Below are 54,308 nucleotides of genomic sequence, written 5' to 3' on the forward strand. Positions count from 1 at the left end.
CGCACTCCTCCGGAAGGGTGTGGTCGGCCACCCCTCGGCCTGACCCGGGGGTTCAGCGCCCGACGGTCGACTCCCGCACGATGAGCTCGGCGGGGAACGGCGTGGGTGCCGGAGGCGCGGCGGTCGGTCTCCTCGGCGTGGTGGCCGGCGGAGCCGTCGTGAGCACCGTGGCCGCACCGCTCCTGGAACAGGCGGCGGGGCTCGGGGTGGACTTCGACGCGCTGGCGCAGGGCATCGACCTGGATGCGCTCGCCTCCGGCGTCGACATCGACGCGCTGGCCGGCGGCGCCGACGAGATGCTCGGCTCGGCCGGCGAGGCCGTCTCGGGTCTCGGCGAGACGGCGACCGGCTGGGGGGAGCGGCTCGGCGATCTCGGTATCCCCGGGATCGGCGACATCCTCGGCCGCTGACGGTGCCCCCGCTGGGACTCGAACCCAGACTGAGGCGATTTTAAGTCGCCTGCCTCTGCCATTGGGCTACGGGGGCTGCGCCGCCAGCCTATCGTCGGCGGGGTCGTGACCCGGCGGGGCTCAGGCCGTAGGGTGGGGGAGTGCTCGACCTCACCGACGAACTGAGCCCCGTCCCGGGTGGCCCCGCGGTCGCCCCCGAATGGGAGGACCCGGGCCGCTACTGGCCGCGCCTGTCGGCCGCGACCGGGCACCTTCCGGCGCCCGTGGCGGTTATCGATCGCGAAGCGCTGCGCTACAACGCCATGGATCTGCTCGTCCGTGCCGGCGGTCTGCCGATCCGCGTGGCGTCGAAGTCGGTGCGGGTGCGTGCGGTCCTGGATGCCGTGCTGCGACTCCCGGGTTTCCGCGGGATCCTCGCGTTCACGCTGGAGGAGGCGCTCTGGCTCGCGGAGACCCACGACGACATCGTCCTCGGCTACCCGACCGTGGACCGCGCGGGCATCGAACGGCTGTGCGCCGACGAGCAGGCGGCGCAGCGCATCACGCTCATGATCGACGACCCCGTGCACCTGGACCTCGTCGACAGCGTGGTGGCCCCGTCCGCGCGCCCCGAGCTTCGCGTGGCCATCGACGTCGACGCGTCCTGGCGATCCGCGCTGCTCGGTCACATCGGCGTCCGCCGATCGGCCCTCTTCTCCGCCGGGGAGGTCGCCGCGTTCGCGCGGACGGTCGTCGCACGCCCCGGCTTCCGCCTCGTGGGGCTGCAGATGTACGACGCCCAGATCGCAGGACAGGGCGATGCCGGTCCCGATGGACCGCTGATCCGTCGCGTCCAGGCCCGCTCGCGCGAGGAGCTGCGGGAGCGAAGGGCGGCGATCGTCGCCGCGGTCGGCGCCGTGACGCCGCTCGAGTTCCTCAACGGCGGGGGCACCGGATCCCTGGAGTTCAGCGGCAGCGACGAGTCGCTCACCGAGGCCAGCGCGGGCAGCGGTCTGCTCGGCGGACATTTGTTCGACGGGTACCGGTCCTTCCACCCGGCGCCGGCCGCGGCCTTCGCCTTCGACGTCGTGCGCCGTCCCGCTGCCGACATCGCCACGGTGCTGGGCGGCGGCTGGATCGCCTCGGGTCCGGCGCTGGCCTCGCGACAGCCGCGCCCGGTGTGGCCGGCGAACCTCCGCACGCTTCCGCGAGAGGCTGCCGGCGAGGTGCAGACGCCGCTGCAGGGGCCGACAGCGGCGACGCTCGGCGTCGGCGATCGTGTCTGGTTCCGTCACGCCAAGAGCGGCGAGCCGGCCGAGCGCATCGCCGCGTACCAGCTCGTGTCCGGCGACGAGGTCGTGGACGAGCTGCCGACGTACCGCGGCGAGGGGAAGGCGTTCCTGTGACGAGAATCGGCGGCACCTGGCAGAACTGGGGCCGGTCGGCGTCCGTGCGCCCCGTGCGGGTCGAGCGCCCGCGCAGCCCCGAGGGCGTGCAGCGTGCGGTGCGGGCAGCGGTGCGACAGGGGCTCACGGTCAAAGCCGTCGGCGCCGGTCACAGCTTCACCGGGATCGCCATCGCCCCCGGTGTGCTCCTGGAACTGGACGACCTGCAGGGGCTCGTGTCCGCGGACGTCGCGAGCGGACGGGTCACGCTCCTCGCCGGTACCCGGCTGCACCGCATCCCCGGGCTGCTCGCCCGCTACGGCCTCGCGATGGAGAACCTCGGCGACATCGACCGCCAGTCCATCGCCGGTGCGATCTCCACGGGCACGCACGGCACCGGCGCCGGTTTCGGCGGACTCGCCACCCAGGTCGTCGGGGTGACCCTCATCACCGCCGACGGGGAGTTCCTCCGCATCGACGAGGCGCACAGTCCGGAGCTCCTGCCCGCGGTCGCTCTGGGGCTGGGCGCGCTCGGCATCATCGTCGAGGTCACCCTGCAGTGCGTGCCCACGTTCGTGATGCATGCGGTCGACGAGCCGCTGCCGCTGGACGAGGTGCTCGGCACGATCGACGAACGCGTCCCCGCCGCCGACCATTTCGAGTTCTACTGGTTCCCGCATACCGACGTCGCGCTCACCAAGCGGCAGTCGCGTCTGCCGGAATCGACGCGACGGAGGCCGCTCCCGGTCGTGGGCCGGTGGGTGGATGAGACCCTGCTCGCGAACGGCGTCTATCGCGTCGTCTGCGCGGCGGGACAGGCGGTGCCGGCGATCACGCCGCCGTTCAACCGGCTCGCGGTGCGGCTCACCGGCGACCGTGAGTACACCGACCTCTCGAATCGCGTGCTCACCCAGAGCCGGACCGTGCGCTTCCGCGAGATGGAGTACGCGCTGCCGGCGGCCGAGGTGGTGCCCGCGTTCCGCGCCCTCCAGGAGCTCATCGCCGAGCGCGGCTGGCGGATCGAGTTCCCCGTGGAGGTGCGCTTCGCTGCCGCCGACGACCGCTGGCTCTCCACCGCGTACGGCCGCCCCAGCGCCTACATCGCGGTGCACCGGTACTGGCGCGCGGACCCGACGGCGTACTTCGGTGCGGTCGAGGAGATCATGCGGGCCCACGGCGGCCGCCCGCACTGGGGCAAGCTGCACACCATGACCAGGGAGACGCTGCGGGAGAGCTACCCCCGCTTCGACGACTTCGTGGCGCTGCGCGACCGCCTCGATCCGGATCGCCGCTTCACGAACCGCTATCTGGAGCGGGTGCTGGGACGCTGATCGGGGGCGCTGGTCCGTCGCATCCCCAGTCCACGTGCAGGCACCGCGTCTAGGATGAGAGAAATACGGGAAAGGGTGGGGCACTGATGGAATGGCTCGTGCCGGTACTGATCGTCGTCGGGGTGATCCTGCTCGTCGGCGTCTATCTCTGGGCGACGTACAACTCGCTGGTGCAGCTGAACGTCCGCGTGGACGAAGCCTGGAGCGGCATCACCGTCCAGCTCAAGCGCCGAGCCGACCTCATCCCGAATCTCATCGAGACGGTCAAGGGCTACGCCTCGCACGAGAAGGCGGTGTTCGAGAACGTCACCCGCGCCCGCGCCGAGACCCTCTCCGCCGGCAGCCCCGGCGAGGCGGGGATCGCCGAGGGGCACCTGCAGCAGGCCCTGCGCAGCCTCTTCGCGGTGGCCGAGGCCTACCCGCAGCTGCAGGCCAGCCAGAACTTCCTCCAGCTGCAGCAGGCCCTCGTCGACACCGAGGACAAGATCCAGGCCGCGCGGCGCTTCTACAACGGCGGCGTCCGCGAGCTCAACACCAAGATCAAGGTGTTCCCCAACAACCTCTTCGCCAAGGGACTCGGCTTCACCGAGCGCGAGTTCTTCGAGGTCGCCGACAGCGGCGCCATTTCCGAGCCGCCGCGCGTGCAGTTCTGATCCTCGCCCTCACCACACGGTGAGGGCGAGTTCGTCTGCGGTGATATCCACGCCACCGCGCACGCTCCACGCGGTGCTGCGGTAGGTGACGGTGCGCGCGGCGCCGTCCTGGCCGGTGCCGGTAACGGTCGCCTCGAGGATGCCGTCGTCCGCGGTGAACCCGCCGGCGGAGAGCGTCACCGCAGGGAACCGCTCGACGCGGAACGCCACGTGGGAGACGTCCCGGAACTCCGTGCCCCACGGGATCCGGATGCCGCAGTTGTCGGGAATCGCGTGGCCCTCGGCGGTGCAGGTCTCCAGGTAGCCGTCGAGCTGCGTCTGCGCGGCCTCCGTCGCCTCCGGGCGGAGTTCGGCGGTCACGCGTGCGGTGGCGTCGTCGCCGGGGAGGACGACGGCCTCGGTCGTGCCGGCCAGCAGCGCCCGCGGCGCGGCCGCGACCGGGTACACGCCAGGGAGCAGAGCGGTGTCTTCGGTCACCGGGAGGACCGCATCGCCGACCTGGACCGCCGTCCCGATCGTCGTCGTGGCGCGGAGGGCACCGAGTCCGGAGGCGTCGACGGTCCAGCGGCCGCTCTCCGGCGTCAGCCGGACGCGCGCCTGGTGCTCGTCCCCGTCGAGTCGGAAGCGCACCGTCGCGGACGCGTCACCGTCTCCCTCACGCACAGCGGTGACCTCGGCGTCCGCGATGGTCGACGAGGCTCCGGCGAACGCGGTGAGGGCGGCGTCGGACACCGCGGTCCCCGTCGCCGCGACCGCCTCGGGATCGCCCGACTCCAGCGCCCGGAGATAGGCCAGCGCTGCGTCCTCCGCGGTCGGCGAGCGGAGCGCGGACAGCCCCCACCACACCGCCCCCGCGACAGCGACGGCCACGACGACACCGCCCAGGAGCCACCAGCGACGACGGCTCACGCGACGGCCTCCCGGACGTGGACGTGACGACGCACCGTGTCCGGGGCGGTGGAGGCGAGCGCGGTGTGGACGGCAGCGGTCGCATCGCCCCATCCGGAGACCGACACCTGTTCGAGACCCTGCCACCGCGCGGCGCGGAGGAGCTCCGCCGCGATCGCCTCGGCGTCGCCGGGACGCGCCTGCGGCTCCCACCACGCCGACTGCACCTGCAGCGTGGACGTGCCGCGGTCGGCCTTGAGGTCGACCCGCGCCACGATCCGGTCGCCGACGAGCACGGGCAGCGAGTAGTAGCCGTAGCGGCGCTTCGCCGCCGGCACGTAGATCTCGATGCGGTAGTCGAGCTCGAAAGCCCGCAGCGCGCGTTCCCGGAACCACACCACCGGATCGAACGGAGTCAGCAGGGCGGCGGTCTCGACCCGGCGCGGAAGAACTGCGTCGCGATGCCGCCAGGCGGGGAGGGGCCGGCCACCCCGCTCCCAGCCGCGGACGGTCACGGGCTGCACTTCCCCGGCGTCGACGAGGTCGGCGATCGCCCCGGTCACCGCGGCACGGTCGCGGAGGCGGTAATAGTCGGCCAGGTCGGCCACCGTCCCGACGCCGCTGGACCGAGCGGCGCGTCGGACGAGCTCGCGGACGGCGTCCTCGCGCGGGATCTCGCGGGACCGGATGCGCTCGGGGATGACCTGCTCGGCGAGGGCGTAGGTGCGCTCGAACCCCCGGCGCCCGCTCACAGCGACGTCGCCCGTGCGCCACAGATGCTCGAGGGCGAGCTTGACCTCGTCCCAGTCCCACCAGGTGCCGCGCTCGCGCGGGGCGTCGGCACGGAGGTCGACCGGGCGGAGCGGTCCGCGCGCACGGAGCTCGTCCTGCACCCACTGCACCGTCCGGGCGTTCGTTCGGAGCCAGGAGTCCTCCGCGGACCAGCGCCGCCGGAAGTCGTCCATGCGGAACCGCCACAGGGGCCAGTCCTCGACGGGGATGAAGGTCGCCTCGTGGGCGAGGTACTCCACATAGTGCGTCGTGCGCGACAGGAAGAGGCGGTCGAGGAGTGCGGGATCGTAGGCGCCGAGCCGGGAGAACAGCGGGACGTAGTGCGACCGGGCGAACACGTTGACCGAGTCGATCTGCAGCACGCCGAGCCGGTCCATCACCCGGTGCAGATGGCGACCGGAGACGGTGGCCGGGCGTGCGCGGGTGAAGCCCTGAGCGGCGAGGGCGATCCGTCGTGCCTGGGCGGGACTGAGGGTGTCGGTCACGCCGCCAGCGTATCCCCGCTCTCCGACATCGTTGTGGCGTGCAGGATGCGTCGAACGGCATACGGCATGACCGTAGACTGAGGCGATGAGCGAGGACCAGCGACCCCGGCTGCGCGATCTGTTCCGTCCGCGCCCCGTGGTGACCGATCGGACCGTGACCACAGAAGCCGACGAGGCGGTGCCGCTGCCCCTGCGCATCACGGCGAGCTACGCCTGGCGCCTGCTGCTCGTCGCGGCGGCGGCCGGCGTCTTCATCTGGCTGGTGATGCTGCTCAAGCTCCTCGTCATCCCGCTGATGGTGGGCATCCTCATCACCGCCCTGCTGTGGCCGGCGTTCTCCTGGATGCTGCGTCACGGATTCCCGCGCTGGCTCGCGATCGCTGTCTCCCTCATCGGCACGATCGCCATCGTCACCGGGCTGATGTGGCTCGTGGTCTGGCAGGTGCGCGCCCAGCTCCCGGACGTGCAGCAGCGCACGACCGAGGCCTTCGACCAGTTCCAGGTGTGGCTGCACGACGGTCCGCTGAACCTGTCGGACACGCAGATCGCGAACTACCTGCAGCAGGGCCTCGACGTCATCAGCGAGCAGGCGCAGGTCCTCTGGACGGGGGCCCTCGCGATCGGGACGACCGTCGGGCACGTCGCCACCGGCGCGCTGCTGTCGCTGTTCATCCTCATCTGCCTCCTCGCCGACGGCGCCGGCATCTGGCGCTGGACCCTGCGCATCTTCCCCCGGAAGGCCCGCCCCGCCGTCGACGGCGCCGCGCGCAACGGCTGGACGACGATCGTCAACTACGCCAGGACGCAGCTCTTCGTGGCGACGATCGACGCGATCGGCATCGGCCTCGGCGCCTTCCTGCTCCAGGTCCCGCTCGCGCTGCCCGTCGCCGTTCTCGTGTTCCTCGGCTCGTTCATCCCCATCGTCGGTGCGGTGGTGACCGGTGCCGTGGCCGTCTTCCTCGCGCTCGTCTACAACGGGCCGTGGATCGCCCTCTGGATGCTCGTCGTCGTCCTCGCCGTCCAGCAGATCGAGGGCCACATCCTGCAGCCGATCATGATGGGCTCCGCCGTCAAGGTGCACCCCCTCGCCGTCGTCCTCGTGGTCGCGGGCGGCGCGATGATCGCGGGCATCCCGGGTGCCCTGTTCGCCGTCCCACTGGCCGCGTTCGTGAACGTGGCGGCGGTGACCATCAGCTCGGGATCCTGGCGCACCGGCGTCGGGCCGAGTGGAGATCTGATCTGGAGCACAGTTCCGCGCGAGCGGAGACGGAGGAATCGATGAGCGCAGTCCCCAGCCTGACCGAGTTCCAGGACGCGGCTCGAAGTCTGGCTGAGGTGATCTCGCACACCCCGACGCTGCCCTCTCGGGCGCTGTCCGACGCGCTCGGTGCCCCCGTGCTGCTGAAGATGGAGAACCTGCAGCGCACGGGGTCCTTCAAGATCCGCGGCGCGGCGTACCGGCTCTCCCGGCTCAGCGCGGAGGAGCGCTCCCGTGGCGTCGTGGCGGCCTCGGCCGGGAACCACGCGCAGGGCGTCGCTCTGGCCGCCCAGGCGCTCGGAATCCCCGCGACGATCTTCATGCCGCTCGGGGTCCCCGTGCCGAAGCTCCTCGCCACCCGCGGCTACGGGGCCGAGGTGGTGCTCGAGGGGGAGACCGTCGCCACGTCGCTGCGCCTGGCCGCCGAGTTCGCGGAACGCACCGGCGCCGTCCTCATCCACCCGTTCGACCACCGGGACATCGTGATCGGGCAAGGCACCCTCGGTCTGGAGCTGCTGGAGGATGCGCCCGAGATCGACACCGTCGTCCTCGGCATCGGCGGGGGAGGACTGATCGCCGGCGTCGCCGCCGCGGTCAAGGCCAAGGCCGCCGAGCTCGGGCGGACGATCCGCGTGATCGGCGTCCAGGCGGAGAACGCGGCCGCGGTGCCGCCGTCGCTCGCGGCCGGGGAACCGGTCGACATCGTCACGCGCCCGACCATCGCCGACGGCATCCTCGTCGCGCGCCCGGGAGCTGTGCCGTTCGAGATCATCAAGGACCTCGTCGACGAGGTGGTGACCGTCTCGGACGATGACCTCGCGCGCGCCATGCTCGTCCTCCTGGAGCAGGCCAAGGTCGTCGTGGAGCCCGCCGGAGCCGCGGGCGTCGCCGCGATCCTCTCCGGACGTGTGTCGGCGACCGGCACGACGATGGCCGTGCTGTCGGGCGGCAACATCGACCCGCTCCTGCTGCAGCGCGTGGTGTCCCACGGCCTCGCCGCCTCGGGGCGGTACCTGACGATCCGCATCCCGCTGCCGGACCGTCCCGGCCAGCTGGCCCGCGTGTCCGAGCTCATCGCGGAGGCGGGAGCGAACGTCATCGAGGCGATGCACACGCGTCACGGCCACGGACTGCAGATCAGCGAGGTCATCCTCGAGCTCAGCGTCGAGACCCGCGGCGCGGACCACTCGGCCCACACGCTCGACACCCTCCGTCGCGCGGGCTTCGCACCCATCGTCGTCCAGGACTGACCCCCGGACGCGAGACACCCCCTCGACCGTGGCGGTCGAGGGGGCGTCTCGTGAGGGGGCGTCAGCCCGTGTAGGTCTCCACCTTCACGATCTCGACGCTGATCGAGCGGCCGTTCGGCGCCTCGTACGACGAGGACTCGCCGACCTTGAGGCCGAGGATCGCCTGGCCCAGCGGGCTGGCCTCGCTGTAGACGTCGAGGTCGCTGCCGGCGGCGGCGATCTCGCGGCTGCCGAGGAGGAAGACCTCCTCGCCGCCCGCGACGATCGCGGTCACGACGGTGCCCGGCTCGACGATGCCCCGGCTGGCAGGGGCCTCGCCGACCTTGGCGGTCTTCAGCAGCGCCTCCAGGGTGCGGATGCGCGCCTCCTGCTTGCCCTGCTCGTCCTTCGCCGCGTGGTAGCCGCCGTTCTCCTTGAGGTCGCCCTCCTCGCGGGCCGCCTCGATGCGCTTGGCGATCTCGTCGCGACCGACGGTGGAGAGGTGTTCCAGCTCGGCGACGAGCCGGTCGTAGGCTTCCTGCGTGAGGAAGGGGACCTGAGCATCGGTGGACATGACGAAGCTCCTTCTATCGGGATCCCGCCGAGATGCCGCGGGGGATATGCCAAGACGCCCCGGCACGGTGCCGGGGCGTCGTCTGTCTGGCATCAGTCTAGGCGACCCAGCAGGTGTTCACCAAACCTGTCGTGGCCTCCGCGACGGTCGGGATGCGCTCCGCACGGGTGAGCGCATGGGCGTCTCCCGCCGGGATCTCCACGATCTTCCAGCCCACGACGCCGAACTCCTCGTCGAGGGCCTCGAGCACGCACACGACGTCCTTGCCCTGGACGCCGGTCACCTGGAAGCGCACGTCGACGGCGTGCTCGTCCACGAGCTCGAAGCCCAGATCATCGGCGTCGACCGAGCTCAGCGACTGGCCGACGATGGACCACGCGAGGGCCGCGAGGAGGAGGAGCGCGACGGCCCCGGCGAGGAACCACGGCCACCGGCGGCGGCGGGTGCGGCCATAGCGTTCGTCGAGCTGGAGGGCGGTCGTCACAGGTGGGGTCTTCCGGTCGTTAGGCTGGTGATACCAGGTTATGCGACCTGCGTACGAAAGGCCGATTCATGCGCTTCCTCTCCGAGACCCCGATGCCGACACCGTCGATGACGGTGGCCCCGGAGTCGGTCACGCCGGGCTTCGCGGGCTTCGCGGTGATCGTCATCGTGCTCGTCGCCGTGATCCTGCTGATCTGGGACATGAACCGCCGGATCCGCCGCGTGCGGTACCGGGAAGAGGTCCGCGAGGAGCTCGACGCGGAAGAGGCCGCCCGCGCCGCCGAGAACGCCGCGGACGACGGCCGCACCGCACCGGACGCACCGGCCGCGCCCGACGAGGAGCCGCGCGAGCGCTGACCCCCGCTCAGGGCGCGCCGAGCGACGGCGAGAGCGGGTGCAGGGCGATCAGCAGGCACGCGGTCCAGTGGCACAGGAAGGCCAGGACCGTGCACACGTGGAAGATCTCGTGGAAGCCGAAGTGGCCCGGCCACGGGTTCGGCTTCTTCAGCGCGTAGACGATGGCGCCGCCCGTGTAGAGCAGACCGCCGACGATCACGAGCACCATCATGGCGACGTTGGCCTGGAGCAGGTCGACGATGTACATCACCGCGGCCCAGCCGAGCAGCAGATACAGCGCGACGTAGAGCCAGCGCGGCGCATGGATCCAGAACACGCGGAAGAGGATGCCGAGCAGGGCCCCGCCCCAGACCAGGGTCAGCAGCAGGACGCCCTTGGCCGGCGGCAGCGCCAGGGTCGCGAGCGGGGTGTACGTGCCGGCGATGAGCAGCAGGATGTTGGCGTGGTCGATCCGCTTGAGGATGCCCTTCACCCGGGGCCGCCAGTTGAAACGGTGGTACAGGGCGGAGTTCCCGAACAGCAGCAGCGAGGTGGCCATGAAGACCACCGCCGCCCACTTGGCCGCCGCTCCTTGGGACAGGGTGACGAGGACGATGCCTGCGGCGATCGCGACGGGGAACGTGCCGGCGTGGATCCACCCGCGCCAGGTCGGTTTGATCTCGGTCGCCGCGTCGGCGGCGGCCGCTTCGAGCAGCGGCAGCTTCGGGAGGTCGGCGCCGGTCTGGTCGGAAGTGCTCACGTGCTCACTCTAGGCGGGAGCGCATGCCCGTCTCCGTACATGTCCCCAGGTTCTGCACCGGCGCGGACGGGCGGGGCAGGGTAGCGTAGGTGGGTGATGTCACGCGAGAGCCCGGGACGGGGACCGCTGTACCGGCTGTACACCAGCCGGCTGCGTCGCCACCTCGATCCGGCCTCGGTTCCGCACCACGTCGCCATGATGATCGACGGCAACCGCCGGTGGGCGCGCCAGCTCGGATTCGATACCCCGGCCGAAGGGCACCGTGCAGGCGCCGCCAAGATGCAGGAGTTCCTCGGCTGGTGCGACGAACTCGGTGTGCGTGTGGTCTCGCTCTACCTCCTCTCCAGCGACAACCTCCGCAAACGGGACTCGGCCGAGCTCGCCGACCTCATCGAGATCATCGCGGAGCTCGCCGAGGCGCTGTCCCAGAAGGGCAACTGGCGGGTCAAGCACGTCGGCCGCTCCGACATCCTCCCCGCGGAGCTGGCGCGCGTGCTCGCCGATGCGGAGGAGCGCACGAAGGACCACACCGGCCTGCACGTGAACCTCGCGGTCGGGTACGGCGGCCGGAACGAGATCGTCGACGCGGTGCGCAGCATCATCACCACACACGAGGCATCGGGCGGGACGCTGGAGGACCTCGCGGCGCAGCTCACTCCGGAGATGATCGGGGAGCACCTCTACACGGGCGGCCAGCCCGATCCGGACCTCGTGATCCGCACGAGCGGCGAGCAGCGGCTGAGCGACTTCCTGCTGTGGCAGAGCGCGCACAGCGAGTTCTACTTCGTCGAGGCGCTCGGGCCCGATCTGCGACAGGTCGACTTCCTCCGCGCGATCCGCGACTACGCCGACCGCGACCGCCGCTTCGGTCGCTGATCCGGGAGCCGCGGGGCGTGGCACAATGACGCAGTGAGCGCTTTCGACGACTACCTGAGCACGTTCGACGCGGAGCCCGGCTATCTGAACTGGGCAGCATTCGGCCCCGTGTCGCCTTCCGTCCGTGCCGAGGTCTTCGCCGACGCGGACCTCCTCGGGAACGGCCGGCCGTCGTCGCTGGCGCTCGTGGGGGAGCGGATCGGACAGGCGCAGGAGGTCGTCGCCGAGCTCCTCGGGGCCGAGGCCGCGGAGGTCACGCTGCAGCCGTCGTCGACGCACGGCCTCATGCACGCGCTCTACGGGGTCTCCGGCGCGGTCGTCGCGAGCACGGCGGAGTTCCCGAGCGTGAGCCTCACCCTGGAGCGCGCGGCGGCCGCGTCACAGCACGCGGTCACGCCCCGCTGGATCTCGCCCGACGACGGACGCGTCACCCCCGACGACATCGCCGCCGTCCTCGACGACGATGTCGTGGCCCTGGCCGTCAGCCACGTCGACTTCCGCACCGGGTACCGGGTCGACCTCCCCGCGCTGCGGGACGTCCTCGGCCCGGACCGCCTCCTCATCGTCGACGCCGTGCAGTCCTTCGGCGTGATCGACGCCGACTACAGCGTCGCGGACGTCGTCGTCGGGCACGGCTACAAGTGGCTGCGCGCGGGCCGGGGCACCGGGTTCGCCTGGTTCTCGCCGCGGGCGCGTGAACGGATCGTGCCCGTGCTCTCCGGCATCACGGGGACGGCGGCGACCGGGCTGGTCGTCGACGAGCGCCCGGCCCCGGCACCGGACGCGCGGGCCTACACGATCAGCATGCCGGACACGCTCGCCGCCGGCCGGCTCGCGATCGGCGCTCGGGACGTCAGGGACGCCGGGGTCGCGGCGATCGAGGAGCGGCTGTCCGCGCAGGTGGACGCGGTCATCGCCACGGCCGACCACCACGGGATCGCCGTCGTCTCCCCACGCGAGCGCACCGAACGCGCCGGGATCGTCGCACTCGCACCGGAGGAACCGGCGCGGCTCGCCGCGGCTCTCGCCAACGCCGGTCTCGTCGTCACCGCTCGGGGCGGATCCATCCGCATCGCGCCGCACGCCGGAACCGACGCCGAGACCCTCGGCCTGCTCGACGAAGCGCTCGGGGCCTTCGGCAGGGAATCGTTCATCGTCCCGTAACGAATCGCTGGCGTGTCGAGGCCGGGAAAGACCCTCGGGCGGCCGTACCTTCAAGGCATCGGGCAAGGCGCCCGGTCGGGTCGGCCTCAGGTTCGCGACTCGTGACCCCCTGGTCGACTCGTTCGAATAGCCGGGAATCCCCGGGTCGGGAGTGGGTCGTGACCACACGTACAGCGCAGCAGTCCACCAGCACCGCGCAGCAGTCCACCCGTCAGACGCCGAGTCAGGCCGCGGCCGCAGAACCCGCTCAGGATCTGCGCACCTACGTCCTCGACACCTCGGTCCTGCTGAGCGATCCGCAGGCGCTCTTCCGGTTCGCGGAGCATTCCGTGGTGCTCCCGGTCGTCGTCATCACCGAGCTCGAGGGCAAGCGGCACGACCCGGAGATCGGGTACTTCGCCCGCCAGGCGCTGCGGCACCTCGACGATCTCCGCGTCGAGCACGGCCGCCTCGACTTCCCGGTGGAGGTCGGCGAGGGGGGCACGCTCCGCGTCGAGCTGGGCAACGCCGACCTCTCGGTCCTCCCGGCCGGCATCCGCCTCAGCGACAACGACAGCCGCATCCTCTCCGTCGCGATGCACCTCGCGCAGGACGGCCAGGACGTGACCATCGTCTCGAAGGACCTGCCGATGCGGGTGAAGGCCGCGTCCCTCGGGCTGCGTGCCGAGGAGTACCTCGCGGAGCAGGCCGTGGACTCGGGCTGGACCGGCATCGCCGCCCTCGATCTCTCCGGCGACGACATCAGCGACCTCTACGAGAGCGAGGTCGGGCTCAGCGAGGACGTGCACGGGCTTCCCGTCAACACGGGCCTCATCATCCACTCCGAGCGCGGGTCCGCCCTGGGTCGGGTCACCGGTGACGGCGAGTTCCGGCTCGTCCGCGGTGACCGGGACATCTTCGGCATGCACGGGCGCTCCGCCGAGCAGCGCATCGCGATCGACCTGCTCCTCGACCCCGAGGTGGGCATCGTGTCCCTGGGCGGGCGCGCGGGTACCGGCAAGTCGGCGCTCGCACTGTGCGCGGGGCTGGAGGCCGTGCTGGAGCGCCAGCAGCAGAAGAAGATCATCGTCTTCCGCCCGCTGTTCGCCGTGGGCGGCCAGGAGCTCGGGTACCTGCCGGGCGACCAGGGCGAGAAGATGAACCCCTGGGGTCAGGCGGTGTACGACACCCTCGGCTCCGTGGTCTCGGGGAACGTCATCGACGAGGTGGTCGAGCGCGGGCTCCTGGAGGTGATGCCCCTCACCCACATCCGGGGACGGTCCCTGCACGACGCGTTCGTGATCGTGGACGAGGCGCAGTCCCTGGAGCGGAACGTGCTGCTCACGGTGCTCAGCCGCATGGGCCAGAACTCGCGCGTGATCCTCACCCACGACGTCGGGCAGCGCGACAACCTCCGCGTCGGCCGGCACGACGGTATCGCGAGCGTCATCGAGACCCTCAAGGGACACGGTCTCTTCGGCCACGTCACCCTGACCCGCTCGGAGCGCTCCGCCATCGCCGCTCTCGTCACCGACCTCCTGGAGGGCGGCGAACTCAGCTGACCCGTCACCTGCACGGGACGGGGCCGGAGACGACGGATGCCGCGAGGACCGAGGTCCTCGCGGCATCCGTGTCGGGTGTGGATCAGCCCGGGTGGGTCATCGACAGGAGGTCGAGCTTCTCGTCCAGCTGCTCCAGCGTGAGCTCACCGCGCTCGACGTAGCCGAGGTCGATCACGGCGTCGCGCACCGTGATGCCCTTGGCGACGGAGTGCTTGGCGATCTTCGCGGCGGCCTCGTAGCCGATCAGCTTGTTCAGCGGCGTCACGATCGACGGGCTCATGCCCGCGAAGGCGGCGGCGCGGTCGAGGTTCGCCTGCAGGCCGTCGATGGTCTTGTCGGCGAGCACCCGGGAGGCGTTCGACAGCAGACGGATCGACTCGAGCAGCGCGGTGCCCATGACCGGGATGGCGACGTTCAGCTCGAACGAACCGGAGGCGCCGGCCCAGGCGACCGTGGCGTCGTTGCCGATGACGCGCGCGCACACCATGAGCACGGCCTCGGGAACGACGGGGTTCACCTTGCCCGGCATGATCGAGGATCCCGGCTGCAGGTCGGGGATGTGCAGCTCGCCGAGACCGGTGTTCGGGCCGGAACCCATCCAGCGCAGGTCGTTGTTGATCTTCGTGAGCGACACGGCGATGGTGCGGAGCGCGCCGGAGGCCTCGACGAGACCGTCGCGGTTCGCCTGCGCCTCGAAGTGGTCCTTCGCCTCGGTGATGGGCAGCTCGGTCTCGGCCGCGAGCAGCTCGATGACCTTCTGCGGGAAGCCGAGCGGCGTGTTGATGCCGGTGCCGACGGCCGTGCCGCCCAGAGGCACCTCGGCCACGCGGGGGAGCGCCGACTGCACGCGCTCGATGCCCAGGCGGATCTGGCGGGCGTAGCCGCCGAACTCCTGGCCGAGCGTGACGGGCGTCGCGTCCATGAGGTGCGTGCGGCCGGACTTGACCGCGTCCTTCCAGAGCTCCGCCTTGGCCTCGAGCGCGACGGCGAGGTGGTCGAGCGCCGGGATCAGGGTGTCGATGAGCGCCTGCGTGACCGCGATGTGCACCGAGGTGGGGAACACGTCGTTCGACGACTGCGAGGCGTTCACGTGGTCGTTGGGGTGCACGGTCGAGCCGAGGATGCGGCTCGCGAGCGTCGCCAGGACCTCGTTCATGTTCATGTTCGACGAGGTGCCGGAGCCGGTCTGGTAGGTGTCGACCGGGAACTCGCCGTCGTGGCTGCCCGCGGCGACCTGGTCGGCGGCCTGGGCGATCGCGTCGGCGATGGCGCCGTCGAGCGTGCCGAGCTCCTTGTTCGCCAGCGCGGCGGCCTTCTTGATGCGCGCGAGTGCGGCGATCTGCGTCGACTCCAGGCCCTTGCCGGAGATCGGGAAGTTCTCCACGGCGCGCTGCGTCTGCGCCCCGTAGAGCGCGTTCACGGGCACTCGCACCTCACCCATGGTGTCGTGTTCGATGCGGTACTCGGTGTCGGTCATTCCGAACCCTCCTTGGTTGCGGGGTCGATCCCCTCGGCTTCGATGCCGACCGTGATGACGGGCGCTGCCTCACCCTCGGCCAGACGATAGTTGGCGCCGACGATGCCGAGACGGCCTTCGGCGACGGCGTTGCTGATGATCTCGGACGACTGCAGCAGGTCGTTGACGGTGTTGCGCAGGTGCTCGCGTCCGACGAGCTCCGCATCGATGTCGGCCACCGTGCCGCCGCCGCTCTCCGCGAGGACCTTGCGCGCGGCAGGGACGATCGGCGCGATGAGCTTCCAGATGTGCGGGGGGAGCGGGTCGGCATCGATGGCGGTCCCGTCGATGGCGGCGCGCACCGCACCGCAGGAGTCGTGTGCGAGGACCACGATGAGCGGCACCTCGAGGACGGCGACCGCGTACTCCAGGCTCGCCACGATCGACTCGCCGATCACCTGCCCGGCGTTGCGCACGACGAAGAGGTCGCCGAGGCCGAGGTCGAAGATGATCTCGGCGGCCAGGCGGGAGTCCGAGCAGCCGAACAGCGTCGCGACGGGGTGCTGGGCCGCGGTGAGGTCCTTGCGGCGGTCGACGTTCTGGTTCGGGTGCTGGGGCTCGTCGCGGACGAAGCGACGGTTGCCGTCCTGCATCTGCTTCCAGGCGGCGGCGGGGGTCAGCGGGTGGGTCATCGGGCCTCCGAGACGGTGCGGATCTGGGGGATGAGCGACTCCGCGAGCTCGGCGGTGGAGTCGGCCGAGCGGGAGCCGTAGAGAAGCACGTAGTCGTCGCCGGCCTGGGTGCCGAGGGCATAGGTGACGTTCGCCTCCGCGCCGGCGGACCCGGGCCGATAGACGTCCCACTCCCGGCCGCCGATGCGGATGGTGTCGGTCGGGGCGACGCCGTTCAGGCGCTGCGGGGCCCACGAGGCGTCGGCGTCGAAGGCCTGGGCGAGCTTGATGAACCCGCGCTCGTCCTGGGCCGCGGGGGCGAGGGTGACCTCCCAGACGACGGGGGCTCCGCTCTGGAGCTCAGCGGCGTTCACCCGCCAGAAGTCGTCCGTCTCGGGGACGATCGCCGGGCTGCCCATGGACGACTCGACGTCCGCGGCGATGGCGGCGACGTCGATCGGCTTCGCCGCGACCGGCTCGCCCCGGGGGACGAGCGCGATGATGACGACGACGACCGCGAGGGTCACCACGAGCGCGGCGACGAGGTTGCGGACGGTCTGGCTCGACCGGTAGGCCTTGCTCGACGCGGCCTTGCGTGCGGCGGTCTCGTCGGGCGTCTCCGGTCGACCGAGGTCGGCGTTGATCGCGGGACCCTTGCTCATGACGCGTCGCTCTCGTCGGTGGTGGCGGTGCGCGCGGCTTCGAGGCGACGCTTCGCGCCGAGCAGCCACTCCTCGCAGCGGGCGGCCAGGGCCTCGCCGCGCTCCCAGAGCGCGAGTGAGTGCTCGAGGGTGGGCGCCCCCTGTTCGAGCTCGGCGACGACCCGGACGAGCTCGTCACGGGCCGCCTCGAACGACAGCGTGTCCACAGGGGTGTCGTTCACGGCGCTCACTCCTCCATCCTACGTCGTGCCCCGGACGCCGCCCGCTCAGGCGCCTTCCGCGATCTCGCCCTCCGAGCGCACCGCGAGCGACCCTCGGTCCACCGTGAGGGTGAGCGCGCTGCCCGCAGGCGCATCGGCCGCATCGCGGAGGATGACGCCGCCCTCCAGATGCGCGATCGCGTAACCGCGGGCCAGAGTGGCGGCGGGGGAGAGGGCGCGCAGCGAGGCGCGCAGTTCACCGGTCCGCCGGCCGGCGTCGTCGAGCTGCCGGGTGACCGCGTCGCGACCGCGAGCGAGAAGCAGGAAGGTCTCCTGCGCACGGCTGTCGATGATCGGATCGGGCGAGCGCAGCACCGGCCGGGACCGCAGCTGCTCGAGCTGGGCGATGTCGTGCGTGAGGCGCTGCGTGAGGCGGGTGGTGGCCCGGGACCGCAGCTGCGCGATGAGTGCGCGTTGCTCCCCGACGTCGGGGACGACGCGCTTGGCGGCATCGGTCGGCGTCGAGGCGCGGAGATCGGCGACGTCGTCGAGGAGGGGGTGGTCGTTCTCATGGCCGATGGCGCTGACCACCGGTGTGGAGGCGGCGGCCACGGCTCGGACGAGGCGTTCGTCGCTGAAGCCGAGGAGGGTCTGCGGGTCGCCGCCGCCGCGAGCGATGATGATGACGTCGACCTCGGGGTCGGCGTCCAGACGGGCGAGAGCCGCCAGCGTGTCCGGCACGCAGCGATCGCCCTGCACCGCGGCGTACGCGGTCTTGAACCGCACCTGCGGCCAGCGCAGCTCGGCGTTGCGGTGCACGTCCTTCTCGGCGTCGGAGCGCTCGCCGGTGATGAGTCCGATGACATGGGGGAGGAACGGCAGGCGCTTCTTGCGTGCGGGATCGAAGAGGCCCTCCTGGCGGAGCTGCACCCGCAGCCGCTCCAGGCGCTCGAGCTGGTCGCCGAGCCCGACGTGCTTCATGGCCGAGACCGCGAAGCTGAAGTCCCCGGAGCGGACGAAGTAGTCGGCCTTCACGGCGGCGACCACGTGATCGCCCACGCCCAGGTCGGCGGGGATGCGGCCGCGCACGCTCGACCAGACGCGGATGGAGATCTGCGCGTCGGACCGGGTGTCCTTGAGGCGGGCGAAGACGTTTCCGGCGCGCACGTTCCAGGACGTGATCTCGCCCTCGACCCACACCGTGTTCCATCGCGCCACGAAGTCGCGGATGGTGGCGTTCAGTCGGGCGACCGACGTCGGTGCCTGGGCCGTGGAGTCGCGCGGGGCGACGGCATCCGCCGGCGGGGTCTCGCCCGGTCCCGTCGTCGCTTCGAAGACTGTCATCTGCTCCCGTTCCTGCCTGCGCGCTCACCGGCCCCGCCCAGCCGCACGACGGTAGAATCGAGGGGTGACTTCGACTGCCGTTCATCTTCCCGCTCCTCGCATCCCACGAGTGCGCGCCGCGGCCGGGCGGCTTCAGGATAACCCGGTGCCCGGACACAAGCGCGTCCTGCTCGCCGCCCCCCGCGGCTACTGTGCAGGCGTGGACCGCGCCGTGGTCGCTGTGGAGAAGGCGCTCGAGCGCTACGGCGCCCCCGTCTACGTCCGCAAGCAGATCGTGCACAACATCCACGTCGTGACGGAGCTCGAGGCCAAGGGGGCCATCTTCGTCGAGGAGGTCGACGAGGTGCCCGAGGGCGCGCACGTCGTCTTCAGCGCGCACGGCGTCTCCCCGGCTGTCGTCAACGCCGCATCCGACCGTGGCCTGCACGCGATCGACGCCACCTGCCCGCTCGTCACCAAGGTCCACCGCGAGGCCGTGCGCTTCGCGCGGGACGACTTCGAGATCCTGCTCATCGGCCACGACGGGCACGAGGAGGTCGAGGGAACGGCCGGAGAGGCACCGGATCACGTCACCGTCGTGAACTCCCCGGAGGAGGCCGACACCGTGCAGGTGAAGGACCCCTCGAAGGTGGTGTGGCTGTCGCAGACGACGCTCTCCGTGGACGAGACCATGGAGACGGTGAACCGGCTCCGCACCCGGTTCCCCGAGCTGCACAACCCGCCGTCCGACGACATCTGCTACGCCACCCAGAACCGGCAGGTCGCCATCAAGAAGGTCGCCCAGGGTGCTGATCTGGTGATCGTCGTGGGGTCCGCCAACTCCTCCAACAGCGTGCGACTCGTCGAGGTCGCGCTGGAGTACGGAGCCAAGGCCGCCTATCGCGTGGACTACGCCGAGGAGATCCGTCAGGAGTGGCTCGACGGCGTGGAGACGGTCGGCGTCACCAGCGGCGCGTCGGTCCCCGAGGTGCTCGTGCGCGAGGTGCTCGACGCGATCGGCGATGCCGGGTATCGCGACGTGGAAGAGGTCAAGACGGCGGAGGAGGACCTCATGTTCTCCCTGCCGAAGGAGCTCCGTCAGGACGCCACGGGCCAGCGCGACGCGCGCGCCCTCGGCGGCCGCGCCTCCGCAGGAGGGGGTGCGTAGCGGTGAACGCCGCGGAGGCGGAGCCGACCCTCATCGGGTCCGTGCAACGCGCTCTCCGCCTGGTCGACATCGTCGCGAACTCCCCGCGCCCCCTGCCGGCGAAGATGCTCTCGTCGATCACGGGCTTGACGCCGGGTACCACCTACAACCTCGTGCGCACGCTCGTGCACGAGGGGTACCTGAGTGCGGAGCCCGACGGCCTCGTGCTGGGGGACCGGTTCCCGTCCTTCCAGCAGCAGATCGGCTCCCGAGGCGTGTTCCTCGCCCGCGTGCGCGCCGCCTTGCGCGCAGTGACCGAGGACGTCGGCGCCACGGCCTACCTGTCGCGGTACGCGGATGGGGAGATCCACCTCGTCGACATCGTGGACGCCGTGCGGAACCCTCGGATCGAGCTGTGGGTCGGGCTGCACGCCAGCGCGCACGCGACCGCCCTCGGGAAGCAGATCCTCGCCGCCCTCTCGGAAGAGGACCGGCTGGACTACCTTGCCCGTCATCGGCTCGAGGAGCTCACGCCGCGGACGATCAGCGACCGGACAGCGCTCCTCACCCAGCTCGAGCAGACCCCGGGGTGGGCGATCGATCGCGAGGAGTACGCGATCGGCGCGACCTGCGTCGCGGTCCCGGTCATCGCCCCGGGCGTGACGGCATCGCTGGCCGTCTCCCTCCCGGCCGACCAGGCCGTGGTCAACCGGCGGCTCGTCTCGAACCTGCAGCGCGCCGCCCGTCGGCTGTCGCTCCAGCTCGGGGCCGATGCGCTCGACACCGACGGGCCGGACGCCGAGTTCACCATCTGAATTCGTGACCCTGGTGCCCGCCACGTCGCTTATCTATGATCGAAGGCGTAGTGGCTGACAACGCCCTACTGATCGCCCATGGCGTCCCCAGCGCCGGCGACCGAACGGGATGAGGAGCGTCCCCAGCGCTCTCCGTCCGCGGCCCCGAGAAGTCCCCACTTCTCCGGGGCCGCTATCGGTTGGGTCCCTTTTCCTGAACGACCGACGGAGCACCGGCCGATACCATGGCGGGATGACCGACCAGCGCCCCCGCTACGGGGAACTCGCCACGCCCGAGGAGCAGCGGAGGGCCGCGGGGCTGCCGCCCGTGGCAGAGGTGGTCGCCCCGTCGGCTCCTGTCTCGGACCCCTCGCCCGCGGCTCCTGCTCCGGCGCGCCCCTCCTCGGTGGACCGCTTCGCGACGATCGCGCTTCTCGCCTATGGCCTCGTGAACGTCGTCGTCACCGGCCTGTCCTACCTCGACATCGTCCCGGTGATGAATCAGACCATGGGGATGCTGGGCATCGAGGGGGAGTTCACCAACTACGCCGCGGGCCGCACGTGGGGCACGATCGCGGCCGTGGTGCTGGCGGTCGGCTGGTGCGTCACGGCGGCCCTGTCGATCCGTCGCCTGCGTCGTGGCCGCCTCACCTGGTGGCTCCCGCTCGTCGGAGCCGTCATCACGCTGGGCATCGCCTCGTTCTGCCTCGTCGTGCCGATGATGGGCGACCCGGCCTTCATCGCCTACCTCGACCAGGCCACCGGGGTGCGTTGACCCCGAGCACGCAGACGAAAGGGGCCCGGCATGATGCCGGGCCCCTTTCGTCTGCCTGGTGGTGTCAGCTCTTCGACTGGCCGTACGATCCCAGCTGGCGGGTGGACTCGACCACGCGGGCGGCCATGGCCGACTCGGCGATCTTGCCCCAGGCGCGCGGGTCGTACTGCTTCTTGTTGCCGACCTCGCCGTCGACCTTCAGCACGCCGTCGTAGTTCTTGAACATGTAGTCGGCGATCGCGCGGGTGTACGCGTACTGCGTGTCCGTGTCGATGTTCATCTTGATGACGCCGTTGGCGACCGCGAGGGCGATCTCCTCATCGGTCGAGCCGGAGCCGCCGTGGAAGACGAGGTCGAGCGGCTTCTCGCCGGTGTTGTACTTCGCGGCGACCTCGGCCTGGATCTCGCCGAGCAGCTCCGGGCGCAGCTTCACGCCACCCGGCTTGTACACGCCGTGGACGTTGCCGAAGGTGAGCGCGGCGATGTAGCGGCCCTGCTCGCCGAGGCCCAGCGCCTGCACGGCCTGGTCCACGTCGGCGAACGTCGTGTAGAGCGCCTCGTTCGAACCCTCGTGCTGCACGCCGTCCTCCTCGCCGCCGACGACGCCGATCTCGACCTCGAGGATGGCGTTGATGGCCTTCATGCGGGGGAGCAGCTCCTTGGCGATCTCGATGTTCTCCGCGAGCGGCACGGCCGAGCCGTCCCACATGTGGGACTGGAAGATCGGGTTGCGGCCGGCCTTGACCTCTTCCTCCGAGGCGGCGATGAGCGGCTCGACGAAGCCCGCGAGAGCGTCCTTCGGGCAGTGGTCCGTGTGCAGGGCGACGGTGACCGGGTAGTTCTTGGCGACCTCGGTGGCGTAGCGGGCGAAGGCGAGGGCGCCGGTCGCCCGGGCCTTGACCGTGTGACCGGCGAAGTAGTCGGCGCCACCGGTGGTGACCTGGATGATGCCGTCGGAGCCGGCCTCGGTCAGGCCCTGGAGGACGGCGTTGATCGTCTGCGAGCTGGAGACGTTGAACGCGGGGTACGCGAAGCCGCCTGCCTTCGCGCGGTCGAGCATGTCGGCGTACTGATCCGGGGTGGCGACGGGCATGAGAACTCCTGCGGTAGGTGAAGCCGGGACAGCTGCCACTCTATCGGGGCGGGTGTCCGGCTCCGGCAGGAGGAGTCGCGCGTCGGTGGGCGCCGTCCTTCGGTGGTGTTAAGAACCGCGATTTCTTCCTCGCGCACCGGCGGAAAACGAGCCGATCGATCCCCTGCTCGCGGATAGGCTGGGGCTCATGGTGAGTCTGACTGCCGACCTGAGCCCGCTGCGTCCCGACCGTAACCTCGCGATGGAGTTGGTGCGCGCGACCGAGGCGGCGGCGATCCGTGCCGTTCCGTTCATCGGTCGCGGTGCGAAGGAGGCTGCCGACGGCGCCGCCGTCGACGCCATGCGGGCGTTCCTCGGGACGGTCGACTTCCAGGGCCGCGTGGTGATCGGCGAGGGCGAGAAGGACAACGCCCCGATGCTGTTCAACGGCGAGGTCGTCGGCACGGGGCGCGGCCCGCTGTGCGACATCGCGGTCGACCCGATCGACGGTACGTCGCTGACCGCAGCCGGCCGGCAGAACGCGCTCTCGGTGATCGCCGTGTCCGACCGCGACACGATGCTCGACGCCTCCAGCGTCTTCTACATGGACAAGCTCGTGACCGGGCCCGCCGGTGTCGGCGTCGTCGACATCCGCCTGCCCATCGGCGAGAACATCCGCAAGCTCGCCGGTGCGCTGGACAAGCCGGTCGACGAGATCGTCGTCTCGGTGCTCAACCGCCCGCGGCACGAGCAGCTCATCCAGGAGATCCGCGACGCCGGTGCCGGTACGCGTCTCATGAGCGACGGCGACGTCGCCGGTGGCATCAACGCCGCCCGCCACGACGCCCGTACCGACATGTGCGTCGGCATCGGCGGCAGCCCCGAGGGCATCGTCACCGCGTGTGCGATCAAGGCCCTCGGCGGCCACATCCAGGGACGGCTCTGGCCGCGCGATGACGACGAGCGCCAGCGCGGTATCGACGCGGGGCTCGACATGGACAAGGTCTACGAGGCGGACGACCTCGTGCAGGGGAACAACACGATCTTCGTCGCGACCGGCGTCACAGACGGCCAGCTCGTGGCCGGGGTCCGGCGGGAGCGCGGTTACGTGTACACCGAGAGCGTGGTGCTGCGCGGAGCCTCCGGAACGCTGCGCCGCATCGCGTCGGAGCACCTCGTCTCGAAGTGGCTGTGACGGCTCTCCCGCCGGCATGATCGCGGGGGGGACTCTCGCCATCGTTACCGACCCGGTATCGCCTCCTGCACGGGTCGGGCCCGGTTCGGCGAGCCGCCGTGTCACAATTGTCACTGGGTTTGTCGCCGTCGACGGAGCCGCCAGGCACCGCAGGCACAGGAGGGCGAACGCATGACAACGCAGCACACGACCGGCTCGAAGAGCGCCGCGCCGACGAAGATCATCACCACGAATACCGGACGCATCCTCCGGGTGAGTGCCGATGCCGAAGCGGCCGCCGTGGCCCCGCCAGCACCCGTCGCTCAGCCGGCCGTCGATCCGGCTCGCCGCGCCGACGTGCTGTTCCGCGTCCGTCGCGCCGAGGGGCACGAGGTCAGCGCCTGGTGGATGATCGGTGCCTTCCTCGCGACGAGCGGCCTCGTCATCCTGCTGCTCAGCGGCGTGCCCGGCGTCGCCTGACGCTCCCGCGGTCGGAGGATCCGGTCGCTCCCGTCGTCACTGCTCCCGGTCGTGGAGCGCGGCGGCGTGGTCGAGACGAGCGCGCACCTCGCCGACGTCGGCCTGCATCGCATCGGCGGCCTCTTCGGCCTCGGTCGGGGTCAGGAGCTCCGGAGCGGTGAAGCGCCGCCCGTCCGCGGTGATCGGCGACGCCGGTGCCAGGGCCTCCGCATCGACGCCGGGGAACTGCCGGGCGGTCACGAGCACCCGGGACTCCAGGGATCCTGCGAAGCGGTTGTAGCTGTCGACCGTGCGCTCGATCGCCCGGCGCAGGTCGTCGGCGTGACCCGCGAGCGTGCCGAGGCGCTCGTAGAGCTGCGTGCCGAGCGCCAGCAGCGTCCGGGCCTCGGTGGACACCTCCTGCTGGGTCCACGTGTAGGCGACGGTCTTGAGGACCGCCCAGAGGTTGACCGGAGAGGCGAGGGCCACGCGACGGCTGAATGCGTAGTCGAGCAGCGTCGGGTCCTCGTCGATGGCGGCCGCCAGCAGCGACTCGCTCGGAAGGAAGCAGATGACGAACTCGGGGCTCGCGTCGAGGCCCGACCAGTAGGCCTTCTTGGCGAGGGCGTCGACGTGGGCGCGGACGGCGCGGACGTGCTTTTGCATGTGGGCGCGTCGCTGGGATTCGTGGGCGTCGCCGAGGGGGAGGGCGGAGGCCTCGAGGTAGGCGTCGAGGGGCACCTTCGCGTCGACGGCGATGGACGTGCCGCCCGGAAGGCGGACGACCATGTCCGGGCGTCCCTGGCCGCGGTCGGAGGTGATCGTCGCCTGGAGGTCGAAGTCGACGTGTCTGGTCAGCCCCGCCGCCTCGACGACGCGCCGTAGCTGGGTCTCGCCCCAGACGCCGCGCGTGGACGTGGAGCGCAGCGCACCCGCGAGCGACTCGGTCGTCGCGCGGAGCGCTTCATCGGACTCCTGGGCACGCCGGAGCTGCTCGGCGAGTGTGCCGAACTGCGCCTGACGCTCGCTCTCGATCGCGGCGACTTTGGACTGCATCTGCTGGAGACTCTCGCGGACCGGTGCCAGAGCCTGCAGGACGGCGTTCTGCTGCTGGACACGCTGAGCCTCCGCCCGCTGCTCGGTGCGGGCGTGCTCGACCGCGTCCCGATAGAGGTCGTACTGGCGGTCGCGGTCGTCTCGCGCGGCCGCGAGCTCCGCCTGCGTGCGTGCGATGTCGGCGGCGCTGCGACCGGCTCGCAGTAACCACCCGAGAGCGACGCCCGCGGCGAGGGCCACGAGCAGGAGAACGATCGACAGGGCATCCATGGCTCCATGATGCCGGGGGCGTCCGACATCGCCGGGAGGACGCGAGGTGCGTCAGGCGACGGCGCGCTCCAGTGCCGGCACGGCGGGCTCGGTCACGCGGAGGCCGAGGACATCGGCGAGCGCGAAGACATCCGCGGCTCCGGCCCGCGCGGCCGCGTCCACGATGATCTGGGCGCAGGCGAGGGCATCCGCCAGCGCGTCGTGATGCGAGAACTCCGCGTACCCGGCCGCCGCGGCGGCGAGCGGCAGACGGTACGAGTCGAGCTGGTAGGTCTTCCGCGCCACCTGGAGGCTGCACAGCGACCGGTACGGCGGACAGATCTGACCCGTGACCTCGGTCGCCCGTCGCAGGACGTTCAGGTCGAAGCCGGCGTTGTGGGCCACGAGCACGTCGGCACCCGCGAAGCCGCACAGACGGTCGAACTGATCGACCCACGTCGCCGCCGACAGCACGTGCTCGGGGCGGATGCCGTGGATGCGGACGTTCCACTCCTGGAACTCGTCATGGCCGGGCGGGGGCTGGATCAGCCAGTTCGCGGTGGCGACGACCTCCCCGTCCCGCACCCGCACGAGTCCCACGGAACACGCGGAGGCCGGGCTGGAGTTCGCGGTCTCGAAGTCGATCGCAGTGAAGTCCAGTGGCACGTCCTCACTCTCTCCCGGGCCTCCGACGTCGCTGTGCAGGCTCGCCGTATGCTGGCCACATGGCGGACGAACTCGCGAGATCCTTCGGCGCGGCGGCCGGAAGCTACGAGGCCGGACGACCCGAGTACCCCTTCGAGGCCGTCGCCTGGATGCTGGAGCCGATGGCGGACGGTACGCGGCGGGTGGCCGATGTCGGCGCCGGGACCGGCAAGCTCACGCGGGCGCTCGTCGCGGCTGCCGACGCCGAGGTGGTGGCGATCGATCCGGACCCCGCGATGCTCGCGGCCCTTCGCGACGCCGTCCCCGGGGTGCCCACGTTCGTCGGGACCGCCGAGGGGCTGCCGCTTCCGGACGCGAGCGTGGACGCCGTCGTCCTGGGTCAGGCGTGGCACTGGGTCGAGCCGGTCGCCGCGTCGGCGGAGATCGGTCGCGCGATGCGCCCGGGCGGTGTGCTCGGGCTCATCTGGAACCTCCGCGACGAGCGCGTGGACTGGGTGCGCCGGCTCACCGACATCATGCACGGCAGCAACGCCGAGATCATGCTCGCTGCGGGCGACCCCGTGGTGGCGGAGCCCTTCGGCGCTCTGGCGCAGGAGCGCTGGGAATGGTCGCGCCCCATGACGCGGGAGCTCCTGCATCGTATGGCCGCCTCCCGCAGCGCCGTGATCACCGCCGACGAGGCCGAGAAGGCGCGGATCCGCCGCGAGATGGACGCCCTGTTCGACGAGCTCGGTCTGCGCGGGAACGGTGTGATCGAGGTGCCCTATGTGACGAGGGCCTTCCGCGCGGTCCGCGACTGAACAGGCGTCCGCGCCGCATCAGGCACTTTTCCCACCCTGCCGCCTGACCCTGCGTGGGTGCCTGCCCTCGCGAGGGTGAGGTGGGGGAGAGCGGCGCAGGTAGACTCATACCCCGTGGCTCTCACTATCGGAATCGTCGGCCTGCCCAACGTCGGCAAGTCCACCCTCTTCAACGCTCTCACCAAGAACGACGTGCTCGCGGCGAACTATCCGTTCGCGACGATCGAGCCGAACGTCGGCGTGGTGAACCTTCCCGACCCGCGGCTCCAGAAGCTCGCGGAGATCTTCGGGAGCGAGCGCATCCTGCCCGCCGCCGTGTCGTTCGTCGACATCGCCGGCATCGTGCGCGGGGCGAGCGAGGGGGAGGGGCTGGGCAACCAGTTCCTCGCGAACATCCGCGAGGCCGACGCGATCGCCCAGGTGGTGCGCGGGTTCTCCGACGACGACGTGGTGCACGTGGACGGTGCCGTGAACCCGGCGTCGGACATGGAGACCATCAACGCCGAGCTCATGCTCGCCGACCTGCAGACCGTCGAGAAGGCGATCACGCGGTACGAGAAGGAGGTGCGGGGCAAGAAGATCGACCCGTCGGTCCTCGAAGCCGCGAAGGCCGCCAAGGACGCCCTGGAGCGCGGGATCCTGCTCTCCACGAGCGGCCTCGACCTCGAGCCGATCCGCGAACTCGGGCTCCTGACCGTCAAGCCCGTCATCTTCGTCTTCAACGTCGACGAGTCCGTGCTGACCGACGACGCCCGCAAGGCGGAGCTCGCCGCCCTCGTCGCGCCGGCGCAGGCGATCTTCCTCGACGCGAAGATCGAGTCCGAGCTCAAGGACCTCGACCCCGAGGACGCCGCCGAGCTCCTCGCTTCGACGGGACAGGACGAGTCGGGCCTCGACCAGCTCGCCCGCATCGGCTTCGACACGCTCGGTCTGCAGACCTACCTCACCGCCGGCCCCAAGGAGGCCCGCGCCTGGACCATCCCCAAGGGATCGAAGGCCCCGCAGGCCGCCGGCGTGATCCACACCGATTTCGAGAAGGGCTTCATCAAGGCCGAGATCGTGTCGTTCGACGACCTCGTGGAGACCGGTTCCGTGCAGGAAGCCCGTGCGAAGGGCAAGGCGCGCCTGGAGGGCAAGGACTACGTCATGCAGGACGGCGACGTTGTGGAGTTCCGCTTCAACAACTAGGTATTCGGAGAGCGATGATCGATCACGACAGAGCAACGCTGGCGATCTACAGCGAGTCGCGCACTGTCGCGGAGATCACCGCCTCGCTCCGGCTCGAACCCACCGAAGCTGCGAACATCGGCGAACAGACCCGGTCCGGCCGAGCAGGACGAGCGTACAAGCCCGGTATCTGACCTCTCAGCGGACGACGTGGCTTCTTGACGTGACCGCACGTTCAACGGGCGACGACGAAGGTGTCAATGCGAGCCTGATCACGGACCTCGCCGCCATTGGATGTGAGGTTCGTGGGACCGTCTTCCTCGATGATCATGATGCAGGACGTGACGGAGTGGAGTTCCGCTTCGACGACTGATAGGTTCCGGCTTATCGGAAGGCGGGCGATGTCTCGATCGACAGCACGAACGGCAGCGCTCGCGTCCGTGGGGGTGGTGGCCCTGCTCTTGGTCGGGTGCGGCGCAGAAGGAGCCGGGGACACGTCGAGTGCTCCATCCCCGCCCGCGACCCGCGAGCCCGAGCCCGAGCCCGTGACGGCGGGGGCACCGGAGCCGACCACGACGGACCGCTGCGTCCGGATGTCCGAGGTCGTCAGCTACACCGACGACTGGCGGTGGGAGCGTCGGCAGCCGCTCGTCGACCTCGGCGCCAGGGAGTTCGCGCAGGGGGAGGTGACCCTCGATGACGACGGTCATGTCGTGACGTACACTGTCGCGCCCGGCGACGTCGAGGCGGTGATCGCCGAACGGCTCTGCGCCTACCCGTCCCTCGCCTTGCTGAATCACGTGCGCGATCTCTCCCCGGGGCAGGTGCTCTGGCTCACCCCGGATCCCGACTCGCCCTGGGTGCCGTACTTCAGCCCACTGGATGCCGAGGCCGGATTCGCACAGATCCCCTACCAGAACGCCATGACCGCGGCGGGTCTCGCGGTCGACGCGGGCGACATCGACGGCGTGCGTGCGATCTGGAACGACACCCTGGCGGGCATGTTCACCGACCCCGCCACCATCGAGGCCATCCAGAAGGTGGTCGACGCCGGGGACCCCGACGCGCTGCGCCAGCTCTTCTCCTAAGTCCGCCGAACCCGCGGCCGGAGCGAGGTCTGGATCCCACTCGGTTCGCCTGGGAGAGTGGTGGGGTGCAGCAGGCAGAGACGAGTCGACCGCGGCTCTTGCGGAGAGCCCTGCCGGCGGTCGTCGTCGTGCTCGTGACGTGGCTGCTCCTCTGGCTGGCTCAGGGAGTGCCGACCGTGTGCGCCCTCGCCTTCCCCTGCCCCACGTCGGACGTCCGTGTCGCCCCGGCCCTCCTCTTCGGCGGGCTGCTGCTCGTGCCGACGGCCGTCCTGCTTCTCACGTCCGGATCGCGCCACGGGCGGAGCGGGGTCCGCGCTGTCGCGTGGGTGCTCCTGGTCGGCCTGGCCGTCGTGGGCCTCGGCGCAGTGCTGTTCTCGGGCGGCTTCAGCATCGGTCTCGGTCGCTGACGTGGGACGGCTCAGCGCCGTACACCCGCGTCCGGCCCATGCCGATCCTCGAACGTGCGGAGCGCGCGCCTCGCGCGGCGGGTCTCGACGATACCGACGACGATCCCGGCGGCGAACACGATGATGCTGAGAACGCGCCACAACCCGGCGGGCGCATCGAGGAGGAACGCGACCGTCCAGCCGACCGTCATCACCGAGGAGAACACGATCGCGTAGACGCCCCAGTTCCGCCGCCGTTCCAGCGCCATGCGCTGCTGGATGAGCGACGGCTCCGGTCCGCCCGCGGGCCCGCTCATACCCGGAGGGAGGAACCCTCGTCGCTCGCGGCCGGAATCGGGACCGCAGCGCCGGAGCGGGTGCGGAACCACAGGGTGAGCTCGAACAGGGCGCGCTCCATCGTGGAGTCGTCCGCGCCGTCGACGAGGTCGTCGAAGGAGTCGCGGAAGCCCGTGGGGGCGGCGGTGCTCCCCGTGCGGAACGACCGATAGCCCATCGACCAGTCGGAGAAGAGCCGGGCGGTGATCGGCGTCTCCAGCAGGATGCGCATCGCGCGGTGACGCGGATCGTCGGCGATCGCGTCGACGAGTCGGCGCACGGCCTCGACCGGTCCTTCGAGGACCTGGAGGAAGCGTCCCTGGCGGAAGAGGAGGAGGCCCGTGATGTCGCGGGCCGCGTTCGACCGGCGGCACTGCTCGAGCAGCTGCTCCAGAGCGGTCTCCCGGAACGGCTGCGCCGCCGTGCTGGTGTAGACGAGGCGGAGCAGCCCGTCGGCCCTGGCCGCCGTCACCCCTGCACCAGCTCCGGAGCGCCGAGGGCGGCGTCGCCCTCCGAGGGGCCGGCGTGGGCGACGACCTCCGTGGTCGCGTCGCTCAACGTGGCGTGCAGACCGAGCGGCTGCGCGGACGCGGAGAACGCGGCGAAGCGGCCGTCGGGCTGACGGTCGACGTAGCCGAGGAAGTCTCCGCCGCGGCTTCCGACATGGAAGCCGTCCTCGACGCACGCCCAGAGGACATCCGATGCGGGGTGGGGGGAATCAGGCACGGCTCCACACTACGGCGGGCGGCCGACATCGCCGCGGGCCTTGCGCTGACCCGCCTCGATATGGCACACGCACCGAACGCCGCCTCAGTCGCCGGCGCGCGGTCGTCCCGGCTCCCGCCAGCGCGGCGGCACCGGGGTCGGGGTGATCGGCTCGACGCGGTCCGGCGTCGGCAGGCTCGACGGAACGCCGGCATGCAGGACGAGCTCCTCGCCCGCGTGCCGGATCGTCACCGGTTCGCCCGCGCTCAGCCGGTAGGTCGTCTCCGCCGGCGTGATGTCGACGTGAAGGATGCAGCCGTGCAGCCGCACCCCGAACGCGAGACGGGTGACGCCGTCCGGGAGCTGCGGTCGGAAGGACAGACCGTCGTCGCCCTCCCGCATGCCTCCATAGCCGGCCGTGACCCCCGTCCAGATGCCGGCGAGCGCCGCGATGTGCAGTCCCTCGTCCGTGTTGCCGTGGAGGTCGTCCAGGTCGAGGGCGGCGAGCTCCGCGAGGTACGCCGATGCGAGCTCGAGATGACCCACCTCGGCGGCGATCACGGCCTGCGCGGCCGCGGAGAGCGAGGAGTCACGCACGGTGAGGGCGTCGTAGTAGGCGAACGCCCTGGCCTTCTCCTCCCACGTGAACTCCTCGTGCGCGGTGTAGAGCGCCAGCACGAGGTCGGCCTGTTTCAGCACCTGCTTGCGATAGAGGTCGAAGTAGGGGAAGTGACTGTGCAGCGGATAGTCGTCGGGGCCGGTGGCGTCGAAATCCCACCGGGCGTGCGCGGTGAACCCCGCCGACTGCGGGTGCACCTTCCGCTCCTCGTCGTAGAGCACGGTCATGCCGTCGGCGGCGGCCTCCCACGCGGAGATCTCGTCGTCGTCCACGCCGAGGCGGGCGGCGACGTCCGGATGACGTCGGACGGCTGCCGCGGCTCCGCGGAGGTTCCGGCGGGCGGAGAGGTTGGTGTAGACGTTGTCGTCGACCACGGCGGTGTACTCGTCGGGCCCGGTGACCCCGTCGATGTGGAAGCCGCCGTCGTCGTCCCGGCGCCCGAGGGACAGCCAGAGGCGCGCGGTCTCGACGAGGATCTCCGTGCCCGCCTCCCGCTCGAAGTCCTGGTCGCCCGTCGTGCGGACGTAGTGCATCACCGCACCCGCGACGGCGGCGTTGATGTGGAAGGCCGCCGTGCTCGCGGGCCAGTACCCGGAGCTCTCGCGTCCGTCGATCGTGCGCCAGGCGAAGGACGCGCCGCGCAGGCCGAGCGTGCGCGCCCGCTCCCTGGCGTGATCCAGCGTCGCATGACGCCAGCGCAGTGCCTGGAGCGCGGCATCCGGAGCGGTCGAGGTGAGCACGGGGAGCACGAACGCCTCGAAGTCCCAAAATGTGTGGCCCTCGTAGCCCGAGCCGGTGAGACCCTTGCCCGGCACGGATCGAGCCTCGGCGCGCGCCGACGCCTGGAACACCTGGAACAGCGCGAAGCGCACGGCCTGCTGCAGCCGGGCATCGCCCTCGAGACGGACGTCGCCGCACTCCCAGTACCGATCGAGGACGGCGCGCTGTTCCGCCACGAGCGCGTCCCACCCCAGGCGAGCCGCTTCCTCCACGGCCTCCTCCGCGCGGTCACGCAGCGTCTGCGGTGCGAGGGACGCCGACCACTCGTGTCCGACGACCTTGACGACCTCGAGCTCCTCGCCGGGGGCGAGGTCGACGCGGATGCGCGTGCGCGCCAGATCGTCGTCCACCTCGGTCGTCACCTCCGGCGTCCCCTCTCCGGAGATCTGCACGAGATGGTCCGCGCTCACCGCCACACGCAGACCGCTGCGGCGGGTGCGGTGCAACAGCGTGCTCCGCGCCCTGCGCTCCGATGCCGCGACGGCCTCCAGCGGACGGGCGAGGAGCTCCTGCACCCGCGGATCGTCATGGGTCACGGGAAGCGGCTCGTTCGCGAGCACCTCGGACAGCACGGTGACCGCGAGCGGAGCGTCGAGCGCCTGCACGCGGTAGCGCACGGCCGCCAGCGACCGGTGTCCCAGGGAGACCAGACGGGTCGAATTGATGTGCACCCGACGTCCCTCCGCTGACTCCCAGTCGACCTCCCGGTGGAGGGTGCCTTCGCGCAGGTCGAGGCGGCGGGTGTGCGCATGGACGGTCCCGTGCTCGACGTCGAACGGCTCGTCGCCGACCAGCAGGCGGATGAGCTGCCCGTTCGGCACGTTGATCACCGTCTGCCCCGTCTCGGGGTAGCCGTATCCGTCCTCCGCATACGGCATCGGATGCTCTTCGAACACGCCGTTGAGGTAACTGCCCGCCACACCCCGCGGATCGCCCTCGTCGAGATTGCCCCGCCAGCCGATGTGGCCGTTGGAGAGACCGAAGACGGACTCCTCCTGCGCGAGATGGGCCGTGTCGACGCTCTCGATGCCGACGGCCCACGGCTCGACCGTGAAGCACGCCGTCATCGGCGCGCCCCGGCCCCGAGGCTTCTGTCCGCGGAGGAGCTGAGGATGCCGAGGAGCATGGAGTTCCCTTCTGCCGGAGACCGTGTGCCTCGACGGTATCCGCACCGATGCACCGGCACGAGGGAGTTGCGCCGCGTCGACCCGGTCAGGTAGGCGGTCGGCGACGCGAGCGGCGCCAGGGCGAGAGCACCGCGCCGAGGAGGGCGACGACCGCTGCGGTCCGCCACCCCGGGTGCACCCGTGCCCAGGTGCTGACGCTGCCGCGTCCGCGGTGCGGCAGCCCGCCGCGCTGGTCGGTGTCGCGGAGCGGAGCGACGAGGTTCCCGAACTGCGCCGGAGCGGCGTCGGCCGTGCGCATCATCCGCGGACCGAACCGGCCGAGGGCGGCATCGAGCACGCCCGGCGTGACGCGCTGGACCCCGGTGAGCAGGAGAGCGCCGCCACCGACGTGGATGGTGCGTGCGGGGTGCACGGCGGCATGGAGGATCGCTCGTGCCACGGACCGCGGACGGTAATGCGGATGCGGCCCGCTCGGCCGAAACGCCATCCGGCTGCGGGCATGACGGTAGATCGGTGTGTCGATGACGGCGGGTCGGACCACCGTGATCGTGACTGGCGCGCGCTCGGCACGCAGTTCACGGCGCAGCGCGTCGATCGCTTCTTCCAGCGCGTGCTTGGAGGCGGCATACGCGCCATGCCACGGCATCGCCACCACGGCCTCGGCCGAGCTCACGACGATGATCGTCCCTCCCGAACGCCGGAGCGCCGGCAGTGCCGCCTGGACGCCGTTGAGCTGTCCGATGACGTTGATGTCGAGGACGCGACGGAACTCCTCGGGCGAGGTGTCGGCGACCGGGGCATAGAGGAGCACGCCCGCGTTGCCGACCCAGGTGTCGATCCGCCCGAACGCGTGCGTGATCTGGTCGACCGCGTCCTGCACCGCCAGGCGGTCGGAGACGTCGCACACGATCCCGCGGACGTCCCCGCCTCCCGCGGCGATCTCCTCGACCGTCTCGGTCAGCGCCTGCTCACCGCGGGCGAGCAGGACGACGGATGCCCCCGCTCGCGCGAAGCCGAGGGCCGCCTCCCGGCCGATGCCGCGGGAGCCGCCGGTGACGACGACCACCTGGGCGTCGAGGGGCGGCCGCCGTGCGCGTGTGCGCGGCGATCGCCCCTTCCGCGAGACCGATGGCGGCATCTCACTCCTTGTGGAGCGCGTCCTGCGCGGCGCCGGCCACCTTCTCCACGACGTTCGGCAGTTCGGTCGTGCCGTAGAAGCGCGCGTCGGGGTGGGTGGGCGGAGGCATCTCGGCCGTGGTCGTGGGGCCCTCGTGGTAGCTGAACTCGCCATGTCCGTCCGGCGTCGGTCCGGATGCCCATGTGCCTTCCGCGGCGGCAGGACCGTCGCTGACGCGATCACCGTGTTCGCCGAGCGGTCGGGCGCGCCGGGAGCGCCGACGGTCCTCGTCTACACACACCACGACGTCCGCCACGCCAAGCCGGAGGAGTGGAGCGAGACGGCGCCTTTCACTCCGGTGCTCCGCGACGGGCGGCTCTACGGTCGCGGTGCGTCGGACGCGAAAGGCCAGGCGCTCGCGCACGTCTGGGCCCAGCGCGCGCTCGCCGCCGCGGACGGACCTGATGCGGGGGTGCACCTCAAGCTGCTCATCGACGGCGAAGAGGAGATCGGCTCGCCTCACCTCCAGGGGCTGCTGGAGGGAGACCCCGCACGGTTCGCGTGCGACCTCGTGGTGTTCTCGGACACCCTCCAGTGGGAGGTCGATTCCCCGGCCCCGGTCACCACCATGCGCGGGACGCTCACGGCGACCCTCACGGTGCAGGGCCCCGACCGGGACGTGCACAGCGGTGCCGCGTCGGGCGTGACGGTGAACCCCGCGCTGGTGTTGTCCCGCGTGCTCGCGCAGCTGCACGCCGAAGACGGGAGCATCGCGATCCCCGGCTTCCACAACGGCGTGGCTCCGCTCAGCGACGAGCGGGCCGCGGAGCTCGACGCGCTGCCGTTCGATCCCGACGAGTGGACGCGGCGCACCGAGACGAGGGTCATCGTGGGGGAGAAGGGGTTCACCCCGAAGGAGCGCCTGTGGGTGCGCCCGGCCATCGAGGTGATCTCGCTGCTCGCCGGTGACCCGGAGGGCATCGAGCGCTCCGTCATTCCGCGGGAGGCCATGGCCTCGCTGAGCATCCGGACCGTCGCCGACCAGCGCAACCATGACGTCGCCGACGCGCTCCGCGCCTTCATCGCCGACGTCATGCCCCCGGAGGCGACGTACCCTCTCGAGGTCGACGAGGACATCGCGCAGGAGCCGTATGTCTCTCCTCCGGGGCGGCACCGGGAGGCGCTGGAGCGCGCTCTCGCCCTCGGGTACGGCCGACCGATCCAAGGGGAGGATGGGCAATGCCGGGGGAGGGCCGGCCGAGCTGCTGTCCCGGGAACTCGATGCCCCGGTCGTCTTCCTCGGAACGGGTCTGCCCGAAGACCACTGGCATGCGAGCGACGAGAGCATCGATCTGCGCATGCTCGTCCGCGGCGCCGCGACGCTCGCGCATCTGTGGCGCGAGCTCGCCGCCGCCTCATGACTCCGCCGGGGGATGCGAGGAGGAGGCTCGTCCCCCGGCGGGCTACGCTGGACGCAGGCGCCACCGCCCGGTGCCCGGTCGCAGGAGCCCGGCGCGGACGACGCCTGCGAACCTGACACCGACGGCTTGAGGAGAACGACGCCGATGACCGACACCCAGATCTTCGAGCCCGAGGGCCGCGCCATCCCCTTCGTCGACGAGGGTGACGGGCCGGTCAAGCTCGTGCTCATCCAGGAGCGCGGCCTGGCCGCCGACGTGCTCGGAGTGGTCGGTCACTACCTCGCCGAGGAGGCCGGATTCCACGTGGTGCGGATCGGTCATCGCGCGGATGACGCCGACATCTCGATCGACGACCGCGTCGCGGACGCGCTCGCCGTCATCGACCACCTCGGCCTCGGCGACACGTGGATCGGCGGACACGGCGTCGGCGGCACGATCGCACGGTCATTCGCGCTGGCTCATCCGGAGCGCGTGAACGGTCTCGCACTCCTCGGCGTGGAAGACGTGGAGACGCCCCTCGCCCCGGTGATCCCGGTGCTGCTGATCCAGGGGACGGCCGACGAGGTCACCCCGCCCGCGAACGCCGAGAGCCTGCGCGCCACGGCTCCGGAGCGCGCCAGCATCAAGGTTGTCGAGGGCGGGGATCACCTCTTCCCGATGACGCACCCCATCGAGACGGCCGTCGTGCTCGAGGAGTACCTGGACTGGGACTGAGGGTGACGCCGCGGGTCAGAGGTCGCTGAAGTCGTTCGCGGGGACCATGATCTGCGTGACGGTGTCGCCGTCGAGCACGAACATCGTGTAGATGATCCCGGTGGAGCCCGGGCGGGTCAGGGACTCGGTGTCCGGCACCTCGCGGCCGCCGAGCCCGAGTTCGCTCGCCGTCTCCGGGTCCTCCGCATCCGTCAGCGCCCAGGCATCGGCGGCGCGGAGCTCGGCGCGGGTGCTGCCGACGCGGAATCCGTCCTCGGTGACGACGGGGAGGCCCGCCACCTCGGCCGCGGTGACGGAGACGCTCGCCGGGGCCTCGCCGGTGCTGTCGGCCAGGACGCGCAGGCCCTCCCAGTCGTACGCCTCCAGCGTGGAGGCTTCGCCGGGGAAGATCTCCACGCTCTCCGGCTCGGGAAGCTGGCCGGTGACCTCCTGGAGGAGCTCGAGAAGGGCGGCGGCGTCCGTGTAATCGGCGCTCCGGTCTTCCGCGCCGGTGACCGTCAGACCGTCCAGCGTCACCACGATCTGCGCGGACGTGGTCTCCGTCGGCGTCGGCGATGCGCTGGTGGTCTCCGAGGGACGAGGAGACGCGGACGGCTCGGCCGAGTTCGCGGGAGCACAGGCCGTCACCGCGAGCGCGGTGGCGGCAAGGGCGAGAAGAAGAGAAGCAGGTCGTCGCATGCTCCGATGCTAGAGGCGTTTGCGGCCGGGTGCCCCGAAGGCGCGGACCTCGTTATCAGAGCGTGCTCGGAGACGGACGGACGCCGCGGCCGGGGCGGCCGCGGCGTCCGAAGTCTGAGGTCTCAGGCGACCTGAGGGAGCACGGCGAAGGACACGGAGCCCTCGTCGTCCACGCCCGCGTCGAGGACCTTGTCGTCGAGCGCGGAGGCGGCGGCCTCGTCGAGGAACAGGCGCGTGCCCGACAGCTCGACGACCTGATCGGCGGGCTCCGGGTCGGCGGTCACGGCGACGGCGAGCCGGGCCGCGCCCGAATCGTCCTGCGCCTCGGCGGTGTGGATGCGCAGCCCGGCGGCCGGCGCGTCGTTCTGTCGACTCACAAGGGTCGACACGATGGCGGTGGCGTTGTCGGTGAGGGTGAGCACGAGCTCTCCTTTCCGGTTGGGGCATGACGCGGTCGCGACATGTCCCGGCTACGATTCCCCATCGCCCCGGATCCCCTCGACCCCCTTGCGCCGACGGGGGCGATGCCCTTAACCTCGCAGCCGCTTGCGGAGGAAGACCTGGGCGGTGCCGTCGCCCTGCGGCACCCGTTCGCGCTCCTCGTATCCGCAGGACTCGTACAGCCGGATGTTCGCCTCGCTGAGGCTTCCGGTGAAGAGCTCGGACTCGCGGGCGTCGGAGGCCTGCTCCGCCGCCTCGAGGAGCTTCCGGCCGATGCCCTCGCCCTGCATGTCGGGGGCGATCGCGATCCGTCCGATCAGGAGCAGGTCGTCGTCCTCGACGAACCGGATGGCTCCCACCAGGCGGCCGTCGATCCGGGCACCCAGGCTGCGCTCCGACGTGAGCTCGGCCTCCATCTCGGCGAGCGTCTGGGTCAACGGCGGCATGTCGACGCTCCCGTAGATCGCCGCCTCCGACACGAAGGCCGCCCGTTGGATCGTGAGCACCTCGCCGGCATCCGCCGCGGTCAGAGGGGCGATGACCACCTCGGGTCGATCCTCCTGTGCTGCTGTTCCCACCGTTCCGCCTCTCGTGATGGCCGTGTCGCCTCCCTCACGTTCGGGGGTGCGCCCGGTGGGTGTCAACCCCCTCGAATCGGCCGCGTGGCGGGGTTACCGTGACGGCAGGAGGTCACACCATGGCAGACACGAAGTCCAAGAAGACCAGCAGCTCCCGCAGCAAGGACGGGGCGGCGAAGGCCGGCGTCAAGACCACGCGCCAGCAGAACGCGGAGAAGGGGTTCACGGCATCCCCGACCCTCGCGGCGAACCTGCAGGCCGTGCTCGTCGATCTGCTCGAGCTCTCGCTGCAGGGCAAGCAGGCGCATTGGAACGTCGTCGGACGGAACTTCCGCGACACCCACCGGCAGCTCGACGAGATCATCGAGGACGCCCGGACGTTCAGCGACACCATCGCGGAGCGCATGCGCGCGCTGCACGCCGTCCCCGACGGCCGCAGCGCCACGATCGCGAAGACGACCACGCTGCCGGAGTTCCCGACCGGCGAGGTGTCCACGACGGAGACCATCGACCTCGTGACCGCGCGCCTCGAGGCCGCGGTCGGGACGATGCGCGACGTGCACGACGCCGTCGACGAGGAGGACCCGACGTCCGCCGATCTGCTGCACGCCGTCATCGAGCGGCTGGAGCAGTTCGCCTGGATGGTGAGCGCGGAGAACCGCAGCCCCGCCGGTCGCTGATCGACCCGCTGTCCGACCGCCGCCCTCGTCGCGCTCACGCCGACGGGGGCGGCGGTCCGTCGTGTGATCGCGCCCGCGCTCGGGCGCGCCGCAGCAGGCCGGGCAGCGCCATCCATAGTCCGACCACGAGCATGAGGGACGCGACGAGCGCGATGATCCCGGCGGTCCGGCTGACCGTGAAGTCGATGATGAGGGTCGTGACGCCGATCGTGAGGGCGCCAATCACGAACAGGTCGATCTTCACCAGCCGCGCCGCCGTCCGGACGAGCTCGGGCTTCAGCCGGCTGCCGAACAGGGCCCGGTGGATGCCGACGGGGGCGAGGGCGAGGATCGTCGCGAGAGCGGCGAGGGCCACGAGGACGACGTACAAATCGCGCTGGAACTCGTCCATGTCGGTGAAGCGCGGCTGGAAGGCCACCGCCAGAAGGAATCCGGTGAGGATCTGGGTGCCGGTCTGCATGACCCGCAGCTCCTGCAGCAGCTCCTCCCAGTTGCGGTCCGCGCGCTCGTTCGGGGTCTCGTCGCGGCCGTCGTCGCGGTCGTCGCGCTCGTCCGCGGCGCCACGGGGTTCTGCTCTCATGGCGATAGTCTCGTGGGCACGATCCGCCGCTGTCCAGGACCTTGCGCGGCCCGGCGGAGACGCCTCAGGAAAGGACCCCGGATGACGCTGCCCCCGATCGACGAATGGTGGCCCGAGCTGTCCGACGAGGCGCGCCGAGCGGTCATCGGCAGCGGCTCGCGGCACCTCGATGAGGACGTCCGCGAGGAGATCAGGGAGATCACCGGAGCGGTGGTCGGAATGATCGAGTCGCTGTCCGACGACGACCTCGCGTACGCCCGAGACCACGCGCCCGCGGAGGAGTGAGGCGTCAGCCCTCCGGCCGCTCGGCCGTCTCCTCGCGCAGCCGCGGCTCCGTGCGGCGCTCCGGACGCACGCCGTGCTTGTCGGCGTAGAACGCGCGGATCCGGTCCATGTCGGCGGCCACGTCTCCCGTGAGGTCGATCGTCGGCCCGAGGCCGGTCGTCATCGTGTGGCGGTCGACGAAGCCGAGGGTGACCGGCATGCCGGTGGCACGCGCGATCCGGTAGAAGCCGCTCTTCCAGTACTCGTTGCCGCCGCGGGTGCCGTCGGGGGTGACGACGAGGCCGAACACGGTCCCGGCGTGCACTTGGTCCACGACCTCGCCGACGATGCGTGCCGGATCCGCCCGGTCGACGGCGATGCCGCCGAGGCCGCGCATGACCGGGCCGCGCCAGCCGCGGAACAGGCTCTTCTTGCCCAGCCAGTGCACCTCGATGCCCAGCCGCCAGGCGATCGCGAGCATGAGCACGAAGTCCCAGTTCGAGGTGTGCGGGGCGCCGATCAGGACGGTCGGACGCGTGGGGGTGGCGTCGGCGACGAGGGTCCACCGGCTGACGGCCCAGTACACGCGGGCGAGGGATCGTCGGAGCATCCGTCCAGATTAAGGGGAGCGGCCTATCGATCACCTGGCGGCTCGGCCGCGGAGGCGTGCGTGAGCGCCGCGGCGAGAGCGGGATCCAGCCCGGAGACCTCCTCGACGGGGACGGCCAGCGCGAGCAGTGCCCTGCTGAAGTAGTTGCGCGCCGCCGCCGCCAGGGTGATGTCCACGATCTGCCGGTCGCTGAACCCCGCCTCGCGCAGCTCCTGCGTGTCCGCATCGGTCATCGCCGACGGATCCGTCGACAGGCGTGCGGCGAAGCGGATCACGACCTGCTCCTGCTCCGTGAAACCGCGGTCGTCTCCGGCGGCGAAGGCGGCGAGTCCCGCCTCGTCGACGACTCCCGCGCGGAGGGAGCGGCGGCCGTGGGCGAGCAGACAGTGCGCGGAACCGAGGGCCCGCGCCGCACCGAGGGTCGCGGCTTCGTAGACTCCCACGCCGATCGACGGGACGACCGCGCGGACGAGCGCCTCGAAGGCGGCGTGGGCTTCGGGGTTCACGGCCATGGCCCGGGTGTGTGCGAACACGATCCCGTCATCGGCGAGGTCGCTCTCGTACATCGCCGCGACATGCCCGGTCGCGGTGGCCCGTTCGGGCGGGTGGATGATCATGGCGCCTCCTCGGCTCCGGGGCGCGCGGCGAGGGCGTGCACCCCCCGCCGGGAACGATACGCCGCTGTCGCCTCCCAGAGAAGAGCGTGCGGCGCCCGGTGCTCCTGGCAGGCGTACGATCGAGGGATGACCGAATCGAAGCAGGAGAGCACCGGGCAGGACGCGCCGCTCGGGCTGCAGCCGCTGCCGGGCGCGATCGAGCTGCTCGACGGCGGTGCCGCCGGCTACTGCAGCAACGGCGTCTGCCACATCCCCGCCCCGAAGGAGCGGTGAGCAGCAGACGCCGTCGGTGTCTCTGCGCGGTCAGTGACCGCCGTGCGCCGCGTCGCCGATGTCGTCGGCGGGCTTGCGCACCAGGGGGCTGAGCGCGACCGCGGCGAGCGAGATGATCGCCGCGATGAGGAACGCCGTCCGCGCACCGGGGGCACCCGCCACCGCCCGCGACAGGCCCTCGTCCTCGCCGGCGTGCAGGATGGCCGAGTACGTGACCGTGAGCAGCGCGACGCCGGCCGCGCCGCCGACCTGCTGCAGCGTGTTCAGCACGGCCGAGCCGTGCGAGTACAGCGAACGGTGCAGCGACCCCAGCGACGAGGAGAAGAGGGGCGTGAACGACATCGCGAGGCCGACCGACATGGCCGCCTGCACGATGATCAGCAGCCACCACACGGTGTGCTCGCCGACCGTCGAGTAGAAGAAGAGCGAGGCCGAGACGAGGATCGTGCCGGGGATGAGCAGCGGTCGGGTGCCCTTCGCGTCGTACACGCGACCCATGATCGGTCCGAGGAGACCCATCAGCACCGAACCGGGGAGCAGGATGAGGCCCGACTCCAGAGCGCTGAGTCCGGCGACGTTCTGCAGGTACTGCGGCAGCAGCGTGAGCGTGCCGAACATCGACAGCGCCAGGATCGTCATGATGATGACGGCCAGCGAGAAGTTCGCCGAACGGAAAACGCGCAGGTCGAGCAGCGCGTCGTCCACCCGCTGCAGCACGAGCTGGCGCCAGACGAAGAGGGCGAGCGAGACGGCGCCGACGACCAGGGCGATGACGCCGGTCGTGCCGCCCGCACCGCCTTCGCCGCCGAACTGGCTGAGGCCGAAGACGATGCCGCCGAAACCGAGCGCCGCGAGCGGGATGGACAGCACGTCGAGCGGAGCCTTGCGGGTCTCGCCGAGGTTCGTCATCCACTTCGCCCCCATGCCGAGCGAGATCAGGGCGATGGGAAGCACGATCGCGAACAGCGCGCGCCAGTTGAACGCGTCGAGCACGGCGCCCGCGAGCGTGGGGCCGATGGCGGGCGCGAGCGAGATGACGAGGCCGACGCGACCCATCATGCGGCCGCGCGACTGCGCGGGCACGACGTTCATGATCGTCGTCATCAGCAGCGGCATCATGATGCCGGTGCCGGCGGCCTGGATCACGCGACCCACGAGCAGCACGGAGAACCCGGGCGCGACGAGCGCCACGAGCGTGCCGAGCGAGAAGGCCGTCATCGCGGCGATGAAGACCTGTCGCGTCGTGAAGCGCTGCAGGATGAAGCCGGTGGTCGGGATGACCACCGCCATGGTGAGCATGAACGCGCTCGTCAGCCACTGCCCGAGCTCGGGCGGGATGCCGAGATCGGTGTTCAGGTGCGGGATCGCGATGCCCATCGTCGTCTCGTTGAGGATGGCGACGAAGGCGGCGACGAGCAGCAGCCAGATGACCCGCATGTCCTTGCGGGGGATGCCCCCGCTCGATGCGGGGGGCGTCGTGATGGAGCCGGTATCGACGGCAGACATGGGCGGCCTCCAGGGCATCGGAGAGAAGAGGAAGGTGCGAGAGTTCGCGAGAGTCATTCAGCGTAACGGGTCGGACGGACATTTCATTCCGAAATCTGGGATATCGCTGAACGCCGAGACAGCGGAGCCGGTGTCCTGGGGGGTGAGTACGCTGGCGCCATGAGCATGGGCGGGATGGGCGGTGGTCCGCGGGGCGGTTTCCGCGGCGTGGACGAGGACGCCCAGCGTCGGCTCAACGCGGAGGCTCCGAAGATCGACGGACTCGGCACCCGGGTCGTCGCCCTGTTCAGCGCCTACCGGTGGCGCATCCTCTTCACCGGTGTCCTCGTGGTGCTCGGCGCGGGCATCGCGGTCATCCCGCCGCTCCTCGTGCAGCGCATCTTCGACGACGCGCTGTTCCCCGTCGACGGCGGCGGCCCCCACCTCTCGCTGCTCGGCGTGCTCGTCGGCGCGATGGTCGGCCTCTTCCTCTTCTCGGCGGTCCTCGGCGTCGCACAGACCTGGCTCACGGCCACGGTCGGCAACAGCGTCACGGGCGATCTCCGGGTGCGGCTGTTCGAGCATCTGCAGGCCATGGAGCTCGGCTTCTTCACCCGCACGAAGACCGGCGTGATCCAGTCCCGGCTGCAGAACGACGTCGGCGGCGTCTCGGGCGTGCTGACGAACACGGTCACCAGCATCCTCGGCAACGCGGTCACGGTGATCGCCTCCCTCGTCGCGATGATCCTCATCGACTGGCGCCTCACCCTCATCGCCGTCGTGCTCATGCCGTTCCTCGTGCTCGTGCAGCGACGCGTGGGACAGGTGCGCGCCCGCATCGCGGGGGAGACCCAGGAGTCGCTGTCCGAGCTGACCTCCATCACTCAGGAGACCCTGAGCGTCTCGGGCATGCTGCTGTCCAAGGCGTTCAACCGCCAGCGCACCGAGTCCGAGCGCTATCAGCAGGAGAACCGCAACCAGGTGCGCCTCCAGGTGCGGCGGGCGATGAGCGGTCAGGGCTTCTTCGCGGTCGTCCAGGTCATCATGGCCAGCGTCCCCGCCGTCATCTACCTCGTCTCCGGATACCTCATCGCGGGCGGCACGGGAGCGATCACCGCGGGGACGATCGTGGCCTTCACGACGGTCCAGGCGCGGCTGCTCATGCCGCTCATGGGTCTCATGCGGGTCTCGCTCGACCTGCAGACCTCGTCGGCGCTGTTCGCCCGCATCTTCGAGTACCTGGACCTCGTGCCCGAGATCACCGACGCCCCCGATGCGATCGCCGTGGCGCAGGCCCCCGGGCCGCGTGGACGCATCGAGTTCCAGGACGTCGTGTTCCGGTATCCGGATGCCGCGGCCGACTCGCGTCCCACCCTGCACGGGGTCTCCTTCGTGGCCGAGCCCGGGCAGCACGTCGCCTTCGTCGGCCCCTCCGGTGCGGGCAAGACGACGATCCTGTACCTCGCACCGCGCCTGTACGAGGCCAAGGGCGGCGCGGTGCTGTTCGCGGGAGCCGACGTGCGCACCCTCACGCAGGAGTCGATCATCGACGACGTGGGCATCGTCTCCCAGGAGACCTACCTGTTCCACGCGACGATCCGGGAGAACCTCCGCTACGCGAAGCCCGACGCGACGGACGAGGAGCTGGTCGCCGCCTGCACCGCGGCCAACATCCACCACATCATCGCGGGCTTCGAGAAGGGCTACGACACGGTCGTGGGGGAGCGCGGGTACCGGCTCTCCGGTGGCGAGAAGCAGCGCATCGCGATCGCCCGTGTGCTGCTGAAGGACCCGCCGGTGCTCCTGCTCGACGAGGCGACCTCCGCCCTGGACACCGTGTCCGAGCGCGTGGTGCAGGAGGCCCTCGACGAGGCGGCCAAGGGGCGCACGACCCTGTCGATCGCGCACCGCCTGTCGACGGTCATGGGGGCGGACCTCATCCATGTGCTGGAGGCCGGGCGCATCGTGGAATCCGGCACCCACGCCGAGTTGCTCGCGCACGGCGGCCTCTACGCCGAGCTGGCGGCGCAGCAGGTGGCCGCGTCGCGCGTGCTCGACGCGGAGATCGAAGCGGAGGCCGAGGAGGAGGCGATCCGGGGCGGTGTCGAGGAGGGCGTCGAGGCCGGCCTCGCCGCGCGCCGTGCGGATCGCGAGCCGGAGGATTCCGCCGCAGCCGATGCCGTCGTGGCGCTGACGACGGGCGTCCCGCTGCCGACGGCATCGAGCACCGACGCCCGGCCGCGCCCGACCGACGGGTGACGACCGCGAGGGTCAGTGCACGGAGAGCCCGCCGTCGATGAACAGCGACTGGCCGGTGACGTAGGCCGAACCCGGACCGGCGAGGAAGACCGCTGCCGCGGCGAAGTCCTCGGGAAGACCGTTGCGTCCGATCATCGTCCGGGCCGCGAGGGCCGCGATCGTCGCGGGATCCTCCTGCAGGCGGGCGTTCAGAGGCGTGAGGACGAATCCCGGGACGAGGGAGTTGCTCGTCACACCGGTGCCGCCCCAGGCCTCGGCTTCCGAGCGCATGAGCGACTCGACCGCGCCCTTGGAGGCACCGTACACTCCGCTGCCCACGAACGCGCGGTGCGCCTGCTGCGAGCTGATGTGGATGAGTCGCCCGTAGCCGCGCGCCGCCATGCCCTGCGCCCAGCGCTGACCGAGGAGGAACGGGGCGAGCGCATTGACGGTCATCGTGGCGTCCCAATCCGCCTCGGTGATCTCGGCGTAGGGCGGACGGATGTTGATGCCGGCGGAGTTGACGAGGATGTCCGGCTCGCCGAAGGGGACGGCCGCGGCCTCCGCGACCGCATGGATGCCTTCGCGCGTGCTCAGATCGCCGACCACGCCCGCGGCCCGGCACCCCTGCGCGTTCAGCTCCTCGACGGTCTCGGCGATGCGCTCCGCGCCGCGGGCGACGATCACCGTGGCCGCGCCGGCCCGGGCGAGCGCCGTCGCGATGCCGCGGCCGATGCCCGAGCTGCCGCCGGTCACGACCGCGGTGCGGCCGTCGAGCGCGAAGAGCGAGGAGAGGTAGTCGGTCATGCGGGGGTCCTTCCGGCGGGGCTCACCACGCGAGGGCGGCGGCGAGGGTGGGGTCGGGGCGGGCGTCGGCGAACTCGGGAAGGGCACGCAGCTCGGCCAGGAACGCGGAGACCTCCGCCGCGTAGGCGGGATCGGGATGGGTGTCCGCGATCTCCCGGAGCGGAGCGACGTCCATCGCGAGGATGAGGTCGAGCCGGGCGGTCACGGCGGCGTGTGCGCCCGCCTCCTGCAGCACGCGGATGCCGCCGCGGAGCGCGGCGAGGTAGTCGCGGAGCACGGGGAGCTGCGCCTTGCTCTGGGTGATCGAGGTGCCGTCCGCTCGGACGCGCCAGCGCACCACGACGTCCGGCAGCACGTCGAAGGCGCGTGCCCGGGTGTACATCGTCTGCGCGACGACCTGGTCCTCGTAGGCCACCCCTCGGGGGAACCGCAGGTCGGACCACATCTCCGTGCGGCTCACCTTGGACCACGCGACGATGTTCGACACGGCCTGCGGGTGCTCCGCCAGAGTGGTGCCGAGGCGGGCCGGAGAGGTCGCCGCGGCCACCCACGGCTGCACGCGGCCGGGCACGTATCCTCGCCCCTGGGGACGCAGCCGCACGTAGGCGCCGGCGGCGAAGTCGCTCTCCGTGCGCTCGAGCGTGCCCACGAGGGTCGCCAGCGCGTCCGGCATCAGCTCGTCATCCGCGTCGAGGAAGCCCGTGAAGGGCGTGTCGACCCGTGCGAGGCCGACATTGCGCGCGGCGCCGAGCCCGACGGAGACCTCATGCCGCACCACGGTGAAGCGGGCATCCCTCGCGGCGGCGTCGGCGAAGATCGCTCCCGTGTCGTCGGTGGAGCCGTCGTCGATGAGGATGGCACGCCACCGCTCGTCCGTCTGCGCGCGGAGGGAGTCGAGAGCGGCGGGGGCGAACGCGGCGATGTCGCGTCCTGGCACGATCAGCGTCACGATCGGGGTGGGGGCGGTCACTCCGCCGAGTCTAGAGCCGTCCGTCAGCCGCGGACGGCGGCGACCGCCTCCGCGACCAGTGCGGCGAGGCGCTCGGGAGCGTCCGCCGGGAGCGCCGTGCGCCCGAAGGTGAACCGCACGGCCGTCTGGGCGACCTCCGGGGTGATGCCGCAGGCGAGCAGCACGGGGGAGGGCTCGTCGCTGCCGGCCGCGCAGGCGGAGCCGCTGGACGAGATCACCCCGCGGCGCTCCAGCTCCAACAGCACCGCCTCGCCGCTCACACCCGCGATCGTGAAGCTCGCCGTCGCGGGGAGCCGATGCACGGGATGCCCGGTCAGCGTCGCATCGGGCACCCGCCGGGTCACCTCGGCGATGAAGCGCGCCGTGGCCTCTGCGGCTCGGGCCGCAGCGGCCGCGCGCTCCTGCTCCGCGAGCTCGAGCGCCGTCGCCAGGCCGATCGCGCCGGCGACGTCCACCGTGCCGGACCGCCGTCCGCGCTCCTGGCCGCCACCGTGCAGGAGCGGCTCCAGAGGGAGGCGTCCGCGGACGACGAGCGCCCCGGTGCCCTTGGGAGCGCCGAGCTTGTGCCCGGCGATCGACACGGCGTCGGCATCCAGATCGTGCAGGGGCAGCCAGCCGGCCGACTGCACGGCGTCGACGTGGAGGGGCACGCGGCGGGCACGGACGACCTCGCGGAGCGCGGCGATGTCCTGGACGGTGCCGATCTCGTTGTTCGCGTGTCCGACGGACACGACGGCCGTGTCGTCGGTGAGCACCGTGTCCAGGGCGTCCGGCCCGATCCGCCCGGTCCCGTCCACCGCGGGCATCGCGACCGTCACCCCGTGGAACCGGGCGAGGTACGCTGCCGACTCCCGGATCGACTCGTGCTCGATGGGCGACACCACGACGCGCCGCCGCCCGGAGGCGAGCGCTGCCAGCGTGATCCCCTTCACGGCGAGGTTGTTCGCCTCCGTGCCGCCGCCGGTGAAGACGACGTCGCCCACCCGCGCCCCGAAGACGCGGGCGACCCTGGTGCGGGCCTCCTCCAGCGCCCGCGCCGCCGTCTCGCCCGCGGTGTGGTGGCTGGCGGGGTTGCCGAACACCGCGGTGAGGTAGGGCTCCATGGCCGCTCGCACCTCGGGGCGTACCGGCGAGGTCGCGGCGTGATCGAGGTACAGCACGGACTCAGTCGATCCGGAGGTCGAGTCCGAGGTCCAGCGCCCGCGCGGAGTGCGTGAGGGCTCCGACCGAGATCACATCCACCCCGGTCTCGGCGATGGCGCGGACGGTGGTCAGGTCGACGCCGCCCGAGGCCTCCACGGTGGCGCGCTCGCCGATGAGGGCCACCCCGGCGCGCAGGTCGTCGAGGGAGAAGTTGTCCAGGAGCACCGTGTGGGCACCGCCGTCGAGCACCGCCGGGATCTGGTCGAGACGGTCGACCTCGACGACGACGAGGGCCGTGTGCGGCAGCCGCGAGAGCGCCTCGCGAAGAGCCGTCGCGAGGTCGAGCCCGGACCGCTGGAGCACCGCGAGGTGGTTGTCCTTCGCCATGACCGCGTCGGAGAGGGAGTACCGGTGGTTCCGGCCGCCGCCGGACATCACGGCGTGCCGCTCGAACGCCCGCAGTCCTGGCGTCGTCTTGCGGGTGTCGGCGATGCGCGCCCGCGTTCCCTCGACTTCGCGGACGTAGGCGGCGGTGAGGGTCGCGATGCCCGACATCCGCTGCACGAGGTTCAGGGCGACGCGCTCGGCGGTGAGGACCGCGCGGGCCGGTCCGGTCACGGTGGCCAGCACGTCGGAGGCGGTGAAGGCGTCGCCGTCGCCCACGTGCAGGTCGACCGTGACGTCGGGATCGGTGAGGAGGAACGCGGTGGCGAAGGCCTCGCCGCCGCTGAAGACCCCGTCCTCGCGGGCGACGAGGTCGGCCGTGGCCGTCGTCTGCGCCGGGAGCAGGGTGGTGCTGGTGAGGTCGCCCCAGGGGGCGTCCTCCTCCAGCGCGGCTCCGACGACGCGGTGCAGGGTGGCGCGGGTGAGCATCAGGCGGTCTCCAGGATCGGTGCGTGTGCCGCGGTCGGTGCGGCGGGGGCGTGGTCGTCGCGGTGGTGGGCGCCGACCGAGACGGGGCGGGCCAGGGCGGCGCGGATGGCGGCCTCGGCGACCCGCAGCAGGTTCCGGTCCTCGTGCGAGCGGACGTCGGAGGGGGGAGGCGTCTTGACGTCCCATCCGCGCACGATCCGGAGCGCGCGCTGCAGGCCCGATCCGGTCCTGTGCAGGCCGACCTCGTCCCACAGCAACCGCTGCAGCCCGGCGCGGTCGAACGGGGGGAGAGGCTCCGGTGCGACATCCGCGTCCGCCGAGTCGGTCGGTGACGGAAATGGGGTGATGTCGACGGCAGCGGGCCACGGTCCGTCCAGCGCGGCGGCGGCCCTGGCCCCGAACACGGCCCCTTCGAGGAGCGAGTTGGAGGCGAGCCGGTTCGCCCCGTGCACCCCGGTGCGGGCGGTCTCACCGACGGCGTACAGGCCCGGGATCGTGCTCCGTCCGTGCCGATCGGTGACGACGCCGCCCATGAGGTAGTGCGCGGCGGGGGTCACCGGCACGGGCTCCGTGGACCAGTCGAAACCGCGAGCGCGCGTCACGCTGTCGATGGTCGGGAAGCGGCGGGCGAGCGCGTCCGCCCCCAGCGCCGTCGCATCGAGGTGCACGGGCACCCCCTGCCGGGCGGCCTGCCGGGCGATGGCCCGCGCGACGACATCCCTCGGCGCGAGCTCCCCGTCGGGATGGCTGTCGAACACGAACCGTCGCCCGTCCTGGTCGCGGAGCACGGCGCCCTCGCCGCGGACGGCTTCGGAGAGGAGGAAGACGGGGCTGCCGGGAAGCGCGGTCGGGTGGAACTGCACGAACTCCAGGTCGGCGACGGCGGCGCCGGCGCGCAGGGCCGCGGCGATGCCGTCGCCCGTCGCCTCCGGCGGATTGGTCGTGTGCGCGTAGAGCTGCCCCGCCCCGCCCGTCGCGAGGATCACGGCGTCGGCGCGGAGCTCGGTCGTGTCGCCCTCGCGGAGGACCGTGATCCCGCGGACCCGTCCCTCCTCGACGACGAGGTCGAGGAGCATCGTCCCCTCGCAGACGGCGATGGGCCCGCGACGCACCGCTGCGCACAGCGCCGCGGAGATCGCGGCTCCGGTGGCGTCGCCTCCGGCGTGCAGGATGCGGGCATGGGTGTGCGCCGCCTCGCGCCCGCGGGCGAGTGCTCCGCCCGGAGTCCGGTCGAAGGTGACGCCGCGGGCGAGGAGCTCGGCGATCCGGGCCGCGCCGTCCGCCACGAGCGCGTCGACCGCGGCCGGATCGCACAGACCCCCTCCGGCGCGGATCGTGTCGGCGGCATGGGCGTCCGCACTGTCGCCGGGCCCGTAGCTGCCGGCTACGCCGCCTTGCGCGAGAGGCGTGCATCCGCCCCCGAGGCCGCCCTTCGTCACGACGGTCACCGTGTGCCCGGCCTCGTGAGCGTGCAGCGCGGCGGTGAGCCCGGCGATACCGGAGCCGACGACGACGACGTTCATCGTGCCCCGGCGGCCACCGGCGGCTTGGCGGCCAGCATCCGCTCGAGCGCGAGGCGAGCCGGGTCGGCGACATCGGGGGAGACCGTGATGCGGTTCGGTGTGCGGCCGACGACCAGCTCCTCCAAGACCCACGCGAGGTAGCCCGGATGGATGCGGTACATGGTGGAGCACGGGCACACGACCGGGTCGAGGCAGAAGATCCGGTGCTGCGGGTACTGTGCGGCCAGGCGGCGCACGAGGTTGATCTCGGTCCCCACCGCGAACGTCGTCGGCTCCGTGGCCTCGGCGATGGCGCGGCGGATGTACTCCGTGGAACCGGCCTCGTCGGCCGCGTCGACGACCTCCATCGGGCACTCCGGGTGCACGATCACGCGGACCCCCGGGTGCTCCGCGCGGGCCTGGTCGATCTGCGCCACGGTGAAGCGCCGGTGCACGGAGCAGAAGCCGTGCCAGAGGATCACCTGCGCGTCGACGAGCTCCTCCGCGGTGGAGCCGCCGAGCGCTCGCCGCGGGTTCCACATCGGCATCCGGTCGAGGGGCACCCCCATGGCCTTCGCGGTGTTCCGGCCGAGGTGCTGGTCGGGGAAGAAGAGCACGCGGCGGCCGCGGGCGAACGCCCACTCCAGCACCGTGGCGGCGTTGGACGAGGTGCACACGATGCCGCCGTGTCGCCCGACGAAGCCCTTGATCGCCGCCGAGGAGTTCATGTAGGTGACGGGGATCACCGGCACGCGGCCGTCGGCGTCCGGGGTGTCGAGGTCTCCCAGCACATCGGCGAGCTGCTCCCAGCACTCCTCCACCTGGTCGATGTCGGCCATATCCGCCATCGAGCACCCTGCGGCGAGGTTCGGCAGGATCACCGCCTGGTCGGGACGCGAGAGGAGGTCGGCGGTCTCGGCCATGAAGTGCACGCCGCAGAAGACGATCGCCTCCGCGTCCGGCCGCATCGTGGCGGCGGTGGCGAGCTGGAACGAATCGCCCACCTCGTCGGCGTGCGTCACGACCTCCTCGCGCTGATAGAAGTGCCCGAGGATCACCACGCGATCTCCGAGCGCGGCTTTCGCCGCCTCGATGCGTCGGTGGAGCTCCGCCTCGCCGGCCTCGCGGTAGGCCGCGGGGAGCTCTCCCTGCCGGGGAGCCCCGGTGGGGATGACATCGCCCATGGAGGAGCCGGGTCCGTAGCCGGGGCGTGTGTCGAAGTCCCAGGGGCCGACGGCGAGGTCGGTCGTGCAGGTGGCGTCGGTGGAGACCCCGCCGACGATGGCCTGGATGGCGTGGTCGACGGACGGATCCGACGACGGGACGGCGGGCATCGGGACGAAGGTGGTGCTCATCGGGTTCTCGTTTCCTCCGGGCGGAGCGGACCGCGGTCGGCCAGCTCGAGATCGGTGTCGTCGCGGTACAGGCGGGCCGGGCGGTGACTGCCCGTCCGGAAGCGGTCGGTGCGGGTCAGGTTGCCGGCGGACTCGACCTGCCGCCGGAAGTTCGCGGGGTCGAGTGCGCGCCCCAGGATCGATTCGTAGGCCTCCCGGAGCTCGGCGAGCGTGAACTCGGCGGGCAGGAAGCCCTGGGCCACGCGGCTGTACCCGACCTTGTTCCGCAGGCGCCACAGCGCGTACTCGATGATCTCGTGATGATCGAAGGCGAGCGCCGGCAGATCGTCGACATCGAACCACTCCACGTTCTCCGGCGCGCGGCCCGATGCCCGGTGCGCGGTGATCTGGGCTTCGACGTCGTCCTGACGCAGCAGCGCCCAGTACACGATCGAGACGACCCGCGTGGGGGAGCGGTCGACGGCGCCGAAGGCATAGAGCTGTTCGAGGTAGGTGGGCGCGAGGCCGGTCGTCTCGGCGAGCGTGCGGGCGGCGGCGTCGACCGGCGACTCCTCGGGGGTGAGCCACCCGCCGGGGAGCGCCCACCGCTCGGCGAACGGCTCGCGGGTGCGGCGGACGAGGGGGAGCGCCAGTACGGGCGGACCGTCGTCACCGCGGCGCAGCGTGAGGATCACCGTCGAGACGGCGACGCGGATGTCCGCACTTCGAGTCATAGGCACCTTAACCTCCGGATTCGATCTTAGTGTCATCGGGACCTTTAGTGCGCGCCCATGACGAGGGAAGACGTCGAGTCCGAAACGTTATCTCCCGCCCGCGGGAAGGCTTGTCCCCCCGGGGTGGGTTTGTTAGGTTACTGTCCTAACAAACCCCTTCGAGGGCGGCCGCAGGCCACCTCCCGGGGTTCCCGTGAACCCCGCCCGGGGTTCGGCTCCAACCGGAGAATCCCTCCTGCAGTGCAGCACCGAGAGGAAATGAAGAATGATCCGTAACGGAAAGCGCAAGATCGCGCTCACGGCGGTCGCGGGGGCCTCGGTCCTCGCCCTGGGCCTGACGGCCTGCGGCAGCGGTGGAGGCGGCGACGACGGCGGCAACGCCGACGGCGACCGCGCACTCCGCGTCTGGGCAGGAAGCCAGACGCCGATCACCGCGAACTACAACCCGTTCGCGCCCACCGTGCTCCACGGTGCGCTCGGTCCCATCTACGAGCCGCTGTTCTTCTACAACAAGACGCAGGACGCCGAGCCCGTCGGCCTGATCGGCGACTCGTTCGAGTACAACGAGGACGGCACCCAGATCACGGTGAAGATCAAGCCCGACCTGAAGTGGAGCGACGGCGAGCCGCTCACCGCCGACGACGTCGTCTTCTCCTTCACGTACGAGGCCAACAACCCCGAGGGCAACGGACTCGTCTCGGCCGAGGCGACCGACGACACGACCGTCGTCCTCACCTACGCCACCGCCCAGTACACGACCGAGTTCCAGCGGATGGGGTCGAGCTACATCCTCCCGGAGCACATCTGGAAGGACGTCACCGACTTCGCGAACTTCGCGAACGAAGATCCCGTCGGCTCCGGTCCGTACGTCGTGGACAAGACGACGAGCGAGTCCTACACGCTGGTCGCGAACGAGAACTACCGCGGTGCCGACGAGCTCGCGGTCAAGAAGGTCCAGTACATCGCGGTCGACAACAACCAGACCGCGCAGGACCTGCTCGCCGCCGGCAAGCTCGACTGGACGGGCATGTTCATCCCGAACCCGGACGACGTCACGGGCAACGGCAAGATCGAGTGGATCAACACCCCGCAGGACCCGACCGTCCTCTACACCTGCTCGAACGCCGAGCTCGGCTGCACGGGCCCGCAGACCGACGTCGCGGTGCGCCAGGCGCTGAACGTCGCCATCGACCGCGCCACCATCAAGGACAAGGCGTTCGTCGGCCTGACCGGCGACATCTCGCCGGCGTACACGCTGCTGCCGCGCGACGAGAAGTGGCTCGCCGACCCGGCCAACGAGGTCAGCCCGCAGGAGGCGGACGCCGCAGAGGCCGGGGAGATCCTCGAGGCCGCCGGCTACACCAAGGGCTCCTCCGGGATCTACGAGAAGGACGGCGCTCCGGTCGAGCTCAGCCTGATCTCGGTCGACGGCTGGACCGACTACAACGACGCCGCGAAGCTCATCGCCGAGCAGGCCGAGGCCGCGGGCATCAAGGTGACCGCGTCGACCGTGCAGTGGCAGGAGTTCTCCGACGCCCGACAGGGCGGCGACTTCCAGCTCATCGTCGGCGGAGTCGTCGGCACGTCGGTCGCCGACCCGTTCCAGATCTACCGTGACTGGTTCGGCGGCACCGAGGTCGAGTCCACCAGCCCCGTCGGCACGGAGATCCCGGCCGGTCGCTGGAACTTCAGCCGCTACAGCAACCCGACGGTGGATGCCGCCATCCAGTCCGCGATCAGCACGAACGACGAAGCGGAGAAGAAGGAGCTGTACGGCACGATCCAGTCCGAGATCGTGCGCGACCTGCCGTACATCCCGCTCGTGATCAACGCGACGCAGACCTTCTACAACACGAAGGACTACACGGGCTGGCCGACGGAGGAAGACCTCTACGCCTTCCCGCCGTCCTGGGGTGCGATCGCGGCCGGCTACGTGCTGACGCAGATCAAGCCCGCCGGCTGAGTCGATGAGTCGGGGAAGTAGGAAGTCAGGACAGGTGACATGAAGTTCTATGCACGAAGGATCGGGTTCTACGCGTTCACGCTGTGGGCCGCGATCTCCATCAACTTCCTGCTTCCCCGGCTCATGCCGGGGGATCCCGCCGACATCATGATCGCCAAGATGCAGCGGGCCGGCGGAGAGGTCTCCGAGACCACCATCCGCAACATCAAGCTCCTGCTCGGCGGAGACGACTCGTCCCTCTGGGAGCAGTACCTCGCCTACTGGGGGCGCATGTTCCAGGGCGATCTGGGCGTGTCGGTGACGAAGTTCCCCACTCCGGTCACGGAGCTCATCGCGGGTGCTCTCCCGTGGACGCTGGTGCTCGTCGGAACCGCGACGGTGATCTCGTTCGTGCTCGGCGTCGTGCTCGGGGCGTGGGCCGGCTGGAAGC

At 71.2% G+C, this 54,308-nt stretch carries 59 protein-coding genes, 1 tRNA gene and 2 pseudogenes (1 of these 62 running past the window's edge); 28 read left to right on the forward strand and 34 right to left on the reverse strand.

The window, feature by feature from the left end; translation table 11 throughout:
- Window positions 1-410 (forward strand): annotated as a pseudogene (locus D8M34_RS10615) (hypothetical protein); the annotation flags it as partial.
- 3 nt (window positions 411-413) lie between these two features.
- Here the strand turns inward: D8M34_RS10615 and D8M34_RS10620 are convergent.
- Window positions 414-486: transfer RNA gene (locus D8M34_RS10620), tRNA-Leu, on the reverse strand.
- 64 nt (window positions 487-550) lie between these two features.
- Between D8M34_RS10620 and D8M34_RS10625 the strand changes: the two genes are divergently transcribed.
- From D8M34_RS10625 to D8M34_RS10635, 3 genes are all read left to right on the forward strand, one after another.
- Window positions 551-1,795 (forward strand): alanine racemase, encoded by a 1,245-nt coding sequence (locus tag D8M34_RS10625; RefSeq protein WP_062633548.1) that lies wholly within the window; start codon window positions 551-553, stop codon window positions 1,793-1,795.
- Window positions 1,792-3,105, forward strand: coding sequence for a D-arabinono-1,4-lactone oxidase (locus tag D8M34_RS10630; protein ID WP_126893971.1), 1,314 nt, complete (start codon window positions 1,792-1,794; stop codon window positions 3,103-3,105). The genes D8M34_RS10625 and D8M34_RS10630 overlap by 4 nt, the downstream gene beginning before the upstream one ends.
- An 86-nt stretch (window positions 3,106-3,191) precedes the next feature.
- Window positions 3,192-3,758 carry a LemA family protein gene (locus D8M34_RS10635; RefSeq protein WP_025103933.1) on the forward strand — a complete coding sequence of 189 codons (567 nt, stop codon included), beginning with the start codon at window positions 3,192-3,194 and terminating at the stop codon, window positions 3,756-3,758.
- A 9-nt stretch (window positions 3,759-3,767) separates the two neighbouring features.
- Here the strand turns inward: D8M34_RS10635 and D8M34_RS10640 are convergent, their stop codons facing one another.
- The gene (locus D8M34_RS10640; protein WP_126893972.1) at window positions 3,768-4,667 is read right to left on the reverse strand and encodes a hypothetical protein; all 900 of its coding nucleotides are present in this window, start codon (window positions 4,665-4,667) and stop codon (window positions 3,768-3,770) included.
- Complete coding sequence (locus tag D8M34_RS10645; RefSeq protein ID WP_126893973.1) at window positions 4,664-5,923, reverse strand: winged helix-turn-helix domain-containing protein; 1,260 nt, start codon at window positions 5,921-5,923, stop codon at window positions 4,664-4,666. The genes D8M34_RS10640 and D8M34_RS10645 overlap by 4 nt, the downstream gene beginning before the upstream one ends.
- 85 nt (window positions 5,924-6,008) lie before the next feature.
- On the opposite strand from D8M34_RS10645, the gene D8M34_RS10650 reads away from it, so the two are divergent.
- Together D8M34_RS10650 and ilvA are read left to right on the forward strand one after the other, a co-directional pair.
- Window positions 6,009-7,205, forward strand: a complete 1,197-nt coding sequence (locus D8M34_RS10650) for an AI-2E family transporter (protein ID WP_126893974.1) — start codon at window positions 6,009-6,011, stop codon at window positions 7,203-7,205.
- Complete coding sequence (ilvA, locus tag D8M34_RS10655; RefSeq protein WP_025103937.1) at window positions 7,202-8,431, forward strand: threonine ammonia-lyase; 1,230 nt, start codon at window positions 7,202-7,204, stop codon at window positions 8,429-8,431. The genes D8M34_RS10650 and ilvA overlap by 4 nt, the downstream gene beginning before the upstream one ends.
- A 61-nt stretch (window positions 8,432-8,492) precedes the next feature.
- On the opposite strand, the gene greA is transcribed toward ilvA, so the two are convergent.
- Together greA and D8M34_RS10665 are read right to left on the reverse strand one after the other, a co-directional pair.
- Complete coding sequence (greA, locus tag D8M34_RS10660) at window positions 8,493-8,984, reverse strand: transcription elongation factor GreA (protein WP_025103938.1); 492 nt, start codon at window positions 8,982-8,984, stop codon at window positions 8,493-8,495.
- Between the two features lie 97 nt (window positions 8,985-9,081).
- Window positions 9,082-9,468, reverse strand: a complete 387-nt coding sequence (locus D8M34_RS10665) for a DUF4307 domain-containing protein (RefSeq protein ID WP_025103939.1) — start codon at window positions 9,466-9,468, stop codon at window positions 9,082-9,084.
- Window positions 9,469-9,536: 68 nt separating this feature from the next.
- On the opposite strand from D8M34_RS10665, the gene D8M34_RS10670 reads away from it, so the two are divergent.
- Window positions 9,537-9,824: a hypothetical protein gene (locus D8M34_RS10670; protein WP_085606660.1), complete on the forward strand. Its 288-nt coding sequence runs from the start codon at window positions 9,537-9,539 to the stop codon at window positions 9,822-9,824.
- A gap of 7 nt (window positions 9,825-9,831) precedes the next feature.
- Here the strand turns inward: D8M34_RS10670 and trhA are convergent, their stop codons facing one another.
- Window positions 9,832-10,563 (reverse strand): PAQR family membrane homeostasis protein TrhA, encoded by a 732-nt coding sequence (trhA, locus tag D8M34_RS10675; RefSeq protein ID WP_126893975.1) that lies wholly within the window; start codon window positions 10,561-10,563, stop codon window positions 9,832-9,834.
- Between the two features lie 96 nt (window positions 10,564-10,659).
- Between trhA and D8M34_RS10680 the strand changes: the two genes are divergently transcribed.
- From D8M34_RS10680 to D8M34_RS10690, 3 genes are all read left to right on the forward strand, one after another.
- A complete protein-coding gene (locus tag D8M34_RS10680) occupies window positions 10,660-11,439 on the forward strand; it encodes an isoprenyl transferase (protein WP_025103942.1) in 780 nt (259 codons plus the stop codon).
- Window positions 11,440-11,472: 33 nt separating this feature from the next.
- Window positions 11,473-12,603 (forward strand): aminotransferase class V-fold PLP-dependent enzyme, encoded by a 1,131-nt coding sequence (locus D8M34_RS10685; RefSeq protein WP_126893976.1) that lies wholly within the window; start codon window positions 11,473-11,475, stop codon window positions 12,601-12,603.
- 158 nt (window positions 12,604-12,761) lie between these two features.
- Window positions 12,762-14,144 carry a PhoH family protein gene (locus D8M34_RS10690; RefSeq protein WP_025103944.1) on the forward strand — a complete coding sequence of 461 codons (1,383 nt, stop codon included), beginning with the start codon at window positions 12,762-12,764 and terminating at the stop codon, window positions 14,142-14,144.
- An 82-nt stretch (window positions 14,145-14,226) separates the two neighbouring features.
- Here D8M34_RS10690 and D8M34_RS10695 read toward each other — a convergent pair whose 3' ends face one another.
- The 5 genes from D8M34_RS10695 to xseA are packed head-to-tail and all read right to left on the reverse strand — an operon-like array spanning window position 14,227 to window position 18,477.
- A complete protein-coding gene (locus D8M34_RS10695; RefSeq protein WP_062633568.1) occupies window positions 14,227-15,621 on the reverse strand; it encodes a class II fumarate hydratase in 1,395 nt (464 codons plus the stop codon).
- The gene (locus D8M34_RS10700; RefSeq protein ID WP_025103947.1) at window positions 15,618-16,292 is read right to left on the reverse strand and encodes a carbonic anhydrase; all 675 of its coding nucleotides are present in this window, start codon (window positions 16,290-16,292) and stop codon (window positions 15,618-15,620) included. The genes D8M34_RS10695 and D8M34_RS10700 overlap by 4 nt, the downstream gene beginning before the upstream one ends.
- Window positions 16,289-16,933: a DUF4245 family protein gene (locus D8M34_RS10705; protein ID WP_025103948.1), complete on the reverse strand. Its 645-nt coding sequence runs from the start codon at window positions 16,931-16,933 to the stop codon at window positions 16,289-16,291. The genes D8M34_RS10700 and D8M34_RS10705 overlap by 4 nt, the downstream gene beginning before the upstream one ends.
- Window positions 16,930-17,163, reverse strand: coding sequence for an exodeoxyribonuclease VII small subunit (locus tag D8M34_RS10710; protein ID WP_060922691.1), 234 nt, complete (start codon window positions 17,161-17,163; stop codon window positions 16,930-16,932). The genes D8M34_RS10705 and D8M34_RS10710 overlap by 4 nt, the downstream gene beginning before the upstream one ends.
- 36 nt (window positions 17,164-17,199) lie before the next feature.
- Window positions 17,200-18,477 (reverse strand): exodeoxyribonuclease VII large subunit, encoded by a 1,278-nt coding sequence (gene xseA / locus D8M34_RS10715; protein WP_062766407.1) that lies wholly within the window; start codon window positions 18,475-18,477, stop codon window positions 17,200-17,202.
- A 100-nt stretch (window positions 18,478-18,577) separates the two neighbouring features.
- Here xseA and D8M34_RS10720 point away from each other — a divergent pair, with 100 nt between their 5' ends.
- The 3 genes from D8M34_RS10720 to D8M34_RS10730 all read left to right on the forward strand — a co-directional run bounded on the left by D8M34_RS10720 (window position 18,578) and on the right by D8M34_RS10730 (window position 21,172).
- A complete protein-coding gene (locus tag D8M34_RS10720; RefSeq protein WP_164498174.1) occupies window positions 18,578-19,624 on the forward strand; it encodes a 4-hydroxy-3-methylbut-2-enyl diphosphate reductase in 1,047 nt (348 codons plus the stop codon).
- 2 nt (window positions 19,625-19,626) lie between these two features.
- Complete coding sequence (locus D8M34_RS10725) at window positions 19,627-20,418, forward strand: IclR family transcriptional regulator (protein ID WP_126893977.1); 792 nt, start codon at window positions 19,627-19,629, stop codon at window positions 20,416-20,418.
- Between the two features lie 232 nt (window positions 20,419-20,650).
- Window positions 20,651-21,172 carry a DUF6264 family protein gene (locus D8M34_RS10730; protein WP_126893978.1) on the forward strand — a complete coding sequence of 174 codons (522 nt, stop codon included), beginning with the start codon at window positions 20,651-20,653 and terminating at the stop codon, window positions 21,170-21,172.
- Between the two features lie 64 nt (window positions 21,173-21,236).
- Here D8M34_RS10730 and fbaA read toward each other — a convergent pair whose 3' ends face one another.
- Entirely contained in the window at window positions 21,237-22,265 is a 1,029-nt protein-coding gene (gene fbaA / locus D8M34_RS10735; protein WP_025103954.1) for a class II fructose-bisphosphate aldolase, read from the reverse strand.
- Window positions 22,266-22,452: 187 nt separating this feature from the next.
- Here fbaA and glpX point away from each other — a divergent pair, with 187 nt between their 5' ends.
- Window positions 22,453-23,439, forward strand: coding sequence for a class II fructose-bisphosphatase (gene glpX / locus D8M34_RS10740; RefSeq protein WP_025103955.1), 987 nt, complete (start codon window positions 22,453-22,455; stop codon window positions 23,437-23,439).
- 171 nt (window positions 23,440-23,610) lie between these two features.
- Entirely contained in the window at window positions 23,611-23,898 is a 288-nt protein-coding gene (locus D8M34_RS10745; protein ID WP_025103956.1) for a hypothetical protein, read from the forward strand.
- A gap of 36 nt (window positions 23,899-23,934) precedes the next feature.
- Here D8M34_RS10745 and rmuC read toward each other — a convergent pair whose 3' ends face one another.
- Window positions 23,935-25,203, reverse strand: coding sequence for a DNA recombination protein RmuC (gene rmuC / locus D8M34_RS10750; protein ID WP_126893979.1), 1,269 nt, complete (start codon window positions 25,201-25,203; stop codon window positions 23,935-23,937).
- Between the two features lie 51 nt (window positions 25,204-25,254).
- On the reverse strand, window positions 25,255-25,848 hold the full coding sequence (locus tag D8M34_RS10755; RefSeq protein ID WP_025103958.1) for an exonuclease domain-containing protein: 594 nt from the start codon (window positions 25,846-25,848) through the stop codon (window positions 25,255-25,257).
- A gap of 59 nt (window positions 25,849-25,907) precedes the next feature.
- Here D8M34_RS10755 and D8M34_RS10760 point away from each other — a divergent pair, with 59 nt between their 5' ends.
- The 5 genes from D8M34_RS10760 (at window position 25,908) to D8M34_RS10775 (ending at window position 29,310) form a co-directional block, all read left to right on the forward strand.
- A complete protein-coding gene (locus D8M34_RS10760; RefSeq protein ID WP_126893980.1) occupies window positions 25,908-26,648 on the forward strand; it encodes a class I SAM-dependent methyltransferase in 741 nt (246 codons plus the stop codon).
- 114 nt (window positions 26,649-26,762) lie between these two features.
- On the forward strand, window positions 26,763-27,836 hold the full coding sequence (gene ychF / locus D8M34_RS10765; RefSeq protein ID WP_062766410.1) for a redox-regulated ATPase YchF: 1,074 nt from the start codon (window positions 26,763-26,765) through the stop codon (window positions 27,834-27,836).
- A gap of 14 nt (window positions 27,837-27,850) precedes the next feature.
- The gene (locus D8M34_RS18890) at window positions 27,851-28,009 is read left to right on the forward strand and encodes a hypothetical protein (RefSeq protein WP_153245003.1); all 159 of its coding nucleotides are present in this window, start codon (window positions 27,851-27,853) and stop codon (window positions 28,007-28,009) included.
- 351 nt (window positions 28,010-28,360) lie between these two features.
- Window positions 28,361-28,903: a hypothetical protein gene (locus D8M34_RS10770; RefSeq protein WP_126893981.1), complete on the forward strand. Its 543-nt coding sequence runs from the start codon at window positions 28,361-28,363 to the stop codon at window positions 28,901-28,903.
- Between the two features lie 65 nt (window positions 28,904-28,968).
- The gene (locus D8M34_RS10775) at window positions 28,969-29,310 is read left to right on the forward strand and encodes a hypothetical protein (protein WP_126893982.1); all 342 of its coding nucleotides are present in this window, start codon (window positions 28,969-28,971) and stop codon (window positions 29,308-29,310) included.
- An 11-nt stretch (window positions 29,311-29,321) separates the two neighbouring features.
- Here the strand turns inward: D8M34_RS10775 and D8M34_RS10780 are convergent, their stop codons facing one another.
- The 6 genes and pseudogenes from D8M34_RS10780 to D8M34_RS10805 form a co-directional block, all read right to left on the reverse strand.
- A complete protein-coding gene (locus D8M34_RS10780; protein WP_126893983.1) occupies window positions 29,322-29,606 on the reverse strand; it encodes a hypothetical protein in 285 nt (94 codons plus the stop codon).
- Entirely contained in the window at window positions 29,603-30,097 is a 495-nt protein-coding gene (locus D8M34_RS10785; protein ID WP_238695640.1) for a BLUF domain-containing protein, read from the reverse strand. The genes D8M34_RS10780 and D8M34_RS10785 overlap by 4 nt, the downstream gene beginning before the upstream one ends.
- The gene (locus tag D8M34_RS10790; RefSeq protein WP_025102908.1) at window positions 30,094-30,351 is read right to left on the reverse strand and encodes a hypothetical protein; all 258 of its coding nucleotides are present in this window, start codon (window positions 30,349-30,351) and stop codon (window positions 30,094-30,096) included. The genes D8M34_RS10785 and D8M34_RS10790 overlap by 4 nt, the downstream gene beginning before the upstream one ends.
- Before the next feature lie 84 nt (window positions 30,352-30,435).
- Window positions 30,436-32,796: a glycoside hydrolase family 65 protein gene (locus D8M34_RS10795; RefSeq protein ID WP_126893984.1), complete on the reverse strand. Its 2,361-nt coding sequence runs from the start codon at window positions 32,794-32,796 to the stop codon at window positions 30,436-30,438.
- A 145-nt stretch (window positions 32,797-32,941) separates the two neighbouring features.
- On the reverse strand, window positions 32,942-33,994 hold the full coding sequence (locus tag D8M34_RS10800) for an SDR family oxidoreductase (protein WP_126893985.1): 1,053 nt from the start codon (window positions 33,992-33,994) through the stop codon (window positions 32,942-32,944).
- A gap of 1 nt (window position 33,995) precedes the next feature.
- Window positions 33,996-34,205, reverse strand: a pseudogene (locus D8M34_RS10805) (manganese catalase family protein); the annotation flags it as partial.
- A 12-nt stretch (window positions 34,206-34,217) separates the two neighbouring features.
- Between D8M34_RS10805 and D8M34_RS10810 the strand changes: the two are divergent.
- Entirely contained in the window at window positions 34,218-35,510 is a 1,293-nt protein-coding gene (locus D8M34_RS10810) for a M20/M25/M40 family metallo-hydrolase (protein ID WP_161973066.1), read from the forward strand.
- A gap of 28 nt (window positions 35,511-35,538) precedes the next feature.
- Window positions 35,539-36,108 carry an alpha/beta fold hydrolase gene (locus tag D8M34_RS10815; protein ID WP_126893987.1) on the forward strand — a complete coding sequence of 190 codons (570 nt, stop codon included), beginning with the start codon at window positions 35,539-35,541 and terminating at the stop codon, window positions 36,106-36,108.
- A gap of 15 nt (window positions 36,109-36,123) precedes the next feature.
- On the opposite strand, the gene D8M34_RS10820 is transcribed toward D8M34_RS10815, so the two are convergent.
- The 3 genes from D8M34_RS10820 to D8M34_RS10830 all read right to left on the reverse strand — a co-directional run bounded on the left by D8M34_RS10820 (window position 36,124) and on the right by D8M34_RS10830 (window position 37,805).
- Entirely contained in the window at window positions 36,124-36,786 is a 663-nt protein-coding gene (locus D8M34_RS10820) for a hypothetical protein (protein WP_025102914.1), read from the reverse strand.
- A 122-nt stretch (window positions 36,787-36,908) separates the two neighbouring features.
- Window positions 36,909-37,208: a Fe-S cluster assembly protein HesB gene (locus tag D8M34_RS10825; RefSeq protein WP_085606619.1), complete on the reverse strand. Its 300-nt coding sequence runs from the start codon at window positions 37,206-37,208 to the stop codon at window positions 36,909-36,911.
- Window positions 37,209-37,316: 108 nt separating this feature from the next.
- The gene (locus D8M34_RS10830) at window positions 37,317-37,805 is read right to left on the reverse strand and encodes a GNAT family N-acetyltransferase (protein ID WP_238695641.1); all 489 of its coding nucleotides are present in this window, start codon (window positions 37,803-37,805) and stop codon (window positions 37,317-37,319) included.
- A gap of 119 nt (window positions 37,806-37,924) precedes the next feature.
- Here D8M34_RS10830 and D8M34_RS10835 point away from each other — a divergent pair, with 119 nt between their 5' ends.
- The gene (locus tag D8M34_RS10835; protein ID WP_085606617.1) at window positions 37,925-38,485 is read left to right on the forward strand and encodes a Dps family protein; all 561 of its coding nucleotides are present in this window, start codon (window positions 37,925-37,927) and stop codon (window positions 38,483-38,485) included.
- Window positions 38,486-38,519: 34 nt separating this feature from the next.
- On the opposite strand, the gene D8M34_RS10840 is transcribed toward D8M34_RS10835, so the two are convergent.
- Window positions 38,520-39,065 (reverse strand): DUF6328 family protein, encoded by a 546-nt coding sequence (locus D8M34_RS10840; RefSeq protein WP_126893988.1) that lies wholly within the window; start codon window positions 39,063-39,065, stop codon window positions 38,520-38,522.
- A gap of 81 nt (window positions 39,066-39,146) precedes the next feature.
- On the opposite strand from D8M34_RS10840, the gene D8M34_RS10845 reads away from it, so the two are divergent.
- The gene (locus tag D8M34_RS10845; RefSeq protein ID WP_025102919.1) at window positions 39,147-39,350 is read left to right on the forward strand and encodes a hypothetical protein; all 204 of its coding nucleotides are present in this window, start codon (window positions 39,147-39,149) and stop codon (window positions 39,348-39,350) included.
- Window positions 39,351-39,354: 4 nt separating this feature from the next.
- Here D8M34_RS10845 and D8M34_RS10850 read toward each other — a convergent pair whose 3' ends face one another.
- Together D8M34_RS10850 and D8M34_RS10855 are read right to left on the reverse strand one after the other, a co-directional pair.
- Window positions 39,355-39,939, reverse strand: coding sequence for a 1-acyl-sn-glycerol-3-phosphate acyltransferase (locus tag D8M34_RS10850; RefSeq protein ID WP_126893989.1), 585 nt, complete (start codon window positions 39,937-39,939; stop codon window positions 39,355-39,357).
- A gap of 23 nt (window positions 39,940-39,962) precedes the next feature.
- Window positions 39,963-40,556, reverse strand: coding sequence for a carboxymuconolactone decarboxylase family protein (locus D8M34_RS10855; protein WP_126893990.1), 594 nt, complete (start codon window positions 40,554-40,556; stop codon window positions 39,963-39,965).
- Window positions 40,557-40,682: 126 nt separating this feature from the next.
- Here D8M34_RS10855 and D8M34_RS19280 point away from each other — a divergent pair, with 126 nt between their 5' ends.
- Complete coding sequence (locus tag D8M34_RS19280; protein ID WP_164498172.1) at window positions 40,683-40,829, forward strand: hypothetical protein; 147 nt, start codon at window positions 40,683-40,685, stop codon at window positions 40,827-40,829.
- A gap of 30 nt (window positions 40,830-40,859) precedes the next feature.
- Here D8M34_RS19280 and D8M34_RS10860 read toward each other — a convergent pair whose 3' ends face one another.
- Entirely contained in the window at window positions 40,860-42,335 is a 1,476-nt protein-coding gene (locus D8M34_RS10860; RefSeq protein ID WP_025102922.1) for an MDR family MFS transporter, read from the reverse strand.
- 165 nt (window positions 42,336-42,500) lie between these two features.
- On the opposite strand from D8M34_RS10860, the gene D8M34_RS10865 reads away from it, so the two are divergent.
- Entirely contained in the window at window positions 42,501-44,573 is a 2,073-nt protein-coding gene (locus D8M34_RS10865) for an ABC transporter ATP-binding protein (protein ID WP_126894007.1), read from the forward strand.
- 12 nt (window positions 44,574-44,585) lie between these two features.
- Here D8M34_RS10865 and D8M34_RS10870 read toward each other — a convergent pair whose 3' ends face one another.
- From D8M34_RS10870 to D8M34_RS10900, 7 genes are read right to left on the reverse strand one after another with little or no spacing between them, the layout of a single operon-like run.
- Window positions 44,586-45,359: an SDR family NAD(P)-dependent oxidoreductase gene (locus tag D8M34_RS10870; RefSeq protein ID WP_126893991.1), complete on the reverse strand. Its 774-nt coding sequence runs from the start codon at window positions 45,357-45,359 to the stop codon at window positions 44,586-44,588.
- A gap of 22 nt (window positions 45,360-45,381) precedes the next feature.
- Window positions 45,382-46,329: a glycosyltransferase family 2 protein gene (locus tag D8M34_RS10875; protein ID WP_126893992.1), complete on the reverse strand. Its 948-nt coding sequence runs from the start codon at window positions 46,327-46,329 to the stop codon at window positions 45,382-45,384.
- Window positions 46,330-46,352: 23 nt separating this feature from the next.
- Window positions 46,353-47,489 (reverse strand): cysteine desulfurase family protein, encoded by a 1,137-nt coding sequence (locus D8M34_RS10880; RefSeq protein ID WP_126893993.1) that lies wholly within the window; start codon window positions 47,487-47,489, stop codon window positions 46,353-46,355.
- 4 nt (window positions 47,490-47,493) lie between these two features.
- The gene (gene nadC, locus D8M34_RS10885) at window positions 47,494-48,345 is read right to left on the reverse strand and encodes a carboxylating nicotinate-nucleotide diphosphorylase (protein ID WP_126893994.1); all 852 of its coding nucleotides are present in this window, start codon (window positions 48,343-48,345) and stop codon (window positions 47,494-47,496) included.
- Window positions 48,345-49,868 (reverse strand): L-aspartate oxidase, encoded by a 1,524-nt coding sequence (gene nadB / locus D8M34_RS10890; protein WP_126893995.1) that lies wholly within the window; start codon window positions 49,866-49,868, stop codon window positions 48,345-48,347. Before nadB ends, nadC begins: the two co-directional genes overlap by 1 nt.
- Entirely contained in the window at window positions 49,865-51,202 is a 1,338-nt protein-coding gene (gene nadA / locus D8M34_RS10895; RefSeq protein WP_126893996.1) for a quinolinate synthase NadA, read from the reverse strand. The genes nadB and nadA overlap by 4 nt, the downstream gene beginning before the upstream one ends.
- Window positions 51,199-51,915 (reverse strand): NUDIX hydrolase, encoded by a 717-nt coding sequence (locus tag D8M34_RS10900; RefSeq protein WP_025102930.1) that lies wholly within the window; start codon window positions 51,913-51,915, stop codon window positions 51,199-51,201. Before D8M34_RS10900 ends, nadA begins: the two co-directional genes overlap by 4 nt.
- A 265-nt stretch (window positions 51,916-52,180) precedes the next feature.
- Between D8M34_RS10900 and D8M34_RS10905 the strand changes: the two genes are divergently transcribed.
- Both D8M34_RS10905 and D8M34_RS10910 read left to right on the forward strand, forming a co-directional pair.
- Complete coding sequence (locus tag D8M34_RS10905) at window positions 52,181-53,878, forward strand: ABC transporter substrate-binding protein (protein ID WP_025102931.1); 1,698 nt, start codon at window positions 52,181-52,183, stop codon at window positions 53,876-53,878.
- A 39-nt stretch (window positions 53,879-53,917) separates the two neighbouring features.
- Window positions 53,918-54,308: the 5' portion of an ABC transporter permease gene (locus D8M34_RS10910; protein ID WP_025102932.1), read on the forward strand. The gene runs 605 nt beyond the window's last position; 391 of the gene's 996 nt are visible here — the first part of the coding sequence; the start codon lies at window positions 53,918-53,920; the stop codon falls past the right edge of the window.

The sequence above is a fragment of the Microbacterium sp. HSID17254 genome, assembly GCF_003989315.1.
Classification (GTDB): domain Bacteria; phylum Actinomycetota; class Actinomycetes; order Actinomycetales; family Microbacteriaceae; genus Microbacterium.

What these genes read in the sequence shown, in the direction of transcription:
- D8M34_RS10855 (WP_126893990.1), bottom strand. Translation starts at nt 40,556, where the DNA reads ATGATCATCCACCCGCCCGAACGGGCCACCGCGACCGGGCATGTCGCG.
- nadB (WP_126893995.1), bottom strand. Translation starts at nt 49,868, where the DNA reads ATGAACGTCGTCGTCGTCGGCTCCGGTATCGCCGGGCTCACCGCCGCG.
- D8M34_RS10670 (WP_085606660.1), top strand. Translation starts at nt 9,537, where the DNA reads ATGCGCTTCCTCTCCGAGACCCCGATGCCGACACCGTCGATGACGGTG.
- D8M34_RS10820 (WP_025102914.1), bottom strand. Translation starts at nt 36,786, where the DNA reads ATGCGACGACCTGCTTCTCTTCTTCTCGCCCTTGCCGCCACCGCGCTC.
- D8M34_RS10705 (WP_025103948.1), bottom strand. Translation starts at nt 16,933, where the DNA reads ATGAGCAAGGGTCCCGCGATCAACGCCGACCTCGGTCGACCGGAGACG.
- fbaA (WP_025103954.1), bottom strand. Translation starts at nt 22,265, where the DNA reads ATGCCCGTCGCCACCCCGGATCAGTACGCCGACATGCTCGACCGCGCG.
- D8M34_RS10730 (WP_126893978.1), top strand. Translation starts at nt 20,651, where the DNA reads ATGACCGACCAGCGCCCCCGCTACGGGGAACTCGCCACGCCCGAGGAG.
- nadA (WP_126893996.1), bottom strand. Translation starts at nt 51,202, where the DNA reads ATGAGCACCACCTTCGTCCCGATGCCCGCCGTCCCGTCGTCGGATCCG.
- glpX (WP_025103955.1), top strand. Translation starts at nt 22,453, where the DNA reads ATGGTGAGTCTGACTGCCGACCTGAGCCCGCTGCGTCCCGACCGTAAC.
- xseA (WP_062766407.1), bottom strand. Translation starts at nt 18,477, where the DNA reads ATGACAGTCTTCGAAGCGACGACGGGACCGGGCGAGACCCCGCCGGCG.
- D8M34_RS10865 (WP_126894007.1), top strand. Translation starts at nt 42,501, where the DNA reads ATGGGCGGGATGGGCGGTGGTCCGCGGGGCGGTTTCCGCGGCGTGGAC.
- D8M34_RS10780 (WP_126893983.1), bottom strand. Translation starts at nt 29,606, where the DNA reads ATGAGCGGGCCCGCGGGCGGACCGGAGCCGTCGCTCATCCAGCAGCGC.
- D8M34_RS10850 (WP_126893989.1), bottom strand. Translation starts at nt 39,939, where the DNA reads ATGCTCCGACGATCCCTCGCCCGCGTGTACTGGGCCGTCAGCCGGTGG.
- D8M34_RS10860 (WP_025102922.1), bottom strand. Translation starts at nt 42,335, where the DNA reads ATGTCTGCCGTCGATACCGGCTCCATCACGACGCCCCCCGCATCGAGC.
- nadC (WP_126893994.1), bottom strand. Translation starts at nt 48,345, where the DNA reads ATGCTCACCCGCGCCACCCTGCACCGCGTCGTCGGAGCCGCGCTGGAG.
- D8M34_RS10815 (WP_126893987.1), top strand. Translation starts at nt 35,539, where the DNA reads ATGACCGACACCCAGATCTTCGAGCCCGAGGGCCGCGCCATCCCCTTC.
- D8M34_RS10745 (WP_025103956.1), top strand. Translation starts at nt 23,611, where the DNA reads ATGACAACGCAGCACACGACCGGCTCGAAGAGCGCCGCGCCGACGAAG.
- D8M34_RS19280 (WP_164498172.1), top strand. Translation starts at nt 40,683, where the DNA reads ATGACCGAATCGAAGCAGGAGAGCACCGGGCAGGACGCGCCGCTCGGG.
- D8M34_RS10695 (WP_062633568.1), bottom strand. Translation starts at nt 15,621, where the DNA reads ATGACCGACACCGAGTACCGCATCGAACACGACACCATGGGTGAGGTG.
- D8M34_RS10680 (WP_025103942.1), top strand. Translation starts at nt 10,660, where the DNA reads ATGTCACGCGAGAGCCCGGGACGGGGACCGCTGTACCGGCTGTACACC.
- D8M34_RS10845 (WP_025102919.1), top strand. Translation starts at nt 39,147, where the DNA reads ATGACGCTGCCCCCGATCGACGAATGGTGGCCCGAGCTGTCCGACGAG.
- D8M34_RS10905 (WP_025102931.1), top strand. Translation starts at nt 52,181, where the DNA reads ATGATCCGTAACGGAAAGCGCAAGATCGCGCTCACGGCGGTCGCGGGG.
- ilvA (WP_025103937.1), top strand. Translation starts at nt 7,202, where the DNA reads ATGAGCGCAGTCCCCAGCCTGACCGAGTTCCAGGACGCGGCTCGAAGT.
- rmuC (WP_126893979.1), bottom strand. Translation starts at nt 25,203, where the DNA reads ATGGATGCCCTGTCGATCGTTCTCCTGCTCGTGGCCCTCGCCGCGGGC.
- D8M34_RS10900 (WP_025102930.1), bottom strand. Translation starts at nt 51,915, where the DNA reads ATGACTCGAAGTGCGGACATCCGCGTCGCCGTCTCGACGGTGATCCTC.
- D8M34_RS10700 (WP_025103947.1), bottom strand. Translation starts at nt 16,292, where the DNA reads ATGACCCACCCGCTGACCCCCGCCGCCGCCTGGAAGCAGATGCAGGAC.
- D8M34_RS10635 (WP_025103933.1), top strand. Translation starts at nt 3,192, where the DNA reads ATGGAATGGCTCGTGCCGGTACTGATCGTCGTCGGGGTGATCCTGCTC.
- D8M34_RS10840 (WP_126893988.1), bottom strand. Translation starts at nt 39,065, where the DNA reads ATGAGAGCAGAACCCCGTGGCGCCGCGGACGAGCGCGACGACCGCGAC.
- D8M34_RS18890 (WP_153245003.1), top strand. Translation starts at nt 27,851, where the DNA reads ATGATCGATCACGACAGAGCAACGCTGGCGATCTACAGCGAGTCGCGC.
- greA (WP_025103938.1), bottom strand. Translation starts at nt 8,984, where the DNA reads ATGTCCACCGATGCTCAGGTCCCCTTCCTCACGCAGGAAGCCTACGAC.
- D8M34_RS10800 (WP_126893985.1), bottom strand. Translation starts at nt 33,994, where the DNA reads ATGCCGCCATCGGTCTCGCGGAAGGGGCGATCGCCGCGCACACGCGCA.
- D8M34_RS10870 (WP_126893991.1), bottom strand. Translation starts at nt 45,359, where the DNA reads ATGACCGACTACCTCTCCTCGCTCTTCGCGCTCGACGGCCGCACCGCG.
- D8M34_RS10795 (WP_126893984.1), bottom strand. Translation starts at nt 32,796, where the DNA reads ATGACGGCGTGCTTCACGGTCGAGCCGTGGGCCGTCGGCATCGAGAGC.
- D8M34_RS10650 (WP_126893974.1), top strand. Translation starts at nt 6,009, where the DNA reads ATGAGCGAGGACCAGCGACCCCGGCTGCGCGATCTGTTCCGTCCGCGC.
- D8M34_RS10760 (WP_126893980.1), top strand. Translation starts at nt 25,908, where the DNA reads ATGGCGGACGAACTCGCGAGATCCTTCGGCGCGGCGGCCGGAAGCTAC.
- D8M34_RS10835 (WP_085606617.1), top strand. Translation starts at nt 37,925, where the DNA reads ATGGCAGACACGAAGTCCAAGAAGACCAGCAGCTCCCGCAGCAAGGAC.